This window comes from Leucobacter weissii (assembly GCF_017565745.1).
In the GTDB taxonomy this organism is placed as follows: domain Bacteria; phylum Actinomycetota; class Actinomycetes; order Actinomycetales; family Microbacteriaceae; genus Leucobacter; species Leucobacter weissii.
In genome coordinates this window covers 1-57671 of sequence record NZ_JAGDYM010000015.1, presented here as the reverse complement: position 1 = coordinate 57671, position 57671 = coordinate 1, and the positions used below count along the sequence as shown (strand labels likewise).

The 57671-nt window shown below is 69.7% G+C and carries 46 protein-coding genes, 2 tRNA genes and 1 pseudogene (1 of these 49 running past the window's edge); 25 read left to right on the top strand and 24 right to left on the bottom strand.

The window, feature by feature from the left end; all coding sequences use genetic code 11:
* The 5 genes from aroC to J4H92_RS12995 all read left to right on the top strand — a co-directional run.
* Positions 1-119 carry the 3' end of a chorismate synthase gene (gene aroC / locus J4H92_RS13015; RefSeq protein WP_208098628.1) on the top strand. Its footprint begins 1078 nt before the window's first position, so the window shows 119 of its 1197 coding nt (coding positions 1079-1197); the start codon falls outside the window, past its left edge; it ends in the stop codon at positions 117-119.
* Between the two features lie 74 nt (positions 120-193).
* A complete protein-coding gene (locus tag J4H92_RS13010; RefSeq protein WP_341783099.1) occupies positions 194-814 on the top strand; it encodes a shikimate kinase in 621 nt (206 codons plus the stop codon).
* Between the two features lie 46 nt (positions 815-860).
* On the top strand, positions 861-1952 hold the full coding sequence (aroB, locus tag J4H92_RS13005; protein ID WP_208098627.1) for a 3-dehydroquinate synthase: 1092 nt from the start codon (positions 861-863) through the stop codon (positions 1950-1952).
* Between the two features lie 158 nt (positions 1953-2110).
* Positions 2111-2713, top strand: coding sequence for a hypothetical protein (locus J4H92_RS13000; RefSeq protein ID WP_208098626.1), 603 nt, complete (start codon positions 2111-2113; stop codon positions 2711-2713).
* A gap of 462 nt (positions 2714-3175) precedes the next feature.
* Positions 3176-4621 (top strand): aminotransferase-like domain-containing protein, encoded by a 1446-nt coding sequence (locus tag J4H92_RS12995; RefSeq protein ID WP_208098625.1) that lies wholly within the window; start codon positions 3176-3178, stop codon positions 4619-4621.
* A gap of 25 nt (positions 4622-4646) precedes the next feature.
* Here the strand turns inward: J4H92_RS12995 and J4H92_RS12990 are convergent, their stop codons facing one another.
* Entirely contained in the window at positions 4647-6176 is a 1530-nt protein-coding gene (locus J4H92_RS12990) for an AAA family ATPase (protein WP_208098624.1), read from the bottom strand.
* Positions 6177-6224: 48 nt separating this feature from the next.
* On the opposite strand from J4H92_RS12990, the gene J4H92_RS12985 reads away from it, so the two are divergent.
* The 13 genes from J4H92_RS12985 (at position 6225) to J4H92_RS12925 (ending at position 21495) form a co-directional block, all read left to right on the top strand.
* Positions 6225-8120: a vWA domain-containing protein gene (locus tag J4H92_RS12985; RefSeq protein ID WP_208098623.1), complete on the top strand. Its 1896-nt coding sequence runs from the start codon at positions 6225-6227 to the stop codon at positions 8118-8120.
* A 44-nt stretch (positions 8121-8164) separates the two neighbouring features.
* A complete protein-coding gene (locus tag J4H92_RS12980; RefSeq protein ID WP_208098622.1) occupies positions 8165-9058 on the top strand; it encodes a hypothetical protein in 894 nt (297 codons plus the stop codon).
* Between the two features lie 116 nt (positions 9059-9174).
* Entirely contained in the window at positions 9175-9738 is a 564-nt protein-coding gene (gene efp / locus J4H92_RS12975; protein WP_208098621.1) for an elongation factor P, read from the top strand.
* 11 nt (positions 9739-9749) lie between these two features.
* Positions 9750-10166: a transcription antitermination factor NusB gene (nusB, locus tag J4H92_RS12970; protein ID WP_208098620.1), complete on the top strand. Its 417-nt coding sequence runs from the start codon at positions 9750-9752 to the stop codon at positions 10164-10166.
* Positions 10167-10400: 234 nt separating this feature from the next.
* Positions 10401-11030 carry a bifunctional pyr operon transcriptional regulator/uracil phosphoribosyltransferase PyrR gene (gene pyrR / locus J4H92_RS12965; protein WP_208098619.1) on the top strand — a complete coding sequence of 210 codons (630 nt, stop codon included), beginning with the start codon at positions 10401-10403 and terminating at the stop codon, positions 11028-11030.
* The gene (locus tag J4H92_RS12960; protein ID WP_208098618.1) at positions 11027-12046 is read left to right on the top strand and encodes an aspartate carbamoyltransferase catalytic subunit; all 1020 of its coding nucleotides are present in this window, start codon (positions 11027-11029) and stop codon (positions 12044-12046) included. The genes pyrR and J4H92_RS12960 overlap by 4 nt, the downstream gene beginning before the upstream one ends.
* Complete coding sequence (locus J4H92_RS12955) at positions 12043-13473, top strand: dihydroorotase (RefSeq protein ID WP_208098617.1); 1431 nt, start codon at positions 12043-12045, stop codon at positions 13471-13473. Before J4H92_RS12960 ends, J4H92_RS12955 begins: the two co-directional genes overlap by 4 nt.
* Complete coding sequence (locus J4H92_RS12950) at positions 13470-14039, top strand: PH-like domain-containing protein (RefSeq protein WP_208098616.1); 570 nt, start codon at positions 13470-13472, stop codon at positions 14037-14039. Before J4H92_RS12955 ends, J4H92_RS12950 begins: the two co-directional genes overlap by 4 nt.
* Entirely contained in the window at positions 14036-15289 is a 1254-nt protein-coding gene (carA, locus tag J4H92_RS12945; protein WP_208098615.1) for a glutamine-hydrolyzing carbamoyl-phosphate synthase small subunit, read from the top strand. Before J4H92_RS12950 ends, carA begins: the two co-directional genes overlap by 4 nt.
* Positions 15290-18664 (top strand): carbamoyl-phosphate synthase large subunit, encoded by a 3375-nt coding sequence (gene carB, locus J4H92_RS12940; RefSeq protein ID WP_208098614.1) that lies wholly within the window; start codon positions 15290-15292, stop codon positions 18662-18664.
* Positions 18661-19542, top strand: coding sequence for an orotidine-5'-phosphate decarboxylase (pyrF, locus tag J4H92_RS12935; protein WP_208098613.1), 882 nt, complete (start codon positions 18661-18663; stop codon positions 19540-19542). The genes carB and pyrF overlap by 4 nt, the downstream gene beginning before the upstream one ends.
* Positions 19543-19547: 5 nt before the next feature.
* Entirely contained in the window at positions 19548-20456 is a 909-nt protein-coding gene (gmk, locus tag J4H92_RS12930) for a guanylate kinase (RefSeq protein WP_208098612.1), read from the top strand.
* Positions 20457-20499: 43 nt separating this feature from the next.
* On the top strand, positions 20500-21495 hold the full coding sequence (locus J4H92_RS12925) for a DMT family protein (protein WP_243752360.1): 996 nt from the start codon (positions 20500-20502) through the stop codon (positions 21493-21495).
* Positions 21496-21804: 309 nt separating this feature from the next.
* Here the strand turns inward: J4H92_RS12925 and J4H92_RS12920 are convergent.
* Positions 21805-21878, bottom strand: a tRNA-Ile gene (locus J4H92_RS12920).
* Between the two features lie 305 nt (positions 21879-22183).
* Here J4H92_RS12920 and J4H92_RS12915 point away from each other — a divergent pair.
* Together J4H92_RS12915 and J4H92_RS12910 are read left to right on the top strand one after the other, a co-directional pair.
* Positions 22184-23131: an Ig-like domain-containing protein gene (locus J4H92_RS12915; RefSeq protein WP_208098611.1), complete on the top strand. Its 948-nt coding sequence runs from the start codon at positions 22184-22186 to the stop codon at positions 23129-23131.
* 261 nt (positions 23132-23392) lie between these two features.
* Complete coding sequence (locus tag J4H92_RS12910; RefSeq protein ID WP_208098610.1) at positions 23393-25699, top strand: Ig-like domain-containing protein; 2307 nt, start codon at positions 23393-23395, stop codon at positions 25697-25699.
* Between the two features lie 95 nt (positions 25700-25794).
* On the opposite strand, the gene J4H92_RS12905 is transcribed toward J4H92_RS12910, so the two are convergent.
* The gene (locus tag J4H92_RS12905) at positions 25795-26571 is read right to left on the bottom strand and encodes a glutamine amidotransferase (RefSeq protein WP_208098609.1); all 777 of its coding nucleotides are present in this window, start codon (positions 26569-26571) and stop codon (positions 25795-25797) included.
* A gap of 122 nt (positions 26572-26693) precedes the next feature.
* On the opposite strand from J4H92_RS12905, the gene J4H92_RS12900 reads away from it, so the two are divergent.
* Positions 26694-27221 carry a DUF3145 family protein gene (locus J4H92_RS12900; RefSeq protein ID WP_208098608.1) on the top strand — a complete coding sequence of 176 codons (528 nt, stop codon included), beginning with the start codon at positions 26694-26696 and terminating at the stop codon, positions 27219-27221.
* Between the two features lie 17 nt (positions 27222-27238).
* On the opposite strand, the gene J4H92_RS12895 is transcribed toward J4H92_RS12900, so the two are convergent.
* The 16 genes from J4H92_RS12895 to J4H92_RS12820 all read right to left on the bottom strand — a co-directional run bounded on the left by J4H92_RS12895 (position 27239) and on the right by J4H92_RS12820 (position 49210).
* Entirely contained in the window at positions 27239-28477 is a 1239-nt protein-coding gene (locus J4H92_RS12895) for a beta-ketoacyl-[acyl-carrier-protein] synthase family protein (RefSeq protein WP_208098607.1), read from the bottom strand.
* A 100-nt stretch (positions 28478-28577) separates the two neighbouring features.
* The gene (locus J4H92_RS12890; RefSeq protein ID WP_208098606.1) at positions 28578-28826 is read right to left on the bottom strand and encodes an acyl carrier protein; all 249 of its coding nucleotides are present in this window, start codon (positions 28824-28826) and stop codon (positions 28578-28580) included.
* A 74-nt stretch (positions 28827-28900) separates the two neighbouring features.
* The gene (locus tag J4H92_RS12885) at positions 28901-29905 is read right to left on the bottom strand and encodes a beta-ketoacyl-ACP synthase III (RefSeq protein WP_208098605.1); all 1005 of its coding nucleotides are present in this window, start codon (positions 29903-29905) and stop codon (positions 28901-28903) included.
* Between the two features lie 31 nt (positions 29906-29936).
* Entirely contained in the window at positions 29937-30857 is a 921-nt protein-coding gene (locus J4H92_RS12880) for an acyltransferase domain-containing protein (protein WP_208098604.1), read from the bottom strand.
* A gap of 87 nt (positions 30858-30944) precedes the next feature.
* Complete coding sequence (locus J4H92_RS12875; RefSeq protein WP_208098603.1) at positions 30945-32171, bottom strand: helix-turn-helix domain-containing protein; 1227 nt, start codon at positions 32169-32171, stop codon at positions 30945-30947.
* Positions 32158-34893: a pyruvate dehydrogenase (acetyl-transferring), homodimeric type gene (aceE, locus tag J4H92_RS12870; protein ID WP_208098602.1), complete on the bottom strand. Its 2736-nt coding sequence runs from the start codon at positions 34891-34893 to the stop codon at positions 32158-32160. Before aceE ends, J4H92_RS12875 begins: the two co-directional genes overlap by 14 nt.
* 121 nt (positions 34894-35014) lie before the next feature.
* Complete coding sequence (locus J4H92_RS12865; protein ID WP_243752368.1) at positions 35015-35779, bottom strand: phosphate ABC transporter ATP-binding protein; 765 nt, start codon at positions 35777-35779, stop codon at positions 35015-35017.
* A gap of 277 nt (positions 35780-36056) precedes the next feature.
* A complete protein-coding gene (locus tag J4H92_RS12860) occupies positions 36057-37013 on the bottom strand; it encodes a sortase (RefSeq protein ID WP_208098601.1) in 957 nt (318 codons plus the stop codon).
* Complete coding sequence (locus tag J4H92_RS12855) at positions 37010-37705, bottom strand: hypothetical protein (protein WP_208098600.1); 696 nt, start codon at positions 37703-37705, stop codon at positions 37010-37012. Before J4H92_RS12855 ends, J4H92_RS12860 begins: the two co-directional genes overlap by 4 nt.
* A gap of 143 nt (positions 37706-37848) precedes the next feature.
* On the bottom strand, positions 37849-38955 hold the full coding sequence (locus J4H92_RS12850) for a hypothetical protein (RefSeq protein WP_208098599.1): 1107 nt from the start codon (positions 38953-38955) through the stop codon (positions 37849-37851).
* Positions 38956-38986: 31 nt separating this feature from the next.
* Positions 38987-40120, bottom strand: a complete 1134-nt coding sequence (locus J4H92_RS12845; RefSeq protein WP_208098598.1) for a hypothetical protein — start codon at positions 40118-40120, stop codon at positions 38987-38989.
* 112 nt (positions 40121-40232) lie between these two features.
* On the bottom strand, positions 40233-43115 hold the full coding sequence (locus J4H92_RS12840) for a hypothetical protein (RefSeq protein WP_208098597.1): 2883 nt from the start codon (positions 43113-43115) through the stop codon (positions 40233-40235).
* Entirely contained in the window at positions 43112-44842 is a 1731-nt protein-coding gene (gene pstS / locus J4H92_RS12835) for a phosphate ABC transporter substrate-binding protein PstS (RefSeq protein ID WP_208098596.1), read from the bottom strand. The genes J4H92_RS12840 and pstS overlap by 4 nt, the downstream gene beginning before the upstream one ends.
* Complete coding sequence (gene pstA, locus J4H92_RS12830) at positions 44839-46158, bottom strand: phosphate ABC transporter permease PstA (RefSeq protein ID WP_208098595.1); 1320 nt, start codon at positions 46156-46158, stop codon at positions 44839-44841. The genes pstS and pstA overlap by 4 nt, the downstream gene beginning before the upstream one ends.
* 1 nt (position 46159) lies before the next feature.
* Positions 46160-47263 (bottom strand): phosphate ABC transporter permease subunit PstC, encoded by a 1104-nt coding sequence (gene pstC / locus J4H92_RS12825; RefSeq protein ID WP_341783098.1) that lies wholly within the window; start codon positions 47261-47263, stop codon positions 46160-46162.
* Positions 47264-47467: 204 nt separating this feature from the next.
* Positions 47468-49210: a protein kinase domain-containing protein gene (locus tag J4H92_RS12820; RefSeq protein WP_208098594.1), complete on the bottom strand. Its 1743-nt coding sequence runs from the start codon at positions 49208-49210 to the stop codon at positions 47468-47470.
* 199 nt (positions 49211-49409) lie between these two features.
* Here J4H92_RS12820 and J4H92_RS12815 point away from each other — a divergent pair, with 199 nt between their 5' ends.
* From J4H92_RS12815 to J4H92_RS15475, 3 genes are all read left to right on the top strand, one after another.
* Positions 49410-49868 (top strand): peroxiredoxin, encoded by a 459-nt coding sequence (locus tag J4H92_RS12815; RefSeq protein WP_208098593.1) that lies wholly within the window; start codon positions 49410-49412, stop codon positions 49866-49868.
* Positions 49869-49910: 42 nt separating this feature from the next.
* A tRNA-Val gene (locus J4H92_RS12810) sits at positions 49911-49983 on the top strand.
* A gap of 7 nt (positions 49984-49990) precedes the next feature.
* On the top strand, positions 49991-50305 hold the full coding sequence (locus J4H92_RS15475; RefSeq protein ID WP_243752359.1) for a hypothetical protein: 315 nt from the start codon (positions 49991-49993) through the stop codon (positions 50303-50305).
* A gap of 291 nt (positions 50306-50596) precedes the next feature.
* Here the strand turns inward: J4H92_RS15475 and J4H92_RS15470 are convergent.
* The 5 genes and pseudogenes from J4H92_RS15470 to J4H92_RS12785 all read right to left on the bottom strand — a co-directional run.
* A pseudogene (locus J4H92_RS15470) lies at positions 50597-51643 on the bottom strand (recombinase family protein); the annotation flags it as partial.
* A gap of 379 nt (positions 51644-52022) precedes the next feature.
* A complete protein-coding gene (locus tag J4H92_RS12800; RefSeq protein WP_208098592.1) occupies positions 52023-52595 on the bottom strand; it encodes a hypothetical protein in 573 nt (190 codons plus the stop codon).
* 15 nt (positions 52596-52610) lie between these two features.
* Complete coding sequence (locus J4H92_RS12795) at positions 52611-53072, bottom strand: single-stranded DNA-binding protein (RefSeq protein WP_208098591.1); 462 nt, start codon at positions 53070-53072, stop codon at positions 52611-52613.
* 52 nt (positions 53073-53124) lie between these two features.
* Positions 53125-54921: a type IV secretory system conjugative DNA transfer family protein gene (locus J4H92_RS12790; RefSeq protein ID WP_208098590.1), complete on the bottom strand. Its 1797-nt coding sequence runs from the start codon at positions 54919-54921 to the stop codon at positions 53125-53127.
* Positions 54918-55469, bottom strand: a complete 552-nt coding sequence (locus J4H92_RS12785; RefSeq protein ID WP_243752358.1) for a hypothetical protein — start codon at positions 55467-55469, stop codon at positions 54918-54920. Before J4H92_RS12785 ends, J4H92_RS12790 begins: the two co-directional genes overlap by 4 nt.
* A 509-nt stretch (positions 55470-55978) precedes the next feature.
* Between J4H92_RS12785 and J4H92_RS15805 the strand changes: the two genes are divergently transcribed.
* Positions 55979-57220 (top strand): nucleotide disphospho-sugar-binding domain-containing protein, encoded by a 1242-nt coding sequence (locus J4H92_RS15805; protein WP_208098589.1) that lies wholly within the window; start codon positions 55979-55981, stop codon positions 57218-57220.
* The last annotated feature ends 451 nt before the right edge of the window (positions 57221-57671 follow it).

Genomic DNA, 57671 nt, shown 5'->3' with positions numbered 1-57671 from the left:
TGCTGGCGGATGCCGTGACGGAGAAGTTCGGAGGAGACAGCGTCGCCGAGACCGCGCGGAACCTCACCGCCTACCTGGATGCCATCCCGGACACCCTGACGACCGCTGTCGAGTCGTGATGGATCCGGACGGCGAGCCGGCTGCGGATCGGCGTCCGGTCCCCGGTCCGCCCAAGCAGCCACTGACTCAGCCCGTGCCACTGCCCCGGAACCGCTCGGAGGAGCGGATCGAGGGCGGGGGCGCGTCGCATCGGCGCAGACGCCGGCGCCGGAGGCGGATCCCGGAGACCGCGGTCGTCCTCGTCGGGCCGATGGCCGCGGGCAAGACGAGCCTCGGGCGGCGACTGGCGAAGGATCTCGGCATCCCCTTCGTGGACACGGACGCCGTGTTCGTGCGCGACCACGGCGCGATCGCGGAGTTCTTCGCCGCGCACGGCGAGGCGGAGTTCCGGAGGATCGAGGCGGAGATCGTCGCCGCCGAGCTGGCGCGACCCGGCAGCCGGATCGTGGCGCTCGGCGGCGGAGCGGTACTCGCGGCATCGACGCGAGCAGCGCTGCGCGCGCATCCGGTCGTGCTCCTCATGACGACCCAGGAGGCGGTGCTGCGCACGGCGAATCTGGCCCGGCGTCCGCTGCTGCGGGACGATCCCGACGCCTGGGGCCGTATCCTCGAAGAGCGCCGTCCCCTGTACGAGGAGGTGGCGGACGTGACATTCCGCACCGATCGCACGACGAAGGATCAGTTGGCGCGTCGGGTGTCGGGTTGGATACGCGGTCAGGCCAGGCGTTCCGGGGGACCGGGCGGGGCGGCATGACCGGCGCGGGAGTCGCAGGAGACACGACACGGGAGCGAGCGGCGATATGACTCAGCAGGACGGAACGGCGATCGGCATCGAGGTGACCGGCGACGGCGCTTACTCGATCAGTGTGGGCCGTGATCTGCTCGGCGGCGTCGCGGAGACGCTGGGCGAACGGGTCAACAAGGTGCTGATCGTGCACACCTCGACGGTGGGGCGCCTCGCCGAGGAGCTGCGCACCGAGCTGCAGCGGGACTTCGCCCAGGTGCTTCTCGCCGAAGTGCCGGATGCGGAGTCGGCGAAGCGGGTGGAGGTGGCCGCGTTCTGCTGGAAGCTCCTCGGGCAGGCCGATTTCACGCGCAGCGACGCCATCATCGGCCTCGGCGGGGGAGCCGTCACGGATCTCGCAGGCTTCGTCGCCGCGACCTGGCTGCGGGGGGTGAGGCTGCTGCAGATCCCCACCACCGTGCTCGGGATGGTCGATGCCGCCGTCGGCGGCAAGACGGGCATCAACACCGCGGAGGGGAAGAACCTGGTGGGCGCCTTCTACGCCCCCCACGCGGTGATCTGCGACACCGGGCTTCTCGAGACGCTGGCGCGGAACGAGATCCTCGCCGGCTTCGCGGAGGTCGCGAAGTACGGCTTCATCGCGGAACCGGAGATCCTCGAAACCATCGAGCGCGACGTCGACCGCGCCACCGATCCGACGACTCCGGAGTTCCTGCGGCTGATCGAGCTCTCCATCGCTGTGAAGGCCCGCGTGGTGAGCGAGGACTTCCGCGAGGGCGGGCTGCGCGAGATCCTGAACTACGGGCACACGCTCGGCCATGCGATCGAGCACGCCGAACGCTACCAGTGGCGTCACGGCGTCGCGGTCTCGATCGGCATGGTCTACGCCGCGGAGCTCGGCCGGATGGCCGGGCAGCTTCCCGACGCGGTCGTGGATCGGCACCGCTCGGTGCTCGGCGCGCTGGGGCTGCCGCTCTCGTACCCCGCGGGGCGCTGGCCCGGCCTGCTCGCGACGATGCAGCGCGACAAGAAGGCGCGGGCGGGGATGCTTCGCTTCATCGTGCTCGACGACATCGCGAAGCCCCGCGTGCTAGCCGGTGTCGACGAGAGCGTGCTGCAGTTCGCCTACCAGGAGATCGCCGCGTAGCACACGATGATGCGGAATCGTGACCGTTCGTTCGCTCCGGGTTCATCTCTGCCGACCGAATCGGTGATTCGCTGTCTGTAGCGTGCATCAGTGCCCACACGAGTGGAATGACGCCTGAGAGAAACGAGGGAATCATGAGCCGGACCGCGCGAAGAGGCGTGCTTGCGTTAGTCGCGATCGTGAGTGTGCTGGGGATCGCGGTCTGGCCGGTGATCGCCGCCCTGGACGACGCGCAGGGCGAGACGGTCCCCAGCACCCCTGCTCCGGTCCCCGCCGGGGACGTTCCGAAGAGCGAGCAGGATCTCGATCGGGCGGTGCAGTCCACGTACGACGAGAGCAGCGACTACCTGCGATCCGTCGGCGAGGAGGATCAGCTGTTCAGCACCGGGTACGGCTCGCCGGAAGCCGTGATCGTGACCGCCTCCGAATTGTCCCCGGCGATCCGGAGCGAACTCGAACGCATCGCCGAGCGAAACGGAGTCGCCCTGCGGCTGGAGGTCTCTGGGATCACCCTGAGCGAGTATCTCCCGATCCCGCCGGAGATCGCCCAGGCTTCCGCGAAGACCGACCATCCGATCCAGTCGGTCGGTTTCGGTGCCGATGGGTTGACGATCGAGGTGAACGTCGAAGAGTCCGTGAGCGACCGTGAGGCGAACCTCGAGCATCAGCGCCGGTTCGAACGCGCCCTGGACGGCACGAACCTGAGAGTCGAGGTGGTGACCGTCGAGGCCGAACCCGACGACTACAGGGACGACAGGTGAGACGATCGGTCCCCGCACCGGGAAGGCGGGGCAAACGAATACCGGGTCGGCGGTGCCTGGGCGCGCAGATGCACGGGTGGAGCGGCGCGTCCTCGGAACAGGGCGGGCGACGCGGCAGCACGATCCCGTAGAGCCGGCTCTTCCGGGCTCTGCGCGTCCGGAGGGGTCGGTAGGATCAGCGCGCCAAGGCGACTCGCGCGCAACTCCGGTGCTCTCAGCTGCAGCGCGACGAGCGAGCGCACGAGCGCGACGAGCGACGGGGCACGGCGCCACGGATCCGCTCCGGCCGCGCGGCTCGCCGCGGCCTCGATGCGGGAGATCGCCGGGAGGAGATCGTCGTCCCAGCGATCCTCGGCGGAGAGCCAGGCCAGCAGGTCAGTGATGGTCCAATCCGGGGATATTGGCTCAGTAAAAGGCCAATCTGATGGGAAATCTCGGGTCATTGGATCAGAATGGCTCGGTATGACGGAGACAGAAAGAGCCAATGCTCGTCTGGTGGACCACCGATCGGCCACCGTCTCCCCGCTGCTGCTCGTCACCCGGCTCGGCCGCTGGGCGCAGGGCGAGGGAACGCTGGCCGAGCGCCTGGCGCACGGCATTGCCTCCCTCGTGCGGTCCGGTGAGCTCCGCGCCGGCGATCGACTGCCCGCCGAGCGCGCGCTCGCTGCGGCCGTCTCCGTGTCCCGCGGCACCGTCGTGGCGGCGTACGGGATACTGAGTGAGAACGGCGTGGTCGAGCGCAGGCAGGGGAGCGGCACCGTCGTCGCCGGGACCCTGCTGCGCCTGAGCGGATCCGGCACCGCGCACCGCGGCGAAGCGCTCTTCTCCGCACTGCCGTCCTCGATCGACCTGCTGCGCAGTGTGCCGCAGATGCCCGACCTCGCCGTCGGGATCGTGCGAGCGCACGATCCCGAGCCCGACCTCGTGCTGCTCTCCGAGACGGATCCTGCGGGCCTGCCGGTGCTCCGCGAGCGCATCGCGCGGCGTTTCGCGGCGGAGGGCACACCGACCACGCTCGAGCAGATCCTCGTCACGCACGGCGCCCAGTCGGCCTTCCACCTGCTCGTCGGCGAGGTCGTGTCGCCCGGCGACGTCGTCCTCACCGAGGAGGTGACCTGGCCCGGCTTCTCGGATGCGGTCCGCCGCCGAGGCGGCATCCTGCAGGGGATACCGATGGGCCCCGACGGCATCGATGTGATGATGCTCGAGGAGGCGATGGCGCGGCTGCGGCCGGTGCTCGTCGCAATCAACCCGCACCATCACAACCCCACCGGGCTGCGGCTCCCGTCATCCGATCGACTGCGGATCGCGGAGCTCGCGGCGGAGTACGGGGTTCCGGTGCTCGAGGACCGGGTGCTGGCTCCGATCTCCTTCGACGGCGTCGTGCCGCCGACGCTCGCCGCGCTGCGGCCGGACGCCCCGATCCTCGTCACCGACTCGGTGTCGAAATGGGCCTGGTCCGGGCTGCGGATCGGCTGGCTGCGAGCCGATCCGGTGCTCGTGCGACGTCTGCGGGGCGCCCGCCAGATCGTCGACATGTTCACGAGCGTTCCCGCGCAGCTGCTCGCACTCGACTTCCTCGACCGGGCCGACGAATTGCGCAGGGAGGTCAGCGAGCGGCACGCCGGCAGGCTGGAGCTGCTCCGCGGACTGCTCGCCGAGCACCTTCCCGAGTGGGAGTACCGGCCGCCGCGGGGCGGGCTGTCGCTGTGGGCGCGACTGCCGAGCGGATCCGCGGAGGAGGTGATCGCTCGGGCGGCCATGCGCGGCGTCGCGGTGGCGGGAAGCGACGCCTTCGCGGCCACGGCCTCGAACGACGACCACATCAGGCTCCCGTTCACCGCTCCCGACTCGTCGCTCGAGGAGGGACTGCGCCGCCTCGGCGAGGCCTGGCGCGAGCTCGGCTGAGTAATCCCGTTCCGGTGCGGCCCGCTCAGAGGGCGAAACCCTGCCCGCGCAGGATCAGGCCGAGCACCCGGCGATCCTCGCGGTGCATCACGCCCTCCACGAAGCGCCGGAGCGCGAGGTCGAGATCCACGGCGCCGGCGGATCCCGCGACCTTGCGCAGCACGGCGACCAGCGTGCGGGGCGCGAGTACGGACTCCTCGAGCCCCGGCCGGCCGTCGATCTCGCGCTCGGTCGACACGTAGGCGTCGAAGCCCTCGCCCTGCTCCCCGGCGAACACCTGCTGGCTGATGAAGGCCGCACGCGCCACCCGTTCGACGGCCTCGACGGGCAGGGACCGCGGCAGCTCGCCGCGCCGATCGCAGACGGAGGCCGCGGCGAGCAGGGCATTCTCGGCGGGGAAGGCGTCGAAGGCCAGCCCGGAGTCCGGGTAGTGCACGCGGTAGATGTTCGCACCGAAGCGGTTGACGAGCTCCGCGCTCAATCGCTCCAGACCCAGATAGCGGTGCGGGGTCTGCTCGTTGGCGGTGGCGAGGATGGCGAAGCCCTCCGCGATCGTCACGACGCGCCCCGCGTTCTCCTGCACGGCGAAGCGGTCGCCCGGACGCAGTTGCAGGATGCGATTCAGGCGCTTCAGGAACTCGGGCGGCATGGCGTTCACCTCGTCGAGGATCAGCGGTCGCCCCTCCGACATGGCTCGCAGCAGCGGCCCCGGGACGAAGGCGCTGACGGTTGCGCCCATCTCCGCCCTGAGCTCGTGCGCGCCGACCAGCTGCGAGCTCGTCACGTCGCCGTAGCCCGACACCAGCTCGGGCTCGGCGCCCATCAGACGCTCGGAGAGGTGCTGGGCGAGCGCGGTCTTGCCGCCGCCGGTCTCGCCGAGCAGGAGCAGCGGTTCTCCGCGGCGCAGCGCCGGCGCCGACTCGGCGATGATGGCGCGCATCTGCTCGGTGAGCAGCACGCCCTCGGCCAGCTGCGCACGCGCACGGCGCAGGCGCATCCGGGCCACCGCGTCGAGCACCGCGTCGCGGCGGTCGGTCGAGTCGATCCTCGACTCCCACGTGCTCGCCCCGGTGCCGCTGCGCGTGCCCGCCTCCGCGGCGGCGATGCCCGCTCTCGCAACAGTCAGAAGCTCCGCCTCCGCCGGGCTCGGGTCCCGGCCGGACGCAGCGATGTCGGACGCGAGCCGCTCGGCCCGCGAGCGCAGGGCCTCCCTGCGCTGATCGTCCCCGTGCACGGCGACGGCGATCCGCAGTTGGCGCGCCCGCTCGTCGAGCGCATCCCGGATCGCGCCGCGACTGCGCTCGTCATCGAGGATGGACGAGAGGCGCCGGTGCAGACCGGCGAGCCCCAGCAGGTTCGTGCTCAGACGCTCCGGGGCGGTGCGAGCCAGGTCCTCGAGCTCGTCCGGCCGTTTCGCGCCCATCCCCGCCAGATCGATCCGGCTCAGAGACGGATCGCCTGAGACGTCGGAGAGGATGGCGCGTCGGGTGCTGCGGAGCGCGTCGGCGAGCTCTCTCGCTTCGAGGAGGACGGGATCGGCGTCGGCGGGCAGCATGTCGTCACGCTACCACTCGGGCTCGTCGAGATGGCATAGGGTACGGGCATGGCGACCGACAGCGGACGGAGGGCGGACGATCCGCTCCTGCGGGCGCGATTGGCGGCCGTCGGACGCCTGCTCGCGGTGCCGATCGCGGTCGACGACGGCGAGGAGTGGACGGTCGAGGGCTCCGCGGCGGAGGGGCCCGGTCTCCTCCGCGTCGGTCTGGGGTTCTACCGGGTCAGAGGGTTCGGCGCGGATGAGGCGGAGGCGCTGGCGCTGCTCGAGCTGTGGGGCACGGCCAAGACGGCGCGAACGGCGCCCGAGCGCATGCGGCGCCGGATGGTCCTCGCCGGGCGGCGCCCCGAGCTGGAACCGCTGCTCGCGGCGATCGACCGTCTACAGGCCTCGGGAGAACTGCTCGCAGCCATGCCGGCGTTCCGGGGTGCGCTGAGCGCCGCGACCCTGCGCAGCCTGCCGGAAGAACCGCGAGGGCTCCCCAAGCACCTGCAGTTCGTCGCCGCGCTGCTGCAGCGCGTGCTCGCACCGGGAGCGGGGATCGACACGGACGACGCGGTGCGCGCCGAACTCGGCCGCATCGACCGGCTGGGCGATCCCGGCGCCGACCCGCTGCGGAGGATCAGCGCCCCGGACCGGTCGCGCAGCCAGCTGCTGCGCCTGGAGCGCGCGCTCGCGCTGCTGCTCGCCCCCTACGAGCGACTGCTCGCGCGGGACGCGAGCGCGCGAGGCCTGACGGACCGCGGCGAGCTCTCCGGGCCGGGGGATCCTGCGTCGCACGCGTTCGGAGCGAGCGGGGGACCGGGGGATCCGGACGCGCTCGCGGAGGCCGCGACGGGGGAGCACGCCGGCGACGCCCCCGCGGACCCGGACGACGGTGCGGGCGCCCGCCCCGGGGAACGGCGCGAGACCTCGGAGGGCGCCGATCTCTTCGCCGCCGAGCGCGCCGGGTTCGTGGAGACGGTGATCGCGACCCCCATGCCCGCGCACGGCTCGCTCGCCTCCGCGCTGCTTCCGGACGTGCTTCCCGACCTCGCGGACGAGGGACTCGCCGATTCGGGGAGGCGCGGGGATCCGGCCGGCGGTGCGGTCGTGCGCACGGTTGCCCCGGCCGACTACCGGAGACGCCTCGAACGGCGCCGCGCCGCGATCGAGGAGGTGCGGCGCCTCTGGTGGCGCATCGTCTCGGAGCGCCTGGTGCGCCGCCCCGCGAACGGTCGGCGGGCCGAGCCGGAGGGGGATCTTCTCGACGGGGAGGCGCTGGCGCGGATCGTCGCCGAGACCCGGGCCGGAGTGCGCCGGCCCGGAGCGTTCAGGCGCCGGGAGCACCGCCCCAGGAGGCGGAGCGCCCCGGGGCGGACGGACTACGTCTTCCTGATCGACCGGTCGGCCTCGATGACGGGAGCGGCCGCGGAGGCCGCCGCAGACGCGGCCCTCGTGATGCTGGAGGCGCTGGCCGGAGCGCAGCGCGATATCGCCGAGGCCGAACGGATATCCGGGCTCGACCTCGAACTCGGCATCCGCACCGCGCTCATCGTGTTCGATGCGGAGCCGCTCGTGGTGAAGCCGCTCTCGGCCGGCGTGGACGACGAGGCCAGACGGCGGCTGCTGGCGGAGATCCGCTCGCCCGGGGGCGCGACCAACGACGCGGCCGCCCTCGCCGCGGCCTGCTCCCAGCTCGCGACCGCGCCGACCGGCGACGAGCACCGCCGCATCGTATTCGTCGTCGGCGACGGCGGCAGCAACGATCCGGCCGCGGCCCGGAACGAACTGCGACGACTGCGGACGAGCGGCGTCGCCGTCATCGGGATCGGTCTCGGCAGCGACGAGTTCGCGCGCAGGTACGCGCCGAGCGGATTGCGCCTCGACGACCCGTCCGCGCTCGCGGACGTCCTCACGACGATCATCGAGCGCGAGCTCCCGGAGCTGATCGACGGTTCGTAGCCCGTCGACATCGGCATGCGCCGCGGTGTGAGAGGATCGACCGTATGCGAGATCTCCGGGTGGCGGGCGATGGCGAATGGATCGGGTTCAGCCGCGGACTCTTCCCGGATCTCGCCGAGCGGCTCGACCGCGCCCTCGGTGAGAACGCTCGTCGGGACGGCGCTCTCGCCGACGACGCACTCGCGGGTGACACGGTCCAGCCGGGACGAGCCTTCGACGATCGGCTCGATGCGGAGGTCGCCCGGCGGCACGAGCTCCGCGAGGCGATCACCGCGCTCGCGGACATCTCCGATCCCGCGGTGCGCGCCCGTTTCGAGGACGCCTTCGCCACGGCTCGATCGATCTTCGCCCCGATCGGCTGCGCGGTCCCGGAGCCGGAGAGCTTCCTCGCGGCGGGCATCGACCTCCGCTCCCTCGCCACCGCCGCCGCGCGCGACACGACGCTCGCCGTGGTCGTGGCGCCGCACGGGCTCGGGGCCGCGGCGTGGCTCTCGCTCTTCGACGGAGCCGCTCGAGACGATGCGAGCGCCGGTCGTCCCGGTCTCGTGCTGGCCGACGAGGTCCGCGCCGGCTTCGACGCTCTCGATCGACCTCCTCGGGCCGCGCCCGCGGCGAGCGTCCGCGATCGGCTGCACCCTTCGGCGGTCTGGACGCTGCGCCTGATCCCGGCGTCCGATGCGCCGCCGCTCATGGGGCTCGGTCATGCGCACGGCCCCCATGCGACGCTCAGCGAGATGCTGGTGCTCCAGCTCCGCCGGGCCGACGCCGGGTGCGGTCCGCTCGACGCGGAGACCTTCACCTGGGTCGCCGGAGAACTCGCCGGCGGCGCGCTGGCGGCCCGCGAGGTGTTCGACGAGTCGGAGCGCGCCGTCCGGATCAGCGCGCGAGGCGTGGGGAGTCAGGGCCCGCACCTCGGCGCCCGGCCGCCCGTCGGCTGAGGCCGCGCAGACGCACGCGGTACACTGTTGCGGCTAGGGTAGGTCAGGCGCGTCCTCGTCGTTACGAGACAGCCTCGAGACCTCATCGCTCATAGACACAACGGAGAACGCACCGCATGGCCACCTCGAACGACATCAAGAACGGCACCGTGATCAAGGAGAACGGTCAGTTGTGGAGCGTGGTCGAGTTCCAGCACGTCAAGCCGGGCAAGGGCGGAGCCTTCGTGCGCACGAAGCAGAAGAACGTCGTGTCGGGCAAGATCATCGACAAGACCTACAACGCGGGAGCCAAGATCGAGACCGCGCTGGTGGATCGCCGCGACTACCAGTACCTGTACCAGGACGGCGCCGACTACGTCTTCATGGATCAGAGCGACTACGATCAGCTCACGGTCTCCGGCACCATCGTCGGGGACGCCGCGCGGTTCATGCTCGAGAACCAGCAGGTGCAGATCGCCCTGCACGAGGGCGAGCCCCTCTATATCGAGCTCCCCGCGTCGGTCGTGCTCGAGGTCACCTACACCGAGCCGGGCCTGCAGGGCGACCGGTCGACCGGCGGAACGAAGCCGGCGAAGGTCGAGACGGGTGCGGAGATCCAGGTTCCGCTGTTCCTCGAGACGGGCACGAAGGTGAAGGTCGACACCCGCACGGGCGACTACCTCGGCCGCGTCAACGACTAGCAGCGCCCGAGATGAGTGCTCGCAGCAAGGCCCGGAAGCGGGCCCTCGACATGCTGTTCCAGGCCGACGTGCGCGCCGAGCCCCTCGAGCGGGTGGTCGAGGCCGAGGCCGCGCGCGCCGCGGGCGAACCCGACCGCCTGGCGTCGTGGATGTACGCGAGGGAGATCGTCGACGGCGTCGCGGACCACGCCGCCGAGATCGATGAGTTGATCGTCAGCTACGCACAGGGCTGGAGCCTCGCGCGCATGCCCAACGTGGACCGTGCGGTGCTGCGGATCGCGGCGTGGGAGATCCTGCACAACCCGGAGGTGCCGACCGCGGTCGCGATCGACGAGGCCGTCGAACTGGCGAAGGAGTACTCCACCGAGGACAGCTCCCGCTTCGTCAACGGCGTGCTCGGCAGGATCGGGGAGTACGCGAGCGCATAGCCCGTGCAGCCCACCTCGCCGACGATGACTGCGCCATCGCGGCCTACTGTGATGTCGCACGGATGGTCGCCTGCGATCGGATGCGGCGGCCAGTCGTGCGACATTGTCGTCTGGATCCGCTCGGCGCGCCCGCGCGGAGCACGGAGGGAACCGGGTCGCCGGTGCGCTAGACTCGTCTCAGCAACAGCACTTCTTTAACGGCGTCCCGTGAGGCGCAGAAGGGGGGCGGTGGACATGACCGAGCGGATCGTGCTTGAGGGCTCCGAGATCGCGCGGGCGCTCACCCGCATCTCGCACGAGATCATCGAGGCCAACAAGGGCGCGAACGACCTCATCCTGGTCGGCATCCCGACGCGCGGAACCATCCTCGCCCACCGCATCGCCGAGATCATCGGGCGCATCGAGGGGGTCGACGTCCCGGTCGGGCAGCTCGACGTCACGATGTACCGCGACGACCTGGCCCGCAACCCGACCCGCACCCCGCGGCCCACCGAGATGCCGGTCGCAGGCATCGACGGCGCCACCGTCGTGCTCGTGGACGACGTGCTCTACTCGGGCCGCACGGTGCGCGCCGCGCTCGATGCGCTCGGCGACCACGGCCGTCCGCGGGTCGTGCGGCTCGCCGAGCTGATCGACCGCGGGCATCGCGAACTCCCGATCCGCGCCGACTACATCGGCAAGAACCTCCCGAGCGCCAAGAACGAGCGGATCTCGGTGCGGCTGAGCGAGCACGACGGGGCCGACGAGGTCACGATCGGCGCGGTGGATCCGACCCTTCGACGGGCTCAGGGTGCGGATTCCGCTCGAGTCGCGGAGCGAGCTCGGGGGACGGATCCCGGGCAGGACGCGGAGGCGGGCGCATGAGGCACCTGCTCGACACCCGCACCCTGACGCGGGAAGCCGCCGTGCGGATCCTCGACACCGCCGAGGAGATGGCCGACACCCAGCACCGCGAGGTGCGGAAGCTGCCGGCGCTGCGCGGCAAGACGGTCGTCAATCTCTTCTACGAGGACAGCACGCGGACGCGCATCTCCTTCGAGGCCGCGGCGAAGCGCTTGAGCGCCGACGTCATCAACTTCAGCGCGAAGGGATCCTCCGTCTCGAAGGGGGAGTCGCTCAAGGACACGGCGCAGACGCTGCAGGCCATCGGCGCCGACGGCGTGGTGATCCGCCACCCCGCGAGCGGAGCGCCCGACCGGCTCGCGCGCAGCGGCTGGATCGACGCCGGCGTGCTGAACGCCGGGGACGGCACCCACGAGCACCCGACGCAGGCGCTGCTCGACGCCTTCACGATGCGTCGCCGCATCTTCGGGGCGCAGGCCAGTCGAGGACGCGACCTCGACGGCGTCTCTGTGGTGATCGTCGGGGATCTCGCCCACTCGCGGGTCGCGAGATCCAATCTCTGGCTGCTCACGGCGCTCGGCGCTCGGGTCGCCTTCGTCGGACCGGAGACGCTCCAGCCCTACGGCGCGCGCGAGTGGCCGGCGACGGTGCGGCACTCCCTCGACGAGGCGCTGCGCGAGGACGCGCCCGACGTCGTGATGCTGCTGCGGATCCAGTCGGAGCGGATGCACGCCGCCTACTTCCCGAACGAGCGCGAGTACGCCCGCAACTGGGGGCTCGACGACGCGCGTCTCGCGGCGCTCCCGGAACGGACGATCATCATGCACCCCGGTCCGATGAACCGGGGGCTCGAGATATCCTCGGCCGCGGCGGACAGCGAGAGGTCGACCGTGCTCGAGCAGGTCGCGAACGGCGTCTCCGTTCGGATGGCGGCGCTGTATCTTCTCCTGAGCGGAGAGCGAGGCGATCCGCGAGATCGGTTGCCGGGCGAGGCGCAGCCGAGTAGAAGCACGGGCAAACGGACGGAACAGGCATGAGTGCAGCGAACGGCGGCGCGGCGGGCGGCGCGGCAAACCCGGACATCCTCATCCGCGGGGCGAGACTCGCGGCCGATCTCACCGCGCGGGGGCAGGATCCCGGCGCGGCGGCGGCGGTGGACCTGCGCATCTCGAACGGCAGGATCGCCGAGCGCGGCCCCGCCGGCTCGCTCGCGCCGCGCACGGCCTCCGACGGGGGCGACGAGCGGGTCGTCGAGGCGGACGGGCTGATCGCTCTCACCGGACTCGTCGACCTGCACACCCACCTGCGCGAACCGGGCTTCGAGCAGAGCGAGACCGTGCTCACCGGAACGCGGGCGGCCGCGGCGGGAGGGTTCACGAGCGTGTTCGCGATGGCCAACACGCTGCCCGTCGCCGATACGGCCGGGGTGGTGGAGCAGATCCAGGCGCTCGGCGACGCCGCCGGCTACGCCACGGTCCGCCCGATCGGCGCCGTGACCGAGGATCTCGCCGGGGAGCGCCTGAGCGAGATCGGCGCGATGGCGCAGTCGCGCGCCGCGGTGCGCGTGTTCAGCGACGACGGCAGATGCGTGCACGATCCGCTGCTCATGCGACGCGCACTCGAGTACGTGACCACCTTCGACGGGGTGATCGCGCAGCACGCGCAGGATCCGCGCCTCACCGAGGGGGCCCAGATGAACGAGGGCGCGCTGTCCAGCGAGCTCGGCCTGAAGGGGTGGCCCGCCGTCGCCGAGGAGTCGATCATCGCCCGCGACGCGCTGCTGGCGGAGCACGTCGGCGCCCGCCTGCACATCTGCCATCTCTCCACCGCGGGTTCCGTCGAGGTCGTGCGCTGGGCGAAGGCGCGTGGCGTGCGGATCACCGCGGAGGTGACGCCGCATCACCTGCTCCTCACCGAGGAGCTCGTGCGCAGCTACGATCCCCGCTACAAGGTGAATCCTCCGCTGCGCCGGGACGAGGACGTCCGAGCGCTCCGCCGCGCGGTCGCGGATGGCGTGATCGACATCGTGGCGACCGACCACGCGCCGCATCCGGCCGAGAGCAAGGAATGCGAGTGGGATGCCGCCGCCTTCGGGATGGTCGGCCTCGAATCGGCGCTGCCCATCGTGGCGCTGGCGCTCGTGTCGGAGGGGCACGCCAGCTGGGCCGAGGTGGAGCGACTGCTCTCTCAGACGCCGGCAGAGATCGGGGGGCTCGACGGGCACCCGAGCGCGCTCGAGGAGGGGCAGATCGCGGACCTCGTGCTCTTCGACCCGCGCGGCAGCAGCGTGTTCGATCTCGCGCGCCTGCGCGGGCGCAGCACGAACTCCCCGTATCTCGGCATGGAACTTCCGGGCCGGGTGCGCACGACGATCCGGCACGGATACCTCACGGTCGACGAGGCGGTGCCGGTCGAGGCCGCTCGCGCGGCCGCAGCGGCCCGGCTTCTGGAGCGCGAACGATGAGCCGCGAGATGTTCGCGATCGTGTGGACGTTGGTCGTCCTGGCGATCTTCGCCGCGATGTGGTGGGGGTGGCGCTCGCGCAAGCGCCGCGACGCCGGTATCGCGGGTGCGGCGACGGCTCCGGGCGGCGAGATCCTGGCGGAGTTCCCCGGAGTGCTCTACGTCTCCACGACCCCGGAGGAGGATCCGCTCGCCCGGGTGGCGGTGCCGGGCCTCAGCTATCGCGGGCGCGCGGACGTGACCGTACGGGCCGAGGGGGTCACGGTCGAGGTCGTCGGCGAGCGACCGGTCCACCTCGCCTCCGCCCAGATCCTGGGCAGCGGCAGAGCAGCAGGCCGGGTCGGAAAGGCCGTCGAGAAGGACGGCCTCGCGCTCCTGCGCTGGAGCCCGCAGCAGGACGCCGCCGACTCCGCTGACGACTCCGGCACCGACGCGCGGCGACTCGAATCCAGTTTCCGCTTCATCGACCCGTCGGAGCAGCGACGATTCTGCTCCGCCGTCGACCAGGTCGCCGGCGCCCGAAGCGAACCCCAGCCCCACACCGAGTCCCGGGAGGACACCATATGACCAGTACGCCCGCTCGCACCCAGACGCTGGTGAGCACCGTGCCGCCGCCCCAGTCGGTGCCGCAGGGGCCTGCCGTGCTCGTGCTCGAGGACGGTGCGCGCTTCGAGGGCCGCGCCTACGGCGCCACGGGTCGCACGCTCGGCGAGGTCGTGTTCTCGACGGGCATGACCGGGTATCAGGAGACGCTGACCGACCCCTCCTACGCGGGGCAGATCGTGCTGATGACGTCGCCGCACATCGGCAACACCGGTGCGAACGACGCCGACATGGAATCCCGCCGGGTGTGGGTCTCGGGCTTCGTCGTGCGCGATCCCGCCCGGCGCATCTCGAACTTCCGTGCGGAGCGATCGCTCGACGAGGATCTCGTGGCGAACTCGGTGGTCGGCATCTCGCGCGTCGACACGCGCGCCATCACCCGGCACATCAGGTCCGAGGGGGCCATGCGCGCCGGCATCTTCTCGGGCGTCGACTCCGGACTCTCCGCGGAGGAGCAGCTCTCGCTCGTGCGCGAGCAGCCGGGCATGGCGGGCAAGAACCTCTCCTCCGAGGTCACGACCGAGAAGCGATACCGCGTGGACGCCGTCGATGGGGCGGAGCGGATCGGCACCATCGCCGTGCTCGACCTGGGCATCAAGCGCGCGACGGTCGCCTACCTGTCCGAGCACGGCTTCGACGTCGAGGTGCTGCCCGCCCAGACCGGACTGGACGAGATCCGGGCGCTCGCGCCCGACGCCGTGTTCTACTCCAACGGTCCCGGCGATCCGGCCGCATCCGCCGCCCACGTCGAGCTGCTGCAAGAGCTCCTGCGCGAGGGAGTGCCCTATTTCGGGATCTGCTTCGGCAACCAGCTGCTCGGACGGGCGCTGGGCTTCGACACCTACAAGCTGCCCTTCGGCCATCGCGGCATCAACCAGCCGGTGCTCGACAAGCGGACCGGCAGGGTGGAGATCACGGCTCAGAACCACGGTTTCGCCGTGGACGCCCCCGTCGAGGGCGAGCTCGAATCGCCGGCCGGATTCGGTCGGGTCCAGGTGAGCCACTACAGCCTGAACGACCGCGTGGTCGAGGGCCTCGAATGCCTCGACCTCCCGGCGTTCTCCGTGCAGTACCATCCCGAGGCTGCGGCCGGACCGCACGACGCCTTCTACCTCTTCGACCGATTCAGGTCGCTCGTGAAAGACCGCCAGACCACCCCCCGGCCGACAGACCCGGCATCCGCGAGCCCCTCGGCCGGCAAGGAGAACAGCTAAATGCCCAAGCGCTCAGACATCAACTCCGTGCTCGTGATCGGCTCCGGGCCGATCGTGATCGGACAGGCCTGCGAGTTCGACTACTCGGGGACGCAGGCGTGCCGGGTGCTGCGCGAGGAGGGCGTGCGCGTCATCCTGGTCAACTCGAATCCGGCCACCATCATGACGGACCCCGACTTCGCCGATGCCACCTACGTCGAGCCGATCACCCCCGAGGTCATCGAGACCATCATCGTGAAGGAGCGCCCCGACGCGATCCTGCCCACGCTCGGCGGACAGACCGCGCTCAACGCCGCGATGGCGCTGCACGAGCAGGGGATCCTGGAGCGGCACGGCGTCGAGCTGATCGGTGCGAAGGTCGACGCGATCCAGCGCGGCGAGGACCGTCAGATCTTCAAGGACCTCGTGATCGAGGCCGGCGCCGACGTGGCCCGCTCGCACGTCGCGCGCACGCTGGAGGAAGCGAAGGGGTTCGCGAAGGACCTCGGCTACCCGCTCGTGGTGCGCCCCTCGTTCACGATGGGCGGACTCGGCTCCGGATTCGCCTACACCGAGGAGGATCTGGTCCGCATCGCGGGCGACGGGCTGCACTACAGCCCCACGAGCGAGGTGCTGCTCGAGGAGAGCATCCTCGGATGGAAGGAGTACGAGCTCGAGCTCATGCGCGACCAGGCCGACAACACGGTCGTGGTCTGCTCGATCGAGAACGTCGACGCCGTGGGCGTGCACACGGGCGATTCGATCACCGTCGCCCCCGCGCTGACGCTGACCGATCGCGAGTTCCAGAAGCTGCGCGACATCGGCATCGAGATCATCCGCTCGGTCGGCGTCGACACCGGCGGCTGCAACATCCAGTTCGCGGTCGACCCGGCGACCGGGCGCATCATCGTGATCGAGATGAACCCCCGCGTCTCGCGATCCTCCGCGCTCGCCTCGAAGGCGACGGGCTTCCCGATCGCGAAGATCGCGGCCAAGCTCGCGATCGGCTACCGTCTCGACGAGATCCCCAACGACATCACCCAGAAGACGCCGGCCAGCTTCGAGCCGACCATCGACTACGTCGTGGTGAAGGCGCCCCGATTCGCCTTCGAGAAGTTCCCGGCGGCGGACGACACGCTGACCACGACCATGAAGTCGGTCGGCGAGGCCATGGCCATCGGACGCAACTTCACGACGGCGCTGCAGAAGGCGCTGCGCTCCCTCGAGAAGCGGGGCAGCTCGTTCCACTGGGACCCGGTGCCGCTGGGGCCGGGCACTTCGACCGGCTCGTCCCCCGAGCGCGTCGGTCCGTCGTCCGAGCCTGTCGAAGGGGACGAACGCCTCGAGCAGCTGCTCGCGTCGATCGCCCGCCCCACCGATGGCCGCATCGTCGACGTGCAGCAGGCGCTGCGCCTCGGCGCGACCATCGAGCAGGTGTACGAGGCGACCGCGATCGACCCGTGGTTCCTCGACCAGATCGTGGTGATCAACGAGGTGGCGGAGCGGCTGGCGGCGGCGGCCCAGCTGACGCTCGAGGATCTGCGGGAGGCCAAGGACCACGGTTTCAGCGACGCGCAGATCGCGGCCATCCGCGGGGTCTCCGAGTCCGAGATCCGGGGCCTCCGTCACGGGCTCGGCCTCAGGCCGGTCTACAAGACGGTGGACACCTGCGCGGGGGAGTTCCCCGCGCTCACGCCCTACCACTACTCGTCCTACGACCTCGAGACCGAGGTCGCGGCGTCGGGGCGCCGGAAGATCGTGATTCTCGGGTCCGGACCCAATCGCATCGGGCAGGGCGTCGAGTTCGACTACTCCTGCGTGCACGCCTCGTTCGCCCTCTCCGAGGCCGGATTCGAGACGATCATGATCAACTGCAACCCCGAGACCGTCTCGACCGACTACGACACCAGCGACCGCCTCTACTTCGAGCCGCTGACGCTGGAGGACGTCCTCGAGGTGATCCACGCGGAGCAGGCCTCCGGCGAGCTGCTCGGCGTCGTCGTCCAGTTGGGCGGCCAGACGGCGCTGGGCCTCGCCCAGCCGCTCAAGGACGCCGGAGTGCGGATCCTCGGGACGACGCCGGAGGAGATCGACCTCGCCGAGGAGCGCGGCGCCTTCTCCGGCATCCTGGAGCGCGCGGGCCTCACCGCTCCCCGCAACGGCACCGCCGTCGACGAGGAGGGCGCGATCCGCGTCGCCGAGGAGATCGGCTATCCGGTGCTCGTGCGCCCCTCCTTCGTGCTGGGCGGCCGCGGCATGGAGATCGTCTACGACACCCCGTCGCTGAGCGGATACTTCGACCGGATCCGGGGTCACGCGCTGGTGGGCCCTGGGCATCCGCTGCTGGTCGATCACTTCCTCGACGATGCGACCGAGATCGACGTCGACGCGCTCTACGACGGCGAGCAGCTCTACATCGGGGGCGTCATGGAGCACATCGAGGAGGCGGGGATCCACTCGGGCGACTCGAGCTGCACTCTCCCGCCGATCACGCTGGGCCACGCGCAGATCGCGCAGGTGCGCGAGGCCACGCTCGGGATCGCCCAGGGCGTCGGGGTGCGCGGGCTCCTCAACGTCCAGTTCGCGTTCGCCCAGGGCTCGCTCTATGTCCTGGAGGCGAATCCCCGGGCCTCTCGTACCGTTCCGTTCGTGTCGAAGGCGCTGGGCATCCCGCTGGCGAAGGCGGCCTCGCGCATCATGGCGGGGGAGTCGATCCAGAGCCTGATCGACGACGGACTGCTGCCCGAGCGGGACGGCTCGCGCGCGCCGATCGACGCGCCGGTCGCGGTGAAGGAGGCGGTGCTGCCGTTCAAGCGCTTCCGCACGCGGGACGGTCGCGTGGTGGACTCGCTGCTGGGGCCGGAGATGCGCTCGACGGGCGAGGTGATGGGCTTCGATCGGGATTTCCCGCGCGCCTTCGCCAAGAGCCAGTCGGCGGCCGGATGCCCGCTGCCGGAGTCCGGCACCGTGTTCATCTCGGTGAACGACCGGGACAAGCGCGACATCGTGCTCCCCGCGCTGCGCCTGCAGGAGCTCGGCTTCAGGATCCTGGCGACGCAGGGCACCCAGGTGGTGCTCGCGCGCAACGGCATCGAGGCCACGACCGTCCGCAAGCAGTCCGAGCGGGCCGAGGGCGCCTCCGCGGAGAGCGTCGTGGACCTGATCGAGCGCGGTGAGGTCGACATCGTCATCAACACGCCGAGCGGCAGTTCCGCGCGGGCCGACGGCTACGAGATCCGCGCCGCGACCGTCGCCGCGGACAAACCGCTGTTCACCACGACGCCGGAGCTCGCGGCCGCGGTCGGAGCGATCTCGGTGCAGGGCGAGGGCTTCGCGGTGAAGTCTCTGCAGGAGTACCAGGCGGATCGGATCGCGGCGCGCGAGGCCTCCCGGTGAGCGGGATCGGCGCCGAGCCTCCGAGCTTCGGGGCGCGGCTCGCCGCCGAGTTCGCGGGCGATCGCTTCCTCTGCGCGGGCGTCGACCCGAGCCGGGAGACCCTCGGCCTCTGGGGACTGCCGGACGACGCCGACGGCGTGGAGTCCCTGGGACGCGAGGTCGTCGCGGCCGCAACCGGTGTCGCCGCCTGCGTCAAGCCTCAGGTCGCCTTCTTCGAGCGCTTCGGGTCGGCCGGCTATCGCGCACTCGAACGCGTGCTCGCCGACGCCCGTCAGGCGGGACTGCTGGTCATCGCCGACGGCAAGAGAGGCGACATCGGCACGAGCTTCGACGCCTACGCGGAGGCTTGGCTGAGCCCCGGGTCGCCGCTCGAGGCCGACGCGATGACCGTCGCCGCCTATCAGGGCTTCGGCAGCCTGGCCGGGGCCTTCGAGCGGCTGCGCGGCAGCGGGAAGGGGCTGTTCCTCCTCGCGGCGACCTCCAACCCCGAGGCGGGAGACGTGCAGCGCGCCGTGCGCGACGACGGCCGATCGGTGGCCGCCGCGATGGTGGCCGATGCTCGCTCCTTCAACGCCGCGGAGTTCGCGGGGGAGCCCGTGGGCTCGCTGGGCGTCGTGCTCGGCGCCACTCTGCGCCTCGCGGACTACGGCATCGCGTCCGACGACGGGACGAGCGATCCCGCGCTCCCGGTTCTGGCCCCCGGTTTCGGGCATCAGGGGGCTCGGATCGAGGATGCGGGCTCCATCTTCGGCGGACTCGGACGGGCGCTGCTCGCCAATGAGTCGCGCAGTATCCTCTCCGGCGGACGCGAAGGACTCTCCACGAGGATCTCGGACCGGGCCGAGGCCGTCGCAGCGGCGCTCCACGGGGTAGATTAGTGGCGATGACTGAGCAGCGCAGATCCACCCCGATGCCCGAAGTGGATCGGGTCGCGGCGAATCGGGCCGCGGTGGCGGCCCGACGGAGTCGTGCAGAGCTGAAGCAGCGCCTGCGGAGCGGCGAGCTGTCGCCGCTCCGGGCGATCGAGGACTCCCGCGATGCGGACAGCGCGGCCGCGTCGCTCAGGGTTCCCGAGTTCCTGCAGACGTTTCCCTCGGTCGGCGAGGTGAAGTCCCTGCGGATCCTCGAGGAGCTCGCCATCTCCCCGCGCAAGCGACTGGGCGGTCTGGGCTCCAAGCAGCGAGCGAGGCTGATCGATTTCGTCCGGGAGCGGGTGGGGGCGTCGGCGCCGGGCGCGCCGATGCTCACGGTGCTGGCGGGCCCCACCGCCGTCGGCAAGGGGACGGTCGCCGCATACGTGCGCGAGCACTACCCCGGCATCGAGCACTCCGTCTCGGTCACCACGCGTCCGCCTCGGCCGGGGGAGGAGCACGGTCGTCACTACTTCTTCGTGGATGACGAGGCCTTCGACCGGATGCTCGCCGCCGACGAGCTGCTCGAATGGGCCACCGTGCACAACCGGTACCGCTACGGCACGCCGAGGGGACCGGTCGTCGAGGCGAGCGACCGCGGAGTGCGGATCCTGCTGGAGATCGACCTGCAGGGCGCCAGGCAGGTGCGGGCGAGCATGCCCGAGGCCAAGCTGGTGTTCCTGGCGCCGCCGAGCTGGGATGCGCTGGTCGGGCGGCTGCTCGGACGCGGGACCGAGGACGAGGAGGAGCGGACCAGGCGGCTCGAGACCGCGAAGGTGGAACTCGCCGCAGCCGAGGAGTTCGACGCGGTCATCGTGAACGACGAGGTGCCCCGAGCCGCGGCAGCGCTGGTGGAGATCATGAACGGCGTCGCCCGGTGAGCCCGGTCCGCGAGCGGTTCCGCGCCCGGGGCGTCGGAGGAGCATGATGCACGCGGTGTTGCCCGAGATGGTGGTGCTCGCCGAGGATCTCTCCGAGATCACGACGCTCGACCCGAAGCAGTTCTGGGGGATTCCGGTCGCCCTCGTCGGCGCGGCCCTCATGTCGTTCGGCGCGCAGTACCAGTCGCGGGGGCTCAACAAGGTCGAGCGCCTCACCGGCGAGAGCGCAGGATCCGGTCTGTCGCTCAGGCAGGTGGGCGGGTTGCTGCGCCGTCCCTCGTGGGTGGTCGGCACCGTGCTGCTCGGGCTCGCCGTCGTGTTCCAGATCGGCGCGCTCGCGCTCTCTCCGCTCATCGTCGTGCAGCCGATCGGGGTGGTCGCAATGGTGATCACCGCCGTCCTCAACTCCCGCATGAGCGGGGTGCGGCTGCCGAAGCGCGCGATGGTGTCTCTCGCGATGTGCGTCGGAGGCATCGTGACCTTCGTCACCATCGCCGCCTTCACCGCGGCCGATCGTCCGGTCACCGACCAGAAGCTGCTGACGATCCTGATCATCTACGCCGTGGTGCTGACCGTGACCGTCGTGCTGTTCGTCATGCTCAGGCACCGGGCCGTTGCGCTGTTCTACATCGTCGGAGCCGGGGTCCTCTACGGCTTCGTCGCGACCTTCGCCAAGACGGTGATCGGCCGGGTGCAGCAGAACGAGTTCGATTGGCTCACCTGGCTGTGCGTCGCGGCGCTCCTGATCGGCGCACTGCTCGGGATGGTGTTCGTGCAGAACGCCTACTCGTCGGGTCCGCCGGATCTCGTCATCGCCGGACTCACGGTGATCGACCCGCTGGTGGCGATACTCATCGGCATCGTCGTGCTGCAGGAGGCCGCGAACGCCCCGATGTGGGCGATCTCGTCGTTCATCCTGACCGGCATCGTCGCGCTCATCGGGGTCATCGGACTCGCTCGATTCCACCCGCAGACCGGCAGGAACGTCCTCGAGGAGCCGTGGACCGGCAACATTCGGGTTCCGCGCGCGAAAAGCTGATGTACTTCGCTGCTGTCGTCCCCGGTCTCTGCCAGACGGCGCTGCGCGTCCCCCTCCCCTCAGGCTTCCCGAGGCCGGGGACGCATATGACGGTTTCAGCTCCCGGATAGCCGTCATTCGCGTCCTCAACTCGTCGGAGGGGGGAAGCGGCGTGTGGGTGCGCAGGGCCGGAACTGGGTGGGGCGTGCGGGGCTCGAACCCCGCCCGGCCGCTTGGAGCAACGCACCGCGTTGCGCGGCCACGGCGCTGAGGGCCGTTTCGGTCCTCAGGACCACGGGCGGCGTGTGGGATTGCAGGGCCGGAACTGGGTGGGGCGTGCGGGGCTTGAACCCGCGACCGACGGATTATGAGTCCGCTGCTCTAACCGGCTGAGCTAACGCCCCCCTGGGTAACCTCACCATTGTAGTGGTCGCGTCGGTGCAGCGGACTTCCGAGCCCGGGACGGGCTCGGCGTGCAGGCACTCCTGCCCCGGCGGGGAGAATGGCGCTCCGGCACGGGAAGCACCCTCCGCGGCGGGAGCAGAGCATCATTCTCGTCGTGGGGTGCGCCTCCAGTCGCCCGATCCGAGGTTTTGCTGGTGCGGAGCGCACGCTTCGAGTAGCGTTTCTCGCAGAAGCCCCGGTATCCGCGGGGATCGTCGCGAAACCGCGACTCGAACAGGGGGAGACCATGTCTCGACGGCGAAGCATGACCCGAACGGGCGTCTCGGTTCTCGCGGTACTCGCGCTGGTCGTCGGCGCGCTGACTCTGCCGGCTGCGGCGCACGCCGACGTGGGCCTCGAAGTCGGCCCGAACCCCGTGCCGGTCGACGGGACCCTGGAGGTGTCGGGAACCGGGTGCGCGGCCCTGGCCGAGGTCGAACTGTATTTCTGGCAGACGAGCGGAGGCCCGTACATCTACGAATACACGACCGCCGACGCCGACGGCGACTTCGTGTTCTCGCTCGCGCTGGCCGAGCGATGGCCGCACGGCGTGCAGATCGGGGTCAGCGCGGGTTGCGGCGGATCGACGATCATCAAGTTCGTCGACACCGAGCAACCCCCCGAGATCGTGGTGAGTGTCTCCTTCACGCGCTCGGTGCAGCGGTACGGCCGCTCGGAACGGGCAACGGTCAGCTTCGAGCCGTCCACGACGCTGGGCTTCGTCTCCCTCGCGGTCGATGGGAAGGCGCTCACGGCCACGCCGCGAGCGGATGCCGGCTGGGGAGATCCGGTCGACTATGCGCTTCCGGCGAATCTCAGAGTGGGCAAACGCACGCTCGTCGCCGCCTTCCGGCCTTCCGCGCCGGGTGCCGCCCCGGTCACGAAGACGGTCGGGTACACCGTGAAGAAGGCCGTCCCCAGGGTTTCGGTCGGTCTGTCGAAGAAGCGTGTGCGTGCGGGGGCGAAAGCGAAGGCGACGGTGCGTGTGACGGCGACCGGTATCCCGAGGCCCGGCGGGAAGGTCGCCATCAAGCGGGGGAAGACGACGGTCAAGACGGTGACTCTGAGGTCTGCGCACCGGGGCAAAGTCGTCGTCACGCTCCCGGCCGTCCGCAAAGCGGGCGAGTATCGGATCTCGGCCAGTTATCTCGGCAGCAGCACGATCGAGAAGAAGCGCAGTTCTGCGAAGTCGCTGCGCGTGGTCCGCCGCTGAGCTGAGGTCGGCGATGCCGCTCTCCCGATGCCCCGGGGAGTCGAGCCGCGAAGGAGCGCGGGAGATGACGCGCTGCGCTCTCCTTGCGCTCCGGTGATCCCGTCGCGATCATGCCTGGAATACTCGCGGTCAATAAATGAGAATAAAACTCGTTATCATGTATGAAGCGGCCGAGCAGAAGACGCACGGCCGCGTCTGCGCGCACCTCGGTTTCGAGAACCGACGCAGAGACATCACACGAAGACGAAAGGTTCGGTAGGCATGCCGAGATTATTCAAGGGCGCTCTGGCGCTCGGGGTCAGCGGAGCGCTCGTGCTCAGCGCAGCACCCGCCGCGATGTCCGCGGATCACCACGACGGGCACGCGCACGTCGCCGACGCGTACACGCTCGAGTTGCTCAGCCCGACGAACGACGGTGTCACGGCGAGCGCGCTCGGCATCAACGAGACGGGCGACGTCGTCGGCATCACCCGCCCGACGAGCAGCGCGCAGCCGCAGCGCACGGTGCTCTGGGAGCGGCACGGGGACCACTTCCACGCGCACGAGCTGGCGAACCTCGAGGGTTCGAACTTCTCCCGCGGGTTCGACATCAACAGCGATCGCGTGATCGTCGGCGAGGCCTTCAACTCCGGCGGCAGCAGCATCCCGATCCGCTGGGGCCGGGATCGCCTGCCGCTCCATGAGAGCGGTCTCTCCGAGAACGGCCGCGGCATCCTCAACGACGTCAACGACGCGGGGGACGCCGTCGGGACCGCCGACTCGAAGGCGCTCGTGCTGCGCAGCGGGGGCGCGGTCTCCGAGCTCGCAGCGCCGGCGCTCGACGCCGGCGTCACCGTGAAACGCTCGGCAGCCGCGCGCATCTCCGAGACCGGCGTTGTCGGCGGCACGGCCACGCTCGTCGTCCCGCACGGCGATCATACGCACGACGAGAGCCATGTCGTGGTCTGGTCCGCATCGGGCGAGGGACGGGTCCTGGCTCAGCTCGAGGGGTCGAGCACGCCGAGCATCGCGGATGTGGAGGACGACGGTTCGGCGGTCGGCAAGGCGAAGATGGGCAGCGCCGATATTGCGGTCAGCTGGGATGCCGAGGGGCAGCCCACCCAGTTGCCGCTCGAAGCGAGCACGGAGTTCCCCCACGGCGTGGCGAGCGCGGCGACCTCCGACGGGTTGATCGTCGGTGGCGTCACGAAGTTCGCGGGCAACTCCTCCTTCGGCGGTGCGGCCGTCGCCTGGGACGCGCACGGACCGGTCGACCTGAACACGCGCGTCGGCGACAAGCCGGCCGAGGTGAACCTGCTCGCGGCCAACGATGTGAACGAACAGGGGCAGATCGTCGGCTCCGCGACCGTGAACGGCGCCGCGCGCGGCTTCGTGCTCACCCCGGTTCCTGAGCCGTCGCTCACCCTGGCTCCGATCTCCCACCACTACCACTCGGGATCCCCGATCGCGTTCTCGTTGACCGCCGACCCGGCACCCGCGGCGGGAGACGCGATCGTCTGGGAATGGAAGTGGCCCGGCACCGAGCACTGGTCCGTCATCCCCGGGGCGAGCGGTCTGACGCACACCCTGACCGCTGAGCAGGCGCTGCACGGCGTGGAGGTCCGAGCGACCCTGAACCCCGCCTCCGGCGGCGCGCCGCGCATCGCGGAACCGGCGCGGATCGACATCGACGATCACGGGCACGGTCCGGTGCGCAAGGTGACGATCGCCGGTCTGGCCGCTCACTACCATTCGGACGACCCGATCGAGCTCACGGCGACGGTCGAGCCGGCATCGATCGTGGATCGCTGGGAATGGCTGGTGCAGCGGGTCGGGCAGGACGAGGCGCAGCCCGTGGCCGGGCAGAACGGCAGCGCGCTCGCGCTGAGCGCGGATCCGGCGCTCGACGGCGCCGAGGTCTTCGCGCGCCTCCTGCTGCCGAACGGCACGGAGTACGCGCGCTCGGAGCCGGTGACCGTCTCGGTCGACGATCACCACGCGCATGCCGCGGCGACCACGACCCGGGTCGCACTGAAGCCCGGCAAGCTCCGCTACGGGAGCGGCACGGTCGCCACCGTGACCGTCAGGTCCGAGCAGGGCTCGCCGAGCGGGCGCGTGACCGTGAGGGCCGGGGGCAAGAACTACACGGGGACGCTCAGGAACGGCACGGCACGGATCCCGCTGACTCGCGCGCTGCAGCCGGGCAAGCGCATCGTGACCGCTGCCTACGGCGGGAACGAGCGTTTCGAGGCCTCGACGGCGAAGGCCGGGCTGCGAGTGCTCAAGGCGAAGCCCAAGGTGTCCGTGAAGCTCTCGAAGCCGCGGATCAAGACGTCGCAGCGTGCTCGTGCGACCGTCTCGGTCAGGATCCCGGGTGCGGCGAAGGCGCGACCGAGCGGCACCGTGGTGGTGCTGGATGGGAAGAAGCGGATCGCGTCGAAGCGGCTCTCCGTCGCGGCGAACGGAAAGGTCTCGGTGCGGCTGCCCGAATTGAAGTCGGGCACCCGCAAGATCCGGGTGCGGATCCTCTCCACCCCGAGGCAGGAGTCCGCGACCAGCGGCGCGAGAACGCTTCGCGTCGTGCGGTAGCGGCTCGATCCGAGACGCGGCACGAGCGGGCCCGTGGCGGCGAGACGATGGACGATCTCGCGGCCGCGGGCCCGATCGCCGTTATGCGCGGATGGTCAGGCCCGCACGCGCTGCGGAGCGCCCGAGAAGAGCACGGAAACCGACGAGATGTACTGCTCGATGAAGCGTGCGAGCACCAGGTGCGAGGCGCGCACGTCGGCCGCTTCGACGCGCTCGATCAGCGCGTCCATCTCCTCGGGGTCGAAATACCCGTGCCCGCGATAGGTGCGCACGCGCTGGGACATGCTGCCGGGATCGAGCTCGGGATGGAACTGCGTGGCGTAGACGTTCCGTCCCACGCGAAAGGCCTGCACGGGGCATCCGGGGGAGGACGCCAGCACCGCGAGGTGGGGCGGAACCTCGGCGATCGCCTCCTTGTGCCCGACGAACGCCTCGAACTCCGCCGGCAGCTGATCGAAGAGGGGATCGGAGAGCCCCTCCGTGGTGAGGCTGATCCGCGCGGCCTGAGAGGGTTCTCCGAACGTCCGGTCCACCGTCGCCCCTTGGTGCCTGCCGATGGTGCCGATTCCATAGCAGATGCCGAGGAACGGGAAGTCGCGGTCGATGACCTCATCGAGAAGAGTCGCGAGTTCCCGTTCGACGCGGAGTTCATCGTGCGACTTGGTCTCATCCGGCTCGCTCACGGTGAAGGGGCTGCCCGCCAGGATGATGCCGCTGTAGCGATCGAAGTCGACCGTGCCCAATGGCTCGCTCTCGATCCGGCGCCACTCCAGATCCTCGGGAAGCAGGCCGGTGAGCCGACAGTACGCGGAGTGCTCCTCTGCGGCTGCGTCCGCGTCATCGCGGGTCGAGATCAGCAGAAACGGCTTCATCCCTCTACCGTACCCTGAGAAAGCCGCGATTGCCGATGGTGACGGAACATGACAGAATCGAGTCGATCTCCATAGGCGGTTCGACGTAGGGGAAGACGTTTCGAACCGGGAGGGAGATCATGATGACGCAGATAGCAGCCCGTGCGCAGGCCTCGGGGTGGTTTTTCGTGCATTCCTGCCCGAGGGATCTGACCTCCCATCTGGAGTGGGCGCTCGCCCGGGAGATCGGCGGCGTGGTGAAACTCAGATGGTCTCCGCAGCCGCTCGTCGAGGGGACGGTTCGCGCCGAAACCGGTTGGAGCGGCCCCCCGGGCACTGCGGTCGAGATCGCCTCCTCGCTGTTCGGGTGGAAGGAATTGCGCTTCGAGATCACCGAGGATCGCACTGCGAACGACGACGGGGGACGCTGGATGCACACGCCGCGGCTCGGGGTCTTCCATCTCCGGACCGACGCCGCGGGGAATGGCTTGATCGGCGAGGAGGCCGTGCGCGCCGCCATCTCGAACACCGGGGGAGACGGCGCCCGGCTGGCGCGGGAGCTGCGCCTGCGGCTCGGCGAGGCCTGGGACGAAGAGCTCGAGCCCTTTCGCCGGACGGCCGATCGCGACGAGGAGACGATCTTCGCCGTGCCGAGCCTCCACGCGGGATAGGGACGCGCGGAATCGGTTCAGTCGTGGGAGCGAATAGCGACCACGGCATTATGCCCCCCGAACCCGAACGAGTTCGAGATGGCCAGCTGAGGGCCGTCGCCGAGGGGGCGGGGCTCGGCCGAGACGGAGAGCGGGATCTCCGGATCCTGTTCGACGAGGTTGATGGTCGGGGGGGCGACGCGGTGCTTCACCGCGAGCGCGGTGAAGAGCGCTTCGAGTGCGCCGGTGCCCCCGAGCAGGTGGCCGGTGGCCGCCTTCGTCGCGGAGACGGGGATCGAGTCGGTGCGGTCTCCGAATATCTGGTGCAGGGCGACGTACTCGTTGGGATCGCCGACGGGCGTGGAAGTGGCGTGGGCGTTGACGTGGGTGACCTCGTCGGCCGTGGCCCCGGCCTGGGCCAGCGCGAGCTCCACGGCGCGCGCCGCGCCCGTGCCCTCGGGGTCGTTCGCGGTGATGTGGTACGAGTCGGCGGTCACTCCGCCTCCCGCCAGCTCGGCGTAGATGCGGGCGCCGCGGGCCAGGGCGTGCTCCTCGGTCTCGATGACGAGGGCGGCGGCGCCCTCGCCCATGACGAAGCCGTCTCGGCCGATGTCGTAGGGCCTCGAGGCGGTCTCGGGCGAGTCGACGCGTTTCGACAGCGCCTGCGCCGAGTTGAAGGCCGCCAGGGTGATGGGGTGGATCGCCGCCTCCGAACCTCCCGCGATGATCACGTCGGCGAGTCCGAGCTGCAGATGCTCGTACGCGTTGATCAGGGACTCCGTGCTGGAGGCGCAGGCGGAGGCCACCGTGCGGGCGAATGCGCGGGCCTCGAGCTGCATGGAGATCGCCGCAGCCGGAGCGTTCGGCATCAGCATCGGCACCGTGAGCGGCATGACCCGTCGCGGACCCTTCTCCCGGAGCGTGTCCCAGGCGTCGAGGAGCGACCAGAGGCCCCCGATGCCGGTCGCCCAGTCCACGCCGAGGCGCTCGGAGGCGATTTCCGGGCTGCCCGCATCGGCGAAGGCCTCGAGCGCGGCGACCAGCGCGAACTGACTCGACGGATCGAGCCGCTTGGCGACGGGTCGCTCGAGCACCTCGGTGGGGCTCACCTTCGCCTGCCCCGCGAAGTTCACGGCCAGCCCGTACTGCTCGGCCCAGTCGTTGTCGAGCGTGCGAACGCCGCTCTCGCCTGCGAGGAGGGCCTCCCAGCTCTCCGGGGCGGTGCCGCCGATCGGGCTGCTCGCACCGATGCCGGTGATGACGATCTTCTTGCTCATGGTGTGCCTCGAATGGTGTGCGGGTTGGACGAACGGAGGCCGGCGCGCCGGCGGGGAGGCCGGGGTGGGCCTGTGCGGCCCGCCCCTCCCCGGACGGGTCTCAGGCCTGGGCGCCGGCGATGAAGCTGACTGCGTCGCCGACGGTCTTGAGGTTCTTGACCTCCTCGTCGGGGATCTTCACGTCGAACTTCTCCTCGGCGTTGACGACGATGGTCATCATCGAGATCGAGTCGATGTCGAGGTCGTCGGTGAAGGACTTCTCGAGTGCGACGACGTCCGCCGCGATGCCGGTCTCGTCGTTGATGAGCTCGGCGAGGCCTGCCAGGATCTCTTCGTTGCTGTGTGCCATGTTCTTCTCCTTGTGTGTGGTGACTGGATGATTCGGAAGACGTGCTGCGCGCCGTGCCGCAGCGCCTATTCAGCCTAGGGCAATTCGACGACCTGAGCCCCGTAGACGAGCCCCGCGCCGAAGCCGATGGTGAGCGCGAGACCCCCTGAGAGCTCCGGGCGCTCCTCGAGCAGGGCGTGCATGGCGAGGGGGACCGAGGCGGCGGAGGTGTTGCCCTGCAGCTCGATGTCGCGGGCCACGGCGACGGTGTCGGGCAGCTTGAGCTGCTTCGCGAACTCGTCGATGATCCGCATGTTCGCCTGGTGCGGGATGAACGCGGCGAGGTCGGAGGGCTCGAGGCCCGAAGCCTCGAGGGTGCGGCGGGCGACCTTCGCCATCTCCCAGACGGCCCAGCGGAAGACGGTCTGGCCGTCCTGGCGCAGGGTCGGCCAGGGAACCTCGCCCGGATTCCTCCGGTACTCCTCGAACGAGGTGGTCATCCTGATCGTGTCCCACTTCTCGCCGTCAGAGCCCCACACGGTGGGGCCGATGCCCGGGTGATCGCTCGCGCCGACCACGACGGCGCCCGCGCCGTCGCCGAGCAGGAAGGAGATGCTGCGATCCGTCGGATCGACCAGATCCGAGAGCTTCTCGGCGCCGATGACCACGACGTTGCGGCAGATGCCCGAGCGCACCAGGGCGTCGGCCTGGGCGACGCCGTAGACGTAGCCGGCGCAGGCCGCCGAGATGTCGAATGCTGCTGCGGGGGTGACGCCGAGCCGGTGGGCGGCGAGCGACGCCATCGAGGGCGTGACGGCGACGTTGGAGATGGTCGAGATGATCACGCCGTCGATGTCCGAGCGATCGAGCCCGCTGCGCACGATGGCCTCGTCGCCGGCTGCCACCGCCAGGTCGACCGCGAGGATCTCCGCGCTCGCCCGGCGCCGCTGAACGATCCCGGTCCGTTGACGGATCCATTCGTCGGAGGAGTCGATGGGGCCGACCAGTTCCTCGTTCGGCACGTCGAGATCGCCCCGCGCGGCGCCGATCCCGAGGATCCGGGTGTGCGCGGGACCCGTTTGCTGAACCAGAGTTGCCATCCGTACTTCCTTCCGACGTTCCGCTGCAGGTCTACTCGCCGGCCGAGGAGATGAGCTCGACGGCGGCATCGAGATCCTCCGGGGTCCTGACCGCAACCGCTGGCACGCCTCTGAGCGCGCGCTTGGCGATGCCGACGAGCGCGCCGGCGGGGGTCAGCTCGATCAGTCCGGAGATGCCGGCCTCCAGGAAGCTCGACATGCAGGCGTCCCAGCGCACGGGGTTGGCGATCTGGGCTACGAGGAGATCGAGGGTGCGGGCTCCGCTGTCCAGGAGCGACCCGTCGGCGTTGGTCCAGAGAGGCCGGCTCGGATCCGAAACGGACACGCCGCGGGCCGCCTCGGCGAGGACGGGCACCGCGCTCGCCATGTACGGGGTGTGGAAGGCACCGGCCACCTGGAGCTGGATCACGCGAGCGCCGCGCGGAGCGTCCTCGGCGAGCGCCCGAAGCGCGTCCAGCGGACCTGCCGCGACGATCTGGCCGCCGCCGTTCCGATTGGCGGCGGTGAGGCCGTGCGCCGCGATGCGCTCGAGGACGTCGGCCTCGACGCCGCCGACGACGGCGCTCATGCCGGTCTCCTCGCGCGTCGCTGCGTCTGCCATCGCGCGTCCGCGCACGCCGACCAGTTCCAGCGCATCCGTCTCGGCGAGCACTCCGGCCGCCGAGGCCGCCGCGAACTCGCCGACGGAGTGCCCGGCGACGCCGACGCCGTCGAGGGAGGTGCGCTCTCCGAGTGCGCGCCAGGCGAGCAGACTCGCGGCGACGATCAACGGCTGAGCGAGTCGCGTGTCGCGGATGGTCTCTGCGTCGCTCTCGGTGCCGTGGGAGATGAGGTCGACGCCGGCGCGCTCCGAGGCTTCGCCGAGGAACTCGCGCGCAGCGGGGAGTTCGAGCCATTCACTCAGGAAACCGGGTGTCTGGGAGCCCTGTCCGGGGCAGGAGATCACAATCACGACATACAGTTTCTCAGATGACGGCGGAAAGGCTTGCATACACTCACCCAGAAATCAGGGATTTCTTTGTGGAGATCATCCATGCGGTCAGTCCTTCTGGCTCGGTCGCCGCCTACCGCGCTCGGCTATGGAGCCCACGATGAGCGCCGATTGCAGGATCAGCGCCTCACGGGCGCCCGTCGCATTCCAGCCGATGATCTCGCTGACCTTTTTCAGACGGTAGCGCACGGTGTTGGGGTGGACGAACAGCTCACGGGCGGTGGCCTCGAGCGACCGGCCGTTGTCCAGGTAGCACCACAGCGTCTCCCGCAGCTCCTCGGAGTGCCGGCCGAGCGGCTCGTAGATCTGCTCGATCAGCGTCCGCCTGGCGAGACCGTCGCCGACGAGCGCGCGCTCGGGCAGCAGGTCATCCGCCTCGACCGGTCTCGCGCTGCCGCGCCAGGCCGCCGCGACGGCGATGCCGGCCAGGGCCGCCCGCGCGCTGCGCGAGGCCTCCACCAGATTCTCCACGGTCGGGCCGAGCACGAGCGGGCCGTTCGAGAAATGGTCGACCAGTTGCGCGGCGATCTGAGCGAACGGCGCGGGCTCCGGGACGCCACCGCCCGGTTCCTTCGCCTCGAGCTCCATGCGTCCGAGCACGAGCACGAGGCGCGTGCCCTGCAGACCGACGAGCACATCTGCTCCGCTGTGCCTCGCCGTGCGGCGGATCTGGTCCACGTCGACGGAGCGCTCCGACGCTCCGACGAGCACCGCAGCCTCTCCGGTGCCGTGCCAGCCGAGTGCGGCGATCCGGCTGGGCAGCTCGGTGTCGCTCTCGCCGGTGAGGATCGAATCGACGACCAGCGCCTCGAGCCTCGCATCCCAGAGACCGCGGGCCTCGGCTGCGCGCGCGTAGACGTCGGCCGCCGCGAAGGCGACGTCCCGCGAGTAGTGGAGCACCGCCTCGCGCAGGGCCTCGCTGCGCGGGGCGACCCGATCCTCGACGACGGAGACCACGACCCTGATCAACTGGAGGGTCTCCGACAGGCTGACCGAGCGGAGCAGCTCCCGCGGCGCCGAGCTGAAGACGTCCGAGGCGATCCAGGGCGTCGAACTGGGATCCTCGTACCACTGGATGAAGGATCCGATTCCGGTCTGGGCGACCAGTCCCACCGCGCTCCGACGCCCGGGCGGCATGTCGCCGTACCACGGCAGCGTCTCCTCCAGCTGCGCGATCGTCTGCGTGGCGAGCTCGCCCGTGATGGTCTTCAGCCAGGCGAGCTCGCGCTCCTTCGACGCGACGGCGTCGGCTCCGGGCGCGTCAGGCGTCGCCACCGGCGCCGCCCGTGGTTCCCGCGTTCACATCCCTCAGGCGATACCGCTCGGCGGCCTGCAGGGGCGCCGACGGGCTCACGCGGCCCTCGGCCGCCAGCTGCTGCAGCACGCGCACGACGAGCGACTCGCGGTCGATCCCGAAGTAGCGCCGGGCCGCCGCGCGCGTGTCGCTGAAGCCGAATCCGTCGGCGCCGAGCACGGCGTAGGGGCGAGGCACGAACTGCCGGATCTGATCGGGCACGTCCGTCGCCCAGTCGCTGACGGCGACCACCGGGCCCTCGCCCTCGGCCAGCTTCTCGGTCAGGTAGGGCACGCGCCGCTCGGCCTCGGGATGGAGGAAGTTGTGCCGTTCGGCGGCGACGCCGTCCCGGCGCAGTTCGCTCCACGATGTGACGCTCCACACCTCCGCGGCGACCCCCCAGTGCTCGGCGAGCAGGCGCTGCGCCTCGAGCGTCCAGGGCACCGCCACACCCGAGGCGAGCAGACTCGCGCGAGGCGCCTCGGCCCCGAGATCCGGGGCTTCGGCGACCCTGTGGATGCCGCGGACGATGCCGTCCGCGTCGACGCCCTCGGGCTCGGCGGGATGGATGATCGGCTCGTTGTAGACGGTGAGGTAGTAGAGCACGTTCGGATCGGGGTGCGACCCCCCGTACATGCGCTCCAGCCCGCTTCGCACGATGTGGCCCAGCTCGTAGCCGTATGCGGGGTCGTAGGAGACGACCGCGGGATTCGTGTTGGAGAGCACGAGAGAATGGCCGTCCGCGTGCTGCAGGCCCTCCCCGGTGAGGGTGGTGCGGCCCGCCGTCGCGCCGATCATGAAGCCTCGGGCCATCTGATCGCCCGCCGCCCAGATCGCGTCGCCCGTGCGCTGGAAGCCGAACATCGAGTAGAAGATGTAGATCGGCACCAGTGGTTCGCCGTGCGTCGAGTAGGAGGTGCCGACGGCGGTGAGCGCCGCAGCGGCTCCGGCCTCGTTGATGCCGACGTGCAGCAGCACGCCCTGCGGGCTCTCCTTGTACGCCAGCAGCAGCTCCCGGTCGACGGAGGTGTAGTTCTGGCCGTGGGGGTTGTAGATCTTCGAGGTCGGGAAGTAGCTGTCCATGCCGAAGGTGCGCGCCTCGTCCGGGATGATCGGGACGAACCGGGGACCGAAGCCCTGGTCGCGCATGAGGTCCTTCAGCAGACGGACGAACACCATGGTCGTCGCCGCCTCCTGGGTGCCGCTGCCCTTGGCCGCGATGCCGTAGCTCTTCGCCTCGGGGAGCGCGAGGTCGACGTGCGTCGTGCGCCGCTCCGGCAGGTAGCCGCCCAGCTCGCGGCGGCGCTCGTGGATGTACTGGATCGCCTCGTCCTGCTCGCCCGGGTGGTAGTAGGGCGGGCGGTAGGGGTCCGCCTCGAGCTCGGCGTCCGAGATCGGGATCCGCATGGTGTCGCGGAACTGCTTGAGATCGTCGAGCGTCATCTTCTTCATCTGGTGCGTCGCGTTGCGCCCCTCGAAGTGAGAGCCGAGACCGTAGCCCTTGATGGTCTTCGCCAGGATGACCGTGGGGCGCCCCTTGTGCTCGGTCGCCGCCTTGAACGCGGCGTAGACCTTGCGGTAGTCGTGACCCCCGCGGCGCAGGTTCCAGACCTGCTCGTCGCTGTAGTCCTCGACGAGGCGCAGCGCCCGCTCGTCGCGTCCGAAGAAGTGCTCGCGCACATACGCGCCGTCCTCGGCCTTGTAGGTCTGGTAGTCGCCGTCCGGCGTGACGTTCATCAGGTTCAGCAGCGCGCCGTCGACGTCGCGGTTCAGCAGCTCGTCCCAGTCGCGGCCCCAGATGACCTTGATGACGTTCCAGCCCGCGCCGCGGAAGAAGCTCTCGAGCTCCTGGATGATCTTGCCGTTGCCGCGCACCGGGCCGTCGAGCCGCTGCAGGTTGCAGTTGACGACGAAGGTGAGGTTGTCGAGGCCCTCGTTGGCGGCGACCTGCAGCTGTCCGCGGCTCTCGACCTCGTCCATCTCGCCGTCGCCGAGGAACGCCCAGACATGCTGATCGGAGGCGTCCTTGATGCCGCGGTTGGTGAGGTACTTGTTGACCTGAGCCTGGTAGATGGCGTTGATCGGGCCGAGCCCCATCGACACCGTCGGGAACTGCCAGAAGTCGGGCAGCAGGCGCGGGTGGGGGTAGCTCGGCAGCCCGCCGCCGGCGTGCGACTTCTCCTGGCGGAAGCCGTCGAGCTGATCGGCGCTGAGGCGACCCTCGAGGAAGGCCCTGGCGTAGACGCCGGGGGAGGCATGCCCCTGGATGAAGATCTGGTCCCCGCCGCCGACGTGGTCCTGTCCGCGGAAGAAGTGGTTGAAGCCGACCTCGTAGAGCGAGGCGGCCGAGGCGTAGGTGGAGATGTGGCCGCCGACGCCGATGCCGGGACGCTGCGAGCGGTGCACGGTGACGGCGGCGTTCCAGCGGATCCAGGAGCGGTAGCGGCGCTCGATGTCCTCGTCGCCGGGGAACTCCGGCTCATCGGCCGAGGCGATCGTGTTGACGTAGTCCGTGGTGGGGATCTGCGGGACGTTCAGATGCAGCTGTCGGCTTCTGGCCAGCAGGCTCGTCATGATCTCGCGCCCGCGGGCGGCGCCGCGCCCCCCGACGACGGCGTCGAGGGACTCCACCCACTCGGCCGTTTCGTCCGGGTCGATGTCGTCGCTGTCGGGGGCGTACGGATCCTCTGTGTTCACGGCCACGTTGTTGCTCCTTCACCATGATTCGCGTGCACGCCGGGATTTGGCGACGCGAGTCGGTGCGCAGGTGAGCGCACCGCTTCAACACTATCGAAGACGCGCGGGAGGGGCACCCCGCCGGCGGCTACCCGAATCGGCCGTTCACGTAGTCGAAGGTGCGCGGATCGATGGGGGAGTCGAACATGGCGGCGGTGTCGCCGTGCTCGACGATCACTCCGGGTTTTCCGTGAGCCGCGAGGAAGAAGGCGCACTGCTGAGAGACGCGCTGGGCCTGCTGCATGTTGTGGGTCACGATGACGATGGTGACCTCCTTGGCGAGCTCCAGCATGGTCTCCTCGATGACGCGGGTCGAGGTGGGATCGAGGGCTGAACAGGGCTCGTCCATCAGCAGCACGCGCGGCGTCACCGCGAGGGATCTGGCGATGCAGAGGCGCTGCTGCTGGCCGCCGGAGAGGCCGCCGCCGGGCGAGCGCAGGCGATCCTTGACCTCTTTCCAGAGGCCGGCCTTGGCGAGGGAGGTCTCGACGAGGTAGTCCTTCTGCTCCCTGGAGGCCTTGGTGCCGGTGAGCTTCAGCCCCGCGATCACGTTGTCGTAGATCGACATGGCGGGGAAGGGGTTCGGCTTCTGGAACACCATGCCGATGTGCTTGCGGGCCTCGACCAGCTTCTTCTTCGGATCGTAGATGTCCTCGCCGTCGAGCAGCACCTCGCCGGCGAGCGTCGCGGAGGGGACGAGCTCGTGCATGCGGTTGAGGATCCGCAGGAAGGTCGACTTGCCGCAGCCCGAGGGGCCGATCAGCGAGGTGACCTGCCCGGCGGGCATGGTGAGCGAGACCCGGTCGAGCACCTTGCGATCGCCGAACCACGCGGTGATGCGGTTCGCCTGCAGGGTCGCGAGCGGTGCGGCTGCCTCTTCGGGCTCGGCCGGCTGCGTGCCGGGCGGTGTCGCATGGGGCCCCTGGACGGCGCCGTCGATGGGGGGCAGTCCCTCGAGGTCGACCGGGGGCAGCACGGTCGTGGGGACGTCGCCCGGGACTCCGGGCGCGGACTGATCCCCGGGGCCCGTCGGCGCCGGCGCGTCGGGCGCCGGGGCGCCCGGGGCGAGGTTCGGGAGCAGCTGCGTGTAGTCGTTCTCGTTGTTCGGCTGGGTCATTCTGATGAGTCCTTTAGAGCAGGTTGGGGAGCAGGCGCATGACCTGATCGGTGACGATGAAGGTGATCAGCAGCGCGATCGGAACGAACACGGCCCACGCACGTCGCGCCCCGACGCGGCGAACCGACCAGACGAGCGCGACCTCGAGCACGATCAGCGCCTGCAACGCGAACACGAGGGCCCAGACGGTGCTGGTATCGGTGGCCATGGCGCGATGGCTCGGCGGCAGCGTGGCGGGAGTGGTCTGCCGGGCGCCCGTATCCTGGACGTCGCTGACGAGACGCGCATCGACACGGATCACGCCGGTGGGCACGTAGGGCATGCTGGTGCGAGCGGTTTCGAGGATCAGGCGGCTCTCGCCGGTCTGCGGCGTCGTCGGCGTGGGGTCCTTCTGGTACCGGACTCCGATTACCGAGTACACGTGCTCGCCCTGGCCGGTGATCGCGGTGAACGTGTCGCCCGGCCGCAGATCCTTGATCTTCGAGAAGGGCGCGCCGTAGGCGGACGCCCGGCCCATGATGATGCTCACCCCGGCCTGGCCGGGGAGCACGGTGTCGCGGCGGTGCCCGGGGCCGTTCGACGTGACGCCGCCCGAGCTGCCCTCCACCACGACGGTGCGCAGTCCGATGCTCGGGATGTCGAGGAGGGTGACCGGATCGCCGTCGCTGAGCAGAACGCTGTTGAAGTCGCCCTCGCTGACGGGGGCGACGCCTTCAGCGAGCTCTGCGCTGAAGCGGTCGCGCAACTGCTGCTGAGCGGCGAAGTACTGGAGATGGCTGAATACGATGAGGTTGAACGCGAAGCTCAGCAGCAGCGCGGCGGCGATGCCGACCACGCCCCGGATCGCGTGGTCCCTCTGCGAGAGCACGAGCGGGGGCTTCGGCTTCTTCGGCTTCTGCTCAGCGCCGGTGACCGGAGCCGAAGCGGGTGACGACCCGGCGGCCGGGCCGGGGGAGAGATCGGTGGTCATGAGGCTGGGACCTCCTCCGAGGAGGGTGCGTATGCGGCGCGGCGGCGGAGCGCGAACCTGAGCACGACGAGCGCGACGGCGATGAGGAGCAGGCACGCGAAGGCGAACAGCGGCGGGAAGAAGAGGAAGGCGTCGCGGGACTGCGCCTCGGAGCCGTTCTCGACGACGGTGTCGGGCGCGAACGTCGCGTGGGCGGTGTAGAGCGCCCACTGGCCCGGTCCGTCGAGGTGGGCCGTCAGCGTGCGGGTCTCGCCCGCGGCGAGATCCGCCACCTCCGCGGTGGGAAGCGCCGACACGCGGGTGCCCCAGAGCGTCGTGATCCAGAAATCCGCGGTTCCGCTCAGCTTCTTCGTCGACAGGTTGCGCACCGTCAGCGAGACGGCGACGCTGCCCCCTGCAGGCAGGAGATTGGGTGACGCGGCGACGTCGAGGGCGCTGACGAGGAAGAGCCCGTCGGAGCCGGATGGGACGACGACCGGATCGGGAGTGCTCTCATCCTCGGGGCCGTCTCCCTCGGAGTTCTCCGGAACGGGGTCGGAACTCTCTTCGGCGTGCGTCGGAGGAACCGGGAGCACGGCGGTCGAGGCGAGGGCGAACAGTGCGAGGAGAGCGAGGAGCGCCGCGATGCGGGCGCTGCCGCGCCGACGGCTGGGCGGGCGCCGACTGAGCCCGGTGCGGGCGAGTGCAATCACAGTGGTGGGGGTCTTCTTCGTTCCGGCGGTACTCGTGGGAATCACAAGAGTCATGGCGATGGGTGTGCAGGCGGGGGTGAACCCGGGCCCGGCCCGCGCGTGGCGCGGATGCCGGGCCCGGGTTCATCCGGGAGGAGAAGAGGTTAGCGGACCGTCTTGGCCGAGCTCTTCTTGGTGACGGTGGTGTAGCCCGTGAGCTTGCCGGTCACCCGAACGCTGATCTTCTTCTTGCGGTCGGCCTTCTTGACCTTGTAGGACGACTTCTTCGCGGCGCTGCCCTTGATGGCCTTGCCGTTGCGCAGCCACTGGTAGCTGAGCTTGACGCCCTTCGGCGACCAGGACGAGGTCTTGGCGCGCAGGGTCTTGCCCGACTTGGCGGTACCGGTGACCTTGACGGACTTCGCCGAGATCTTGCCGTTGGCGACGGTCTTGGCGGCGCTGGTCTGCACCACGTTGGCCGCACCCGTGAGCGTGCCGGTCACGCGCACCGAGATGCGCTTCTTGGCGTCCGCCGCGACGAGCTTGTAGCTGGCCTTCTTCGCGGCGCTGCCCGAGATGGCCTTGCCGCCGCGCAGCCACTGGTAGCTGAGCTTCACGCCGGTCGGGGTCCAGCCGGTCGCGCGAGCGGTCAGCGTGGAGCCGACGCGGGCGGTGCCGCTGATGGTGGGCTTGGCGCCCGCGATCACCGGAGCCTCGATGGCGCCGCCGAGCGAGAACTTGCCGGTGCCGGCCTGGATGTTCACCACGCGGTAGGCGGAGTCGACCACGGTCGCGCCGCTGTCGTTGGTGAACGCCACGCCGATGGCGTACTCGCCGCCGTTCGCGATCACGGTGCTCAGCGCGCGGCCGCCGTGATCCTCGAGGGTGAAGTTGTCCGCCAGCAGGCCGCCGTTGGGGCCGGCCGCCTCGGTCTGCTCGAACGAGCTCCAGGTCGACTTGCCGCCCAGCGCCTGACCGTCGGCGGGCACCGGAGCGACGAAGCGGTACACCTCGGTGAACGCCCCGTCGGCCGTGATCTCGGCCAGCGGATCGGTGTCGCTGGCGGAGATGACGAGCTGATCGTCGGCGTCGTAGGTGCCCTCGCCCTTCTCGAGCAGGGTCGGCGTGTCGGCCTCGCCGTTCCAGACGTAGAAGGTGCCGGGGGTCTCGGCTGCGGTCGCGGTCAGTGCCGGGACCGTGGTCGCACCGGCGATGAGGCCGAGCGAGAGCGCACCGGCGAGCACGCCGCGCACAGTCTGATTCTTCTTCATGAGTGTGTGTACTCCTTGGAATGCTTACGCGTTAGTTGCGGAAATTCGCGCGGATGAAATCGGTGGTGCTGGGCTCGAGGAAGCCGAACTTCTGCTTCACCGCACCCGCCTGGCTGGGCAGCCCGTCCTGGTTGGAGAGCAGCTTGCTGCCGGTCTCGCCCAGGAGGTTGTCGAGCTTGGCGTCGTACTTCGGGTCGTTCGGATCGATCCGCGCGTACTCGACCACCAGGTAGGTGTCGCGGCCCCAGGTGCTGTTGGAGTAGTACGAGGCGTTGGGCAGGGTGTTGACGCCCTCGCCGGTGACGGGAGCGGTTCCGGTCGGGGTGCCGAGCTGCACGGTGGCGCCGATGCGGCTGGCGGCGGCGCCGGTCTTCTGCGAGACCCACTGGGCCACGGAGATCGGGGTGACGGCGTTGTTCGGGAACGGCGTGGTGCCGTCGGCGAGGTGCGCGGTGTCGTGCTCCTGACCGATGACGACGCAGGAGCCGAGCGTCGGGTTGCCGATCTTGCTCAGGAAGTCCGAGCGGCTGCCCGAACCGGCCTGGGGGATGACCGGGGTCACCGTCACGCCGCCGATGGTGGTGGTCTGGCACTCGAACAGGCTCTTGAGCTGATCGGCGTTCAGGTTCGACAGAGCCGCGTTGCCACCCGAGTAGGCGTAGGCGAGCGCGTCGCGGCCGAAGGGCAGGTAGACCAGCGGGCCGGAGGGGTTGGCGCCCGGGTTCGAGCCGGGGCCCGAGGAGGAGCGCGCGATGTCGACCTGGCCGCTGATGTTCACGGCAGGCGTGCTGCCGGCGGTGCCGGAGGTGTAGTTGATGCCCTGCACCGAGGCGCTGAGCGCCTTCACGCCGTCGCCCGAGCCGTTGGGGCGCCCGAAGGAGGGGCCCCCGACCTTGGCGGTGATGTTCGGCGTGGTGCCGGTGGCGTGGAACGACGCGAAGTGATCGCCGTTCGCGGTTGCTCGCACGAAGGAACCGGTGACGGTCGTGCCCTCTGCGAACGCGGCGACCACGTCCTGCAGGGTGTCGGAACCGACCACCGCGAAATCACCCGCCGCAGCAGGAGCCTCGACGCGATCGGCGTGCGCCGTGGGCGCGATGGCGAGCAGGGTCGCGACGACCCCGACCGAGGCCAGCGCGGCCGTATACTTCTTGATGTTCTTCACTGCTGTTCCTTTTCTCGTGGGAGTAGGGAGAACAACGCCGAGCCCGGGTGGTTCGACGTCTTGTGCGGCCTTCTGGCCGAGGGCCGCACAAGTCTTTTCGAGACGGGGAGCGTCATTGCTCCCTCGCTCTGAATCTGCCGATGAACGGCACGGACGCCGCGGCTGCGAGACCGGTCAGCAGACCGGCCGGCACGGCGTAGACCAGCAGGCCGTTCAGCGGATCGTCCGGCGTGGTGCCGCCGGCGAGGGCGAGCGGCTCCTCCTCGGGGGAGTCGATCTCGTCGACGGTGTCGGGATCCGACTCGCTGTCGGGGCTGTCCGGGCTCTCGCCGTCGGCGTCGGGGTCCGCGGGCGACTCGGGATCGGCGTCGGGATCCTTCTCGTCCTCCGGGGCCTTGCCCTGGATCTCGTCCGCAGCAGCGAGCGCCTGCTTCACCCACTCCTGGGAGAGCGGCGCGTAGCCGGGGGGCAGGCGCCCGATGTCGGTGCCGGGTCGCTGGCCCTTCTGCACGGCGTATCTGATCAGGCCCGCATAGGACGAGCGCAGATCGTAGTCGGTCTGGGCCGGGTTGAGCGCCGCGTACACGGGCATGGTGAGCGGATAGGCGGTGTCGGCCTCCTTGGCCGCGGAGCTGTTCGGGTTGAACAGCGCGACCTTGGGCTGCGTCGTGTCCGGGACCATCGCGGCGGCGGCGGCCGACATGCCGGCGCGCGTGGGCAGGACGAAGCGGCCGGCCGGGTTGAGCAGCGCGGCGGTCGCCGTCTGGTACTGCTCGGCCGCGGGAGCGGTCGTCAGGGCGATCACGCTCTGGTTGCCGAACAGCTGGCGCGGCGCCTTGCCGTACTTGTTGGGGATCGAGAACTTGTCCCAGTCCCCGAGCACCTTGCCGTCGCCGCGCAGCACGCTGTAGGCGCCGTTGGTGAAGTCGCTCGTATACGGGCGGTTGATGACCAGGTCGATGGGCCCGGTGCCGTGGGCCGGGTCGCTCGTCGTGGTGTCCGCCTTCTCCGTCGGATCGGCCTTGGGGAAGTTGTCCCGGGGCAGGGAGAAGGCCGTCTTCGTCGGGTTGATCTTCGCGTTGGTCGAGTAGTACGGGTTCACCTTGGTGCCCCACTGGTCGGCGGCCCCGTTCAGCCAGGCGGCCGCCTCGGCGTTCGCGTAGACGTACTCCCAGAGACGTGTCGCGAGGTCGGAGCGGCCCTCCGGCATCAGCGCGTCCGAGACCGAGACGCCCACGATGCTCTGCTTGGCCCACTCGCCGTCGGCTCCGCCGTTGTGCTGCCAGAAGTCGGGATCCTGCACGATCGTCCGGGGATTGCCGCTGATGTGCTTCGTATCGGCTCCGACCGGGAAGGACTCGGTGTAGGAGGCGGTGAGCAGCTTGGCGAGGAGCCGGGGCGTGAGGTTGAGCTGCGTCATCGGCTGTCCTCGTCGCTGCTCCGTCTTCTCCCACGACTCACGGGTGCTCTCCCACTCCTCGTGAGCGACCTCCCACTTGGCGAAGTCACGGCGCCACTGCTTGACGTCGATCTCCCACTGCTGCAGGTCCTTGCGCCACGTCGTCATGGCCGTCTTCCACTGCTTGAAGTCCTTCTGCCACTGCGAGTAGTCGGCCTCCCAGTCCTCCAACTCCTCGGGCGTCGCGTTCTCCCCGGGGTGGTCGGGCTCCGGCGGCCTCGTGGGCTCCGCGGGTTTGGTCGGCTCCGTCGGCTCGGTCGGCTCGCGGGGGGACGTCTGCGGAGAGGAGTCGATCGCGAAGCTGATGCTCAGCCCGGAGAGCGCGATCGGGGCGTAGGCCAATGGATCCTTGTCGAGTCCCGCGTTCGCCGTGTCGAGGGGGAGCGATGTCAGCGCGAGCGCGCTGGGCGTCGTGCCGCTCGCATCGCGGAGCGCATCGGTCTCGGCGCCGATGCGGTGCACGAACGCGGCACCGTTCTTGCCGGAGCACAGCTGCGGCTGCCACGAGGCGATGACGTTCACCAGCAGCTCGCTGCCGGCGATCTGCTGCTCCTGCGTGCCGATGTCGCAGCGGGAGCCGAGCGGGCGGAACTCGAGCTTCGTCGCGACGTGGTGCTCCCAGGAGTCCCACCAGATCCCCGGCTTGTCGATCGAATTGGAGCCGTTGTCCTTCTCGCCGCGCGGGATGATGACGAGCCAGCAGGACTGCGCCTTCGAGGACCCGGCCGCCACGTTCCCGCAGCCCAGGCCGGGGGACTGCATCGCGGTCTGCACCTCGAAGGGCACCGAGCCGGATCCGTCCGCCGACGACGGGGCCCAGTTCACCTCGTTGGTGGTGTTCCTGGTGAAGAAGGTGTTGGTGTTGAGATCGACGGCGTTCCCGTCCCTCTTGATGGCCCAACCGGGGTTGCCGTCGTAGTAGACGCTGGAGTTCGCGTCGCGCTGGATCGCGGTGACCACGCGGTCCGAGGGCGCCTTGCGGTCGTCGACGCTGCCCCTGCTGTTCACGGCGACGAAGGGGATGCCCGTGTAGACGCGTCCGCGAGCCTCCGCCACGGTATAGCGCTTGTCCTGATCGGCGACCTGGGTCCGCCCCTGGGTGGCGTCCCGCATCGAGCCGTAGCCGAGCGTGCCGCCGTACTGGCAGGTGCGGCGGTCGGGGTGACCGGGATTGTCCTTGTCCTCGCCCCAGCACTGCGCGATCTGCAGGAAGTTCTCGCCGCCGTTGCTGCCGCTCGGGCGGGAGGAGCGCTTGCCGCCCGTCCAGGTGATCCGGATGCCCTGGTTCACCAGGTCCTTCGTCTGCGAGACCGTGACCTTGAGATCGGGGAACGGGGCGTCCTCCGAGACCAGCGCGTTCTTGGCATTGGTGAGGGTGACCGCGCTCGCGGTGGTCGTGGCGTTCTGGGTGACCGGAGCGGCCTCGGCCGAGTCCGGCTGGAACAGCACCGCCGCCGTGGCGAGGGAGGAGGAGACGAGCGCGGCGACGATCAGCCCGACTCCGCCCGCGCGGAGATAGAGGGGAGCGCGCTTCACTGTTCCCCTCCCTTTCGCGAGGAGCTGCCCATGCGGTTGCCGAGCATCGGCGGCACCAGCATCGCCGCGAGCAGCAGCAGTCCGGCGACCACCATCATGGTCTGGGTGCCGCCCCAGCCGTCCTCCGGCAGGGTGAACGGCGAGGCGACCGCCGCGTTGCCGGCGGACCCGGCGCTCACCAGCTCGCCGTTGTCGTCGATGACCACTCCGGCGCTTCCGGTGTCGTCGGTGCCGGCGCTTCCGGTGTCGTCGGTGCCGGAGCCTCCGGTGTCGTCGGTGCCGGAGCCTCCGGTGTCGTCGCCGCCGCCGGAGCCGTCGCCGCCGCCGTTCCCGGTCTTCGGCGTGGATCCCTCAGCGCCGCCCGTGCCGGTCGTGCACTGCTCGGGCCCCTTCTTGTCGCACTCCTGCGGCATCGGGGCGGTCTGGGCGAGCTGGTTCTTCGAGAGGGAGTCGCCCGCCTTGAAGGTCGGGTTGTTGCACTTGTTGATGTCGACCTTCACGCTGCCCGCGCCCGGAATGCGCTTGATCTGGGTGAAGCCCGCCTGCACCAGGTTCATCGGCAGCGGCGAATACCCGAGATCGCCGGCCTGCTGCTGCCCCTCGCACAGCAGGTACTTGCCGAACTCCGCCAGCGTCTTGCCCTTGGCATTCGTGACGATGCCCTTCGCCTCGGTCGGCACGATCAGGTAGGAGTAGCTCGACAGCGGATAGCTGCGCTTGTCGTTGTTGCTGTAGACCCCGTCGAGGATCTGCGTGAGGTAGTCGGACGAGCTCTTGTTGTTGTTGATCTTGGCCTTCATCAGCGCCACGGCCACCGCGTACTTGGTGGGCTCGACGTAGTAGCCCGACTTGTTGAGCACCTTCGCGACCGGGAAGTTCGCCTTCAGCGCGTAGGAGTACTCGACATAGGTGATCGCTCCCTCGCCGTGATCCTGCGCCACGTAGCCGGACACGCCGGACGATCCGGTCTGTCCCTTCGCGCCCGAGAACACCGGGTACTGCGAGGTGAGCCCGCCCGCGGGGTAGAACTTCTTCCACAGGCTCTTGTGCTGCTTCGACATCCAGAGCGTGAACTGCGCCGTCGAGCCGGAGCCGTCCGAGCGGACCACCGGGACGATGTTCTTGTTCGGCATCTTCAGGCCCGGGTTGTCGGACTGGATCTGCTTGTGGTTCCACTTCGTGATCTCGCCGGTGAAGATCTTCGTGATCGTCTCTCCGGAGAGCCGCAGGTTCGTCACCCGCTGTCCGTTGATCTTCAGGTTGTACATGAACGCGGTGCCGCCGGCGACGATCGGCATGTACGCGTACTTGATGTTCGGCTTCTCCGGTGCCGAGCCGTCCTCGGGTCGAGCCTGGAAGGGGATCTCGCTGACCGCGAAGTCGACGGTCGGGCCGTTCTGGCTGCCGATGAAGTCGCGACGACCCGCGGACGAGCCCGTGTCCGAGTAGTTCACCTGCATGCTGTAGAGGCCTGCCACGTTGCGCTGCCACTGCTTGATCGCATTCGCGGACCAGGACGATCCCGAGCCGGTGATCGGCTCGTAGCTCGCGGCATGGGCGGTCGTGACCGTTCCGGCGGACGCGGGCAGGCCCACGCCGAGGGCGACGACCGCCGCCGCCACGAGGGCGAGGGCACGGCGGACACGGTTGGCCTGCGTCAGGCGCCGGGCAGTGGGGATGCGGCGTGTCTTCACTCGTTGCTCTCCGGTGGTGCTGGTGCGGTTCATCGGTCTGTCGCTGTCTGTGCGGGCTGGGGGTCCGGCGGAATCTGAGCGGAGGGCGCGGCCTGGAGCGACGCCTCCGCGGCCCGCGACATCCGGCGCATGTCGCGCTTCGACGCGTCCTTGACCCGGCGCTCCCCGCGCTTGGAGAGCTGGCCGGGACCGCGCCCGCCGATCATGCGCGCGATCGTGAAGAGCGCGAGCACGAGCAGCAGCAGCACGGCGGCGGTGCCGAACCCTCTAGCAATCATGTTGGGCTCAGGTGAACGGACGAAGTCGAACACCTGAAGAGGAAGCGAAATCATCGCGCCCTCGAAGGGGTTCAGGTTCGTCACGTTCGTCATGCCGGAGGTCAGCAGCACGGGGGAGGTCTCACCGATGCCGCGGGCGGTGCCGAGGATCACGGCGGTGACCAGTCCGGAGCGCGCGGTAGGCAGCACGACGTGCCAGACGGTGCGCCAGCGGGTCGCCCCGAGTGCGTAGGCGGCCTCCCGGAGGTTGCCGGCGACGAGCCGGAGGACCACGTCGGAGGCGCGGATCACGATGGGGAGCATCATGACCGTGATGGCGAGCGCGGCGGCGAAGCCGGAGCGCTGGTTGGTGATCAGCAGGATCACCGCGGCGTAGATGAACAGGCCGGCCACGATCGAGGGGAGCGCCGTCATCGCGTCCGCGATGGTCCGGACGAAGCGGGCGAACCTGCCGCCCACCTCGTTGAGGTACAGCGCCGTGAGCACGCCCAGGGGAATGGTGATCGCGAGTGCGATCGAGATCTGGATCAGGGTGCCCAGGATCGCGTGGAGGATGCCGCCGACGTCGAGCGGGTCGAGCGGACCGGCGAGCTCCATGTCCTGCGTGAAGAAGTTCAGGTGCGGCAGCGCTTCGCTGCCCCGGATCAGCGCGTAGGAGATGACGAAGAGCAGGGCGCCGACGAGTATCACGGCGGCGCTGACGAAGAGGGTCGTCGCGATGCGGTCCTTGACCTCCTGCCATCCGGCCCCCAGTCGCACCAGGTAGCTGTAGACGGCGAGGAACGAGAGGAAGGCGACGATGAACCAGCCGATGGGGCCGGTGAGCGGCGCGATCCACCCGAAGAGCAGGGTGGCGATGGCGATGCCGGCCGCGAGTGCGCCGAGCAGGTTGAAGGCGTCCTCGGCTCGAACGCCGCGCAGATCGCGCCGTTCGCCCTCTTCGACGTCCGAGACGTCGGGCGTGACGGTGCCGGCGACCACTGGGGGCGCGGCGTGGCGGGCGGGAAGCTCCGCGGGGGCGGTCTCGTGATCCCGCTCGGAGGACTCGGTCCCGATCAGCGTGTCCGTCATGTCACGCCTCGCTCTCTGCGCCCGAGCGCGATCGGGCGACGATCGTGGAGGCGGTGAAGTTGATGACCAGCGTGATGAGGAACAGGGTGAGTCCTGCCGCCATGAGGGCCGAGAGGGAGAAGTCGCTCGCCTCTCCGTAGCGCAGCGCGATCAGCGCCGACACGGAGTTGCCGCCCGTCTTGAGCAGCTCCCAGTTGATCGTGAAGATGGGGGAGATGATCATGTAGACGGCGATGGTCTCGCCGAGGGCCCGCCCGAGGCTGAGCATCGAACCGCCGATGATGCCGCCCCGGCCGAAGGGCAGCACCACGTTGGTGATCATCATCCATCGTGTGGCCCCGAGGGCGAGCGCGCCCTCGCGCTCGCCGGGCGGCGCCTGGGAGAAGGTCTCGCGCATCACCGAGGTCTGCGTGGGCACGATCATCAGGGCGACGACGATGCCGGCGATGAACGTCGACGAGGTGAAGGCGCTGGCGTCGGTCAGCGGCACGCCGGCGTCGTCGGTCACCGCGAAGATCGGGATCCAGCCGAAGTAGGTCGAGATCCACTGGGCCACCGGGATGATGTTTCCCTGCAGGTAGAAGACCCCCCAGAGGCCGAAGACCACGCTGGGCACGGCCGCCATCAGGTCGACGATCGTGATGAGCCACTGCTGGAGCCGACCGCGGGCGATCTCGGAGATGAGCAGCGCGGTGCCGAAGGAGAGCGGGAGCGACACGGCCATGGCCACGAGCGCGATGGCGAAGGTGCCGAAGAGCACCGCGGCGATGCCGAACTCCTGCGTCTCGGGCGACCAGTTCTGCTCGGTCAGGAAGGAGAGGCCCGCGACGCTCAGCGCGTCTCCCGCGCGCATCGACAGGAAGATGCCTACCGCGAGCATCACCACGACGGTGATCAGGCCCGCGACGAACGCGGTCGAGCGGAAGACCGTGTCCGCGGTGGAGGGGACCGACTTCAGGCTGCGCGCCGTGACGGAATCGCCCGTGTCGTCCGAGGAAGCCTCATCGACCGGAGGATCGTCCTTCGGCACGTCGTCGCCATCCGGTTGCTGTGCGAAGAGTTCGTCAATCTCGTTCGATAGCGGCGTATCGCTCGCACTCTTCACAGGCGTCCGGTTCCTCTTGCATTCGCTTGGCGCTGAGATCGATGCCCGATCTGGTCAACGATGTTCGTCAGGTACCGAGGCTAGGCAGCTTTGGTGAACTGATTGTGTTCGTCCGGTGAACAGTTATCGCCCGTCTCTTAACCTGTTGTTCATCTGGTGTGCGAGTGCCCGGATCGCGGAGCGCGACGTGAACCGTGATCCGGCCTAGTCGGATATCGTGACGGTCACGATGCCGCCCACTTCGGCTCTCCTGCCGGCAGCGGGCTCGGCGTGGAGCGCTCTGCCGGATTCCTGAGCCGTCACCGGTGGGGCGGCTGGGTCGGGGCTCTCCTCCGGAACGGTCTCCTCCGGCGAGACGAACACCGGGAGGTATCCGGCGGCCGTCAGCTCGGTCTCGGCCTCCTCCGCCGTCAGGCCGATCACGTCGGGCACCCGGTTCCATCCCGACGCCACGGTGAGCCTCACGGTGCTGCCGGGGGAGAGCGAGACGCCGTCCGCCCTGGAACTCCTGAGCACGGTGTCGGCGGGGTCGGGGCCGGAGAGCGTGCGGATGTCGCCGACGACCAGTCCGAGGCGTTCGATCAGTTCCCGCGCCTCGTCCAGGGGCAGCCCGACGACCTCCGGCATGGCGATCCTGACCTCCGTGGGCTCCGGCTCCGGTTCCGGTTCCGGCTCCGGCTCTGGCAGCGGCACCGGCTCGGGCTCGGGTTCGGGCTCGGGCTGCACCACCGGCTCCTCGGTGGGCGGCGGCGTGCTGCTGATCGCCTCGATGCCGCGGAACCCCGAGTTCTGCAGTGTGGCCAGCACGCCGAGACCGACCAGGGAGAAGAGGATGGCGACCACCGCGGCCCAGACCCACCAGCGCCGTTCGGATCGGCTCGACCCCGCGGCGGCGGTGCGCACGGGCGTCGGGCCCGATGATCGGCTCGGCGATCGCGCGGGAGCGCCCCCGCGTCGCGCCGGGGGCGGGATCAGCGGCAGTCGGTCGGTGTCCACTCGATCCGACCCGATCGCGGCGGCGACGTCGTGCACGGACCGCAGCATCGCCTCGGCACCGGGCGGGCGACGCGCGGGATCCTTCTCCAGGGCGTCGAGAACCAGATCGTCCACCTCGGGCGGCAGGGACGATGCGAGCAGCGAGGGGGGCGCGGCCGGATCCGACACGTGCGCGGACATCGCGGCGAGGGGGTCCTCCCGGGCGAAGGGCGGGACCCCCGTGAGCGCGAAGTGCAGAAGCCCGCCGAGCTGGTAGAGGTCGGCCGCCGCGGTGACGGGCGATCCCTGAGCCTGCTCCGGAGAGATGTAGAGCGGGTTCCCCAGCACTCCGAGATCGTCCCCGCCCGGGTGCGCGCGCTCGGTCAGCGGTCGGGTTCCGGAACGGGCTTCGGCGAAGCCCGTGGCGCGATCCGCGTGCCTGACGGCGGTGTCTCCGGAACGGCCAGCGATGCCGAAATCGATGAGGCGCACGGCGGAGGCGTCCAGCGGCTCTCCGGGCTGCAGATCGAGGATCACGTTCGCCGGAGTGACGTCGCGGTGCACGAGACCGGCGCGGTGCACCGAGCTCAGCGCGTCGAGCAGCGCCGCGGCCAGTGCGAGCGCGTCGTCGACCATGAGCGGGCCGTGCTCGCGCACGTGCGCGGCGAGCGTGCGTCCGCGCAGGAGCTCGAGGGCGATCCAGGCGGTCTCGGAGCGGGAATCGTCCGCGCCGACCATCTCGCCCTGTCCGAAGGAATCGACTCGGATCACACCCGGGTGATCGATCCGAGAGGCGAGCTGCGCCTCCTGGAGGAATCCCGATCGCTCCGACTCGGAGAACGAGAGACCGGGTTTCAGCACCTTGAGGGCGAGTGTCTCGCCGCCGGGCGCACGGGTCGCCGAATAGACGTCGGCAGAGCCGCCCCGACCGAGACGCATGTGCACCTCGAAGTCGCCGACGCGCTTCGGCATCGCCGTACCCGCTTGCAAGACACCTCCGTTTTTCCGGACATGATAGCCGTGCCAGGTGTCCGGCGAGTGTCGGCGCCTCCGCGGCGGAGCCGAGCAGGCCGTCGGCGGGAGGGGCTCGATCGGCGGGGCCGCTTCCGTGGGGTGGAGCGGGGCATGCCCTAGGCTGGAGGCCTACGTTGTCGCGAGCCCAGGAGGCATGATGGTGATTCAGGTCGGCGAGATCGCTCCCGAGTTCACGCTCTCGGATCAGCACGGCGAGGAGCTGACGCTGTCCGAGCTGGTCGCAGAGCGACCGGTCGCGCTGGTGTTCTTCCCGCTGGCCTTCTCTGGCATCTGCACCGGGGAGCTGTGCGAGCTGCGCGACAACATCGCGGTGTTCGCCGACTCCCAGGTCAGGCTGCTGGGCATCTCGGTGGATTCGGTCTACGCGCTGCGCGCCTGGGCCACGCAGGAGGACTACGAGTTCTCGATCCTCTCGGACTTCTGGCCGCACGGGGGCGTGGCTCGGGACTACGGCGCGTTCGTCGAGGAGGCGGGGATCGCGACGCGCGCGACGGTGATCATCGGTGCGGGACGGAAAGTGCTGGCCTCCTTCGAGACCTCGCCCGGCGAGGCCCGTGATTTCGGAGCCTACCGCGAGGCGATCGCCGCTCTCTGAGCGCGCATGCCCTATGCTTGTCCGGTCCGCAGCGCGGACGAGGGGCCTGTAGCTCAGCTGGTAGAGCGCCACGTTTACACCGTGGATGTCGTCGGTTCGATCCCGGCCGGGCCCACCCAACGTTGGATGTTCAAACCCGCGACGTCAGCGGGTTTGGCATCCTTCCCTTGCAGCGCCGCCGCTTCGTAGACCAGCGCATCGGTGTGGAGCGCCGGGTCGAACAGTGCATCGAACGGTTCCCCGTGATCCGCAGCCACCGTGTTGATGTCCTCGACCTCGTAGACGTTGATCCGCTCGAAGAACGCCTGGTTGCAGATGCGCCGGAGCGAGTCGTCCAGGCTCATGTAGATCGCGTGAGCATTCCCCGCCAGAGCCAGGCAGTCCTCCAATTGATCCTTGGCCTGGTCGTACTCAATCTGACCTGCATCGATCCGTGAGTCGAGGAACGCGAGCCGCCGTGATATGCGGTCCTGTTCCTCTTTGAGTAGATCGAGCGGGACAGCACCCGCGTGGTGGGCGTGCAGGAGACTGCGACGCTCGTCGCGGAGCTTGTCGCGCTCCTGTGCGAGAGTGTGGCGTTCGGCCTTGTTCGCGGCGTGGAGGTCATCGAACTGGCGGGTGAGCATGTGCCGCAGCGCGGTGACGATGTGCTCAGGGATCTGCACCTGACGGTAGTAGTCCTCGACCTTCTGCTCGATCTCGTCCACGGGCATCGCCTTGCGGATGCAGCTCGTGCGCTTGGAATGCCGGCCGGCGCAGATGAAGTAGGGGTAGACGACACCCTTGCCGTTCTTGGCGTGGGTGACCATGAGCCGGGAGCCGCAGTCACCGCAGTAGATCGAGCCTTTCAGGTAGTGCTCGTGCGTCTGGGTCTTCTCGCCTGAGACCTGGTGAGCGGTGAGCACGTTCTGGACGCGGTACCAGAGCTCGGCGCTGACCAGCGGTTCGTGCAGGCCGTCGTACCTGGCGCCGCGGAAGATCACGTCGCCCTTGTAGTACGGGTTCGACAGCATCGCCTGGATGCTGGATAGCCCAGGCGCTTTCGCGGGACGCTTCGGTGTCGGCACCGTGGTCAGTCCTCGGTCGATCAGCTCCTCGCGGAGCATCGAGGTCGAGTAGTTCCCAGTCGCATAGGCGTCGAACGCCCACCGCACGAGCGCGGCACGGTCGGGGTCCGGGATCACGGTAGGCACGTCGCGGCCGAGCTCGTCGCGCTTGTGGACGTTGAGGTAGCCGAGTGGCGCGCGGGCGACGGTGCCGCCGGTCGCCGCCTTCTGCGTCATGCCCTTGGCGACCTCGTTGGCGAGGTTACGGGAGTAGAACTCCGCGATCGTGGACATGATGCCGTGCAGCAGCATCCCCGAGGGAGTCTCGTCGATGTTCTCTGTGGCAGAGACGAGCATGACCCCGGCCTCGCGGAGCGCGAGGTGGATGGCCACGTCATCAGCACGGTTGCGAGCGAGCCGGTCGACCTTGTGGACGATGCAGTAGGCGATCTGGTGGGTCTTGACGTACTCGATCATCCGCATCAGCTCGGGCCGGTCGGCCTTGCGCGCGGACTCTCCCGCGTCGATGAACTCCTCGACCACGATGGCGTTGAGGTCACGGGCCTTGCGCAGGTTGGCGTCGCGCTGCGCGGGGATGGAGAAACCTTCATCGCGCCCGCCGCGCTCCGCCTGCTCCTTGGTAGAGACGCGCAGATACGAGACGGCGAGGGTGGTGGTCTCGCCGAGCCTGTCGAGGCTGCAGGGTGGGGCCGGGGGCGCCAGAGCCATTAGTCGTGTTTCCTCTCACCGATGGTGGGAGCCACCACGACGGCGAACCGTCGCGCGGTGCGACTCGTAATCGGAAACACGACCTGCACCCTGTGAGGGTCGCAGGTAAGCCACGGGGGCCAACTGGACTGCGCACCAGGCCCGTTGCGACGGGCCGTGGCGAAGCACGTTCATTCTACCTCGGGGTCGTCTGCCGATGTCGGTTCGGCCTGCGGTTCGGGTGCATCCTGCCCGCTGGGGTCGGCATAATCGTCCGCCCTTGCCACGGCCATCCCGAGGAAGACCTGTGCGAGCTTGTGCAGGTCCGGGGACTGCCTCGGCATGGCCTCGACGCGGAAGTGCCGCCCCCGGCGGCCGCCCCTGCGTCGTTGCTGCCGGTTCATGTGAGCTCTCCGGTGCGCGGGTCGAGGCCAGCGTAGAAGTCGTCCTCGGCCTGACGGCGCGCGGCGACGTCATCGAGGACGAACTGCACGAAGTCCTCGTCGCGGTTGGCGATGATCCGGTCTTCGACGGGCTCGGCGGTGTCCTCGCCGGGCCAGATGGTCTGGCGGGTGGGACGGTCGCGGTCGAGCCGGGTGCCGCAGGCGGCTACCCAGTCGCGGAGCCGCTGACGAGCGTCTGCGAAGTCACGGTGCCAGCCCAGCGGCGCACTCGCGTTCTGCTCCGGGTCGTAGGCCGCCAGCCAGTGCAGGTGCAAGGCACTCAGCTCCCAGACCAGCTCGGGGTGGTGGTGCCAGAACGGCGGGACCACGCTCGCGGGCAGGCCGTAGGCCCCGCGAAGCCAATTGACCCACCGGTTGAGCTCCAGCCACTCGGCTTCGGCCTCATCAGCGGTCAGAAGGTTCCAGTTGATCGGGTGCGGCGGTTCGGGCAGCAGCGGTCCGTCGAACTCCTCCGGTTCATCCGCAGGCTCGGGCTCGTCGGCTTCGGGCGCGTCGTCGTACTCAGCCATGACGATCGCTTCTGGTCACAGCCCGAGCGCCGACGCGGCGCTGGCGGGTTCCCGGCGCGGAGCGAGCCCGACCGGGGCTTGTTCGGCGGCCTCCTGCACGGGGGCAGGCTGGGAACGACGGGTGCGGTCGACCTCGTAGGTGGTGCGGGCCAGGTCGTGGCCGAGCTTCTTCGCGACGAACTCCTCGGCCTTGACGGCCTCGCCATCGGGCGTCTGCCGGTCGTACTCGCGGGTGTAGCCCTCGGCGACGAACTTGTCGCCCTTGGCGAACCGCTCGTGCGCGCGCTCGGCGGTCTTCTTGAACGCCACGAGGTCGTGAAAGGTCGTCTCGGTCTGCGTGAACGACCCGTCGTCTTCTCGGCGGTAGTGCTCCTGCCCGATCTTGACGTAGAGCCTCGCGTCCCCGCGCTCGGTGTACGTGAGCTGCGGATCGGAGGCGATGAACCCGGAGACGGATTCTTGCGTGTGGAGAGCCATCGGACTGCCCCTTTCTGACATGGTCGGTAGCCCCACGCCGGGGCCGCCTGTGTCAGGCAGGTGCGCCCGCGTCTCCCTGCGGCCGGCGTTGGAGTAGCGCCTCGATCTGGGCGCGGTCGCTACGCAGTGCGGCGGCGTCGGGGCGGTCGGTCCAGGTCCGCATCCGGGTGACGATGGGCGGTGCGGCGCGCAGCAGTACGAGCGCGGTGCCGAATGGGAGGGTGCGGATCGCGTCGGGCGGCATGATCGGGACCCGCCGGATGGAGCGTTGCGCGGAGCGCGAGCCGTGGTCTCCGACGGTGGTGGAGTCGGTCACCTCGTCACGCTCTCCGATGAGGGTGGTCAGGTCGTGCAGGTCTTTCGAGTTCGACGCACCACCGAGGATGATCTTGACGATGGAGGCGTCCCAGATCGCGCCGGCCGCGTTTTCGCTCCATTTCTCCCGCGCCTGCGCGAGGCTTTGGAGCACGGGCATGGTCGTGATCCCGGTGCCGCCGCCTTCGGCCATCAGTGTGGGCAGGGAGGGCAGGGGCGCGAGGTTGCCGACTTCATCGAGCGCCAGGAGCAGTGGTGGGTCGAGCCGGGCGCCGGGACTGGTCGCGGCGATGCGGCGGGCGGCTTCCACGACGTCTTCCACGAACGCGGCGACCAGGGCTGCGCTGTTGTTCGCCCCGGCGCCGGTTGCCAGCAGGTAGAGGGTGCCCTTGGCGCGGAGGAACGCTTCGGGGTCGAAGTCCTCGCCCTCGCGCGGGCTCACGGCGTCGAGGACTCGCGGGTCTGCGAGGGCGGCCAGCGCCAGTGACACGCCTTGCCAGATGGAGTCGCGGGTTCTCGGGTCGGAGTCGATCATCGCTTGCAAGGACTCCGCCCAGCCGGTCGCGGCGACCGGGTTGGCGGTGAGGATCGCGACCGCGTCCGCCGCTGCGGACGGGTCGAGCGTCCATCGGAACAGCTCACCCGGTGGGCGTCGATCCAGGGCCGCGGCGTGGAGGAGCGCTTGGAGCGCAGTGCGGGTCTTGCCTTCCCAGAACCCACCGCCTTCGACCCCACCTGCGGACAGGCCGGTACCGGCGGCGAGACCAGTGGCGCGGATCATCGCAGTCAGGGGGTCTTCACATCCTCGGATGGGTGACCATCTCAGCCCGGCTGGAACGCCCTCGGCGAGATGCTGCGGGTCGAACACCGCGACGGGACCGGTGCGCTGGCGTGCGTGGAGGGTTGCGGTGAGATTGTCGGGGCGGGTGCTGGTGGTGATGACCGCGCCGGGCGCATCCAGGATCATGTTCACCACCACGTGGGCGCCTTTCCCGCTTCTCGGGGCTCCTACGAGGAGGATCGAGTCTTCGACCGAGGCCCACACAGCCCTGCCCCGTGACGTGCCAATCCGGTATCCGACATCCTGCGGCCGCGCCTTGGACAGCGACGGCCGCAGGTGCCCGGCGCGGCGGAGCAGCGCGGCCTCGGATGCGTTCTTGTCGATGTCGCCGCGAGTGGCGATTCCGGCGATGCGGTACGGATCGACCTTGACCTGGCGTCCGTGCTCGCGGAGCGCGAGCCACACCCACCATCCGGCGAGACCTGCGGCAATGATCAGCAGCCCTGCGGTGATCCAGTACGCCACCACGTTCAGGCCCGGGGCACCGAGCGCGGTGGCGGGGTCAGCTGGATGGAGCAGCACCCCGAGCCCGGCCTCGATTCCGCCCGAGGGCTGCGCGGCGCCAGTGATCCAGGAAGCTACGGAACCTGCGCCGCGCAGAATCGCGGCGAGCACGGCGGCGGCCATGAGTAGACCGATGCCGAGATTGGTCAGTTCGTCCCCGAGCGATCCGGTAGGGCGCGGGGTGCTCATCCAGGGCGCCCGATCGCCAGCGTGCCGGAGACGCGACCGAGCAGGACAACTTCTCCGGTCGGCGCTCCGGTGAGTTGATCGGCGGACAGCAGGCCTCTGGCCGTGCCATCGGGTGCCGCGTCGGTGTGGGCGAGCACGACGGCCACGGCGACGTCCTCACCAGGCACGAATCCAGTCCCGTGCAGGACCACCAGCTCAGGGCTGGCCGGCGCGACCTTCGGGGCCGCGGGTTCAGGTGTTGTCGGTTCGGGACGGCGGCGCTTGCCGGGGGTGATGATGTCGGTGAACACCGAGCCGTCTGCTTCGCGGACCTCGACACGCAACGGTGACTGGCGCTGTTCGGTGAGTTGGTCGAGAACTGTGGCGAAGTCCTCGCGCCGCCATGAAGGGGCGAACGGAGGCGTCTCGTAGGCTGCACCGTCGACGGTGACGGTCATGGTGCCGTCGGTATTTACGGCGACCAGGACATGCGGGAGCACGACCGGCACCTCGGGTGCCTTGTGCGCCGGCGCTCCGTCGCTCTGGCGCCGGTAGCGGGGTCGGGCCATCACTCCGCGCCTAGCTGGCTGGTGGGCCTGCTCTGCTGAGTCATCACGGCTGCTCCTCATCTGCAGGCACCGGGCGTGCCCACGCACAGGGCAGGTGCGCCAGGGCAGACTCAGCATCCAGGTCCCTGACATGGCCGACCTCACCCTGCGCGCGCCGGACGAGCGCTTGATCTCGTTTGCATTCCCGTCCGGGACTCGACCGCTGCGGCCCGAATACTGGGTCGAGGGTCGAGGCAGAACGCACCGCGCTCCGTGAGGAGACACCGGAGCGGCATCTCCTCGGATTTGACCAGCGGTGAGGAAGGAATCCGAGTATCGGGTGCTGTTGGCGTAGGCTGGCGGGCGGCGCGTCGGGAAGTCTGGTCGACATCGACGCCGGCCTGTTGGTCGGCGGTACGGCTAGAGGAGACCCATGATCTGTCAGTCCGCTATCGAGATGCGATGTGCCCGAGGCTCATCCAAGAGCTGTGCGGTGTGCTGTCCAGTTGTGTGCTTCGGAGAGTGCCCCCGTGGCTGAGGCGCCGGTAGCTGGTCGGCGGTTGCGTGTCCTGTTGGCGACCGCTGGGAGTCGTGGCGATGTCGAGCCGTTCTTCTCGCTGGCGTTGGCTTTCCGTGAAGCAGGGCATGTCGTGCGCGTCGCCGCGCCCGATGATCCGGGCACGGAAGGCGACGCTGATTGGGTGAGTCTCGGGGTGAGCTTCGCGGACCTCGGGCGGGCCGTTGCCGACCTCGGCGGGATGCGAGCGTTTCGTGAACACATCCGTCCCACGATGGGCCTGGTCCTGCGGCGTGTAGTGGATGAGGCCGTCAACTGGCAACCGGACGTGATTGTTGCCCATCCCAAGCTCCTCACTGTGCCGGTGGCGGCTGAGCATCTCGGGGTCCCGTATTTCACGGTCGAGCTGACGCCGGTGTTGACTCCGACGCGGGAGTTCCCTGCCGCGGGTGTGCTGAACCGCTCCCTGGGGCCAGTGATCAACCGGCTCAGCTATCGGGTCGCTGGTCTAGGCGAGCGAATGTTCAGCGCTGACATTCGCGCGGCGCGGCAACGGTTTGACCTTCCCAGTTCAGAGAATCTGACACCGGCCGTAGGCTCGCTGGTGGCGGTGAGCCCGACTCTGCTGCCCCGACCTGCGGACTGGCCGTCGGCCACCCGTCTCACGGGTGATTGGCCGCGCTCGCCATCAAGTGAAGGACTGCTGGATGCGCGAGTGAAGGATTTCCTCGCAGACGATGCCCCGTTCTTGTACGCCGGTTTTGGGTCGATGCGCGGCGGCGACGCTGCGACACGCGCCGAAGCGATCGTGGATGGCGGACGACGGGCAGGGCTGCGGATTCTGATGGCGACCGGCTGGGGTGGCTTGGAACCTCCGCGCCGCTGCGTGGCGGGGGACGTGCTGGTTGTCTCGTCAGTGCCTCACGCCACGGTGCTCCGTCACGCGTCGGCCGCGATTCACCACGGCGGTGCTGGCACCGTCCATGCTGCGGCACGTGCCGGAACACCGTCAGTGTTGGTCCCATTTCTCGCAGACCAACCGTTCTGGGCGCGGCTCCTGCACCGATCCGGGCTCACCGGCCCGCCACTCAATCGAGACCATCTCACCACGGAGCGCGTCCAAGCGGCGATCGCCGATGCGGTCGAGCGCCGATCGGCCGTTCACCGTGTCGCGGAAATGATGCGTGCCGAGAACGGTCCGGCCACCGCAGCCGCAATCGTCGCCAAGACCGCGACGGGCACGGGAACGTCATGATCCTGGTCGCCTCCGTCCTCGCCTTCATCCTGCTCACCAGCCGCAATCCTCACTACCGCCGGATCGCGAAACCAGAAAGGTCGTTGAGGACGGCGACGACATCCTGGACATCTACCAGCGACCACCGTCCCACCTGATGCGGGTCTGCCCGCGGTTGAGGCGGAAAGGCGATCAGCCTCGCAGATCAACAACTCGAGTCACTCCCGGCGCCACACCGGAAGGTGCAGCGGGGATGAACACGCGCGCGTACACCCCAGGGGAAACCCGCCTGCAACAGCACCCCTGCCGCGATTCAAGCTTCAGGAGTCGTGAACTCGCGGTCTACGTCTCTAGACCCGCATCTTCCAGACTGATCTTCATGCCGCTTAGGTGCGTCTCCCCAGCCTCCAAGCTGGCCTCGACCACGTTCAGGAATCCTGATGGATAATCATGATTCCTGAGGGTTCTGCGG

Excerpts from the sequence above, each read along its gene's own strand:
- J4H92_RS12955 (WP_208098617.1), top strand. The coding sequence starts at position 12,043 with ATGAGTGCAGCGAACGGCGGCGCGGCGGGCGGCGCGGCAAACCCGGAC.
- J4H92_RS12795 (WP_208098591.1), bottom strand. The coding sequence starts at position 53,072 with ATGGCTCTCCACACGCAAGAATCCGTCTCCGGGTTCATCGCCTCCGAT.
- gmk (WP_208098612.1), top strand. The coding sequence starts at position 19,548 with ATGACTGAGCAGCGCAGATCCACCCCGATGCCCGAAGTGGATCGGGTC.
- J4H92_RS12905 (WP_208098609.1), bottom strand. The coding sequence starts at position 26,571 with ATGAAGCCGTTTCTGCTGATCTCGACCCGCGATGACGCGGACGCAGCC.
- J4H92_RS12895 (WP_208098607.1), bottom strand. The coding sequence starts at position 28,477 with ATGAGCAAGAAGATCGTCATCACCGGCATCGGTGCGAGCAGCCCGATC.
- aroB (WP_208098627.1), top strand. The coding sequence starts at position 861 with ATGACTCAGCAGGACGGAACGGCGATCGGCATCGAGGTGACCGGCGAC.
- J4H92_RS12790 (WP_208098590.1), bottom strand. The coding sequence starts at position 54,921 with ATGAGCACCCCGCGCCCTACCGGATCGCTCGGGGACGAACTGACCAAT.
- J4H92_RS12985 (WP_208098623.1), top strand. The coding sequence starts at position 6,225 with ATGGCGACCGACAGCGGACGGAGGGCGGACGATCCGCTCCTGCGGGCG.
- J4H92_RS12860 (WP_208098601.1), bottom strand. The coding sequence starts at position 37,013 with ATGACCACCGATCTCTCCCCCGGCCCGGCCGCCGGGTCGTCACCCGCT.
- J4H92_RS12815 (WP_208098593.1), top strand. The coding sequence starts at position 49,410 with ATGGTGATTCAGGTCGGCGAGATCGCTCCCGAGTTCACGCTCTCGGAT.
- J4H92_RS12800 (WP_208098592.1), bottom strand. The coding sequence starts at position 52,595 with ATGGCTGAGTACGACGACGCGCCCGAAGCCGACGAGCCCGAGCCTGCG.
- J4H92_RS12960 (WP_208098618.1), top strand. The coding sequence starts at position 11,027 with ATGAGGCACCTGCTCGACACCCGCACCCTGACGCGGGAAGCCGCCGTG.
- J4H92_RS12850 (WP_208098599.1), bottom strand. The coding sequence starts at position 38,955 with ATGAAGAAGAATCAGACTGTGCGCGGCGTGCTCGCCGGTGCGCTCTCG.
- J4H92_RS12820 (WP_208098594.1), bottom strand. The coding sequence starts at position 49,210 with ATGCCGAAGCGCGTCGGCGACTTCGAGGTGCACATGCGTCTCGGTCGG.
- J4H92_RS12910 (WP_208098610.1), top strand. The coding sequence starts at position 23,393 with ATGCCGAGATTATTCAAGGGCGCTCTGGCGCTCGGGGTCAGCGGAGCG.
- J4H92_RS12950 (WP_208098616.1), top strand. The coding sequence starts at position 13,470 with ATGAGCCGCGAGATGTTCGCGATCGTGTGGACGTTGGTCGTCCTGGCG.
- carB (WP_208098614.1), top strand. The coding sequence starts at position 15,290 with ATGCCCAAGCGCTCAGACATCAACTCCGTGCTCGTGATCGGCTCCGGG.
- J4H92_RS12925 (WP_243752360.1), top strand. The coding sequence starts at position 20,500 with ATGATGCACGCGGTGTTGCCCGAGATGGTGGTGCTCGCCGAGGATCTC.
- efp (WP_208098621.1), top strand. The coding sequence starts at position 9,175 with ATGGCCACCTCGAACGACATCAAGAACGGCACCGTGATCAAGGAGAAC.
- J4H92_RS12890 (WP_208098606.1), bottom strand. The coding sequence starts at position 28,826 with ATGGCACACAGCAACGAAGAGATCCTGGCAGGCCTCGCCGAGCTCATC.
- J4H92_RS12900 (WP_208098608.1), top strand. The coding sequence starts at position 26,694 with ATGACGCAGATAGCAGCCCGTGCGCAGGCCTCGGGGTGGTTTTTCGTG.
- carA (WP_208098615.1), top strand. The coding sequence starts at position 14,036 with ATGACCAGTACGCCCGCTCGCACCCAGACGCTGGTGAGCACCGTGCCG.
- pyrR (WP_208098619.1), top strand. The coding sequence starts at position 10,401 with ATGACCGAGCGGATCGTGCTTGAGGGCTCCGAGATCGCGCGGGCGCTC.
- J4H92_RS12990 (WP_208098624.1), bottom strand. The coding sequence starts at position 6,176 with ATGCTGCCCGCCGACGCCGATCCCGTCCTCCTCGAAGCGAGAGAGCTC.
- J4H92_RS12885 (WP_208098605.1), bottom strand. The coding sequence starts at position 29,905 with ATGGCAACTCTGGTTCAGCAAACGGGTCCCGCGCACACCCGGATCCTC.
- nusB (WP_208098620.1), top strand. The coding sequence starts at position 9,750 with ATGAGTGCTCGCAGCAAGGCCCGGAAGCGGGCCCTCGACATGCTGTTC.
- J4H92_RS12785 (WP_243752358.1), bottom strand. The coding sequence starts at position 55,469 with ATGGCCCGACCCCGCTACCGGCGCCAGAGCGACGGAGCGCCGGCGCAC.
- J4H92_RS12980 (WP_208098622.1), top strand. The coding sequence starts at position 8,165 with ATGCGAGATCTCCGGGTGGCGGGCGATGGCGAATGGATCGGGTTCAGC.
- J4H92_RS12915 (WP_208098611.1), top strand. The coding sequence starts at position 22,184 with ATGACCCGAACGGGCGTCTCGGTTCTCGCGGTACTCGCGCTGGTCGTC.
- pstS (WP_208098596.1), bottom strand. The coding sequence starts at position 44,842 with ATGAACCGCACCAGCACCACCGGAGAGCAACGAGTGAAGACACGCCGC.
- J4H92_RS12995 (WP_208098625.1), top strand. The coding sequence starts at position 3,176 with ATGACGGAGACAGAAAGAGCCAATGCTCGTCTGGTGGACCACCGATCG.
- pstA (WP_208098595.1), bottom strand. The coding sequence starts at position 46,158 with ATGACGGACACGCTGATCGGGACCGAGTCCTCCGAGCGGGATCACGAG.